This is a genomic window from Tardiphaga sp. P4_G1 (genome assembly GCF_056401215.1).
In genome coordinates this window covers 1-57099 of record NZ_JBFUJU010000015.1, presented here as the reverse complement: position 1 = coordinate 57099, position 57099 = coordinate 1, and the positions used below count along the sequence as shown (strand labels likewise).

Here is a 57099-nt window from a genome sequence, read left to right as displayed (position 1 = left end):
TCCATCAGACGAGGTCGCAGAGGCTATCGGACTGACAGCAGCCCAGGTCGATTTGGTATTCAGGGATATTGACGCCAAGCGTCGTGTCACGCGCTACCTCCACGCACGACCCCTGCTCGTCACTCAAGTGTTCGAGGACTAACCTGCATGTGCGGTGTCGCGGGCATAGTGTCAGTAACCGCCGCCGCAGGGCCCCCCTCCCGCGAAGCCTTGATGCGCATGCTCGGCGCGCTGGCCCATCGCGGCCCGGACGAGCGCGGACTATACCGGGACGAACGCGCAGGATTGGCACATGCCCGCTTGTCCATCATCGACATTTCGAGCGGTCAGCAGCCTCTCGCGGACGCGAGCGGCACGACGTGGATCGTGTTCAACGGCGAGATATTCAACTACGTTGAGTTGCGTGAGAAGCTGATCGGGCTTGGTTACAGGTTCCGGACCCGCAGCGACACGGAGGTCATCGTCAACGCCTATCGGGCCTGGGGCGAGGACGCGTTCGAGCGGATGACCGGACAGTGGGCGCTCGCGATCTGGGACTCGGTAGCCCGTCGTCTGGTGTTGGCGCGCGATCGTACCGGCATTTGCCCTTTGCATTTCTGCGAGCGCGAAGGTCGACTGTATTTCGCCAGCGAAGTGAAGGCCATCTTCGCGGCGGATGCAGCGATTCCCCGCACCTTCGATCCAGTCGGCATCGATCAGACATTCACTCTCTGGACCGTTGTGCCGCCGCAGAGCGTGTTTCAAGGGATCAAGGAGCTCATCCCGGGACATTTCCGCATTTATGAAAACGGAAACATTCGCGAGAAAGCGTTCTGGAAGCCGCGATATCCCCAATTGTCCAGTTCGCGCGACGGCCAGTTTGCCGGTTCACTCGACGATGCAGTGAAGCAGGTGCGCAGCGCGTTGGAATCCGCGACGTCGCTTCGAATGGTGCGCTCCGACGTAAGCGTCGGCAGCTATTTGTCCGGCGGGCTCGACAGTTCGCTTATTGCGGCGATGGGATGCCACTTCGCCGGCGAACGCTTTCAGACTTTCTCACTGCGTTTCGCTGACGCTGAATATGATGAGACCGACTTCCAGCGATTGGTCGCCCGTGTCACCGGTAGTGAGCACCATGAAGTGGTGGTTTCGCGCAGTGACATCGCCGAGATTTTTCCGCAGGTCATCTACCACACCGAGCGCCCGATCTTGAGAACGGCGCCGGCGCCGTTGTTCCTGCTGTCGCGCCTGGTGCGCGCCTGCGGCGTCAAGGTGGTGCTGTCCGGCGAAGGCGCCGACGAAATGTTTGCCGGCTACGATCTCTTTCGCGAAGGCAAGGTCCGACGTTTCTGGGGTCGGCAACCCACGTCGACACGCCGCGCGCGGCTGCTTGAGCGTCTCTACCCTTATCTCACACGCTCGCCGGTACGGCAGCAGGCAATGGCCCGGCAGTTTTTTGGGCGCAATCTGTCGGAGCACGCCGCGCCGGGCTTCGCGCATGACACCCGCTGGCGAACGACCAGCGGCATCAAACGACTGTTCTCCAGCGACATGTGCGCGGAGTCGGCAAAGCACGATGCGGTCTCCAATTTGATCGCCAGTCTACCTCCGGAATTCACGCAATGGAGCTCCCTTGCGCAGGATGAATATCTTGAAATCCAGACACTGCTGTCGGGATATCTCCTGTCTTCTCAGGGCGACCGAATGCTCATGGCTCATTCAGTTGAAGGACGCTTTCCTTTCCTTGACGAGGATGTGGTCGCGCTGGCGAATTCGCTGCCGCCCGCCTACAAGCTCCGCGTCCTTGACGAGAAGCACGTTCTGAAGCGCGTCGCAGAGCCGATCGTGCCGTCGGAGATCATCGCCCGCAAGAAGCAGCCATTCCGCGCGCCCGACGCTCTCTGTTTCGTTGGCCGTGATACGCCCGCCTATATTGACGACGCGCTTTCGGAAACGGCTATTCGCGAAGCAAGCGTCTTCGATCCTGACGCGGTCGCGCGCCTGCGGAGCAAGTGCCGGACACAGGCCACAACCGGCAACGGCGATCTCTCGAACTCCGACAATATGGCGATGGTCGGCGTGCTATCGACCCAGCTCCTGCACCAACAATTCATCGCAAGCCGTCCTGGTGGGCGCCACACTCTGGAACTGACCGTCGATATCGATCGCGAGCACCGGGTTGAGGGAGCCCTTTCCTGATGCATGGTCCTGTACCGCTCCTGCACGATTACCTCATCCACTCCGCCCGTCATCTCGGTGGAAAGGTGGCGCTGGTGTGCGGCAAGCATCGCGTCAGCTATGGTGAGCTCGAGGCGCGCTCTAACGCAATCGCGAATTATCTGGTCGCGAGCGGAGTCGAACGTGGCGATCGGGTGATTATCTTCGCCGACAACACTGTCGAAACCGTTGTCAGTTTCTGGGCCGTGCTGAAGGCAAATGCCGTGGTGTGCATCGTCAATCCGCTCACCAAGCGCGACAAGCTTGGCTACTTGCTTAATGATTGCCAGCCGACGGCGCTTATCACCGACAAACATCTTCTCACGATATTCAAGGAGCCCGCGCAGGCATGCCCGTCATTGCGCCGAGTGATCGTTTCCGGGCCCGTCGAAGATGTCGAACTGACGGAGCTGCCCCATGCGGTACGCTGGAGCGAGGCAGGCGCCGCCAGCCACGACATAGCTCCCGCGCGGAGCTGCATCGATATCGATCTCGCGGCCATCGTGTATACCTCCGGATCGTCGGGTGATCCCAAGGGCGTGATGCTGACGCACCGGAACATGCTGACCGCGTGCACGTCGATCGCCTCATATCTCGCGCTATGCGAAGACGAAGTCATTTTGAACGTCCTGCCGCTCGCCTTCGATTACGGCCTGTATCAAATGATCATGGCGTTTCGCACGGGCGCGCGGCTGGTCCTCGAACGGTCGTTCGCCTTTCCGGCACAGATTCTCGGGCTTATCGCCGAGGAGCGAGTAACCGGCCTGCCCGGCGTGCCGACGATCTTCTCGACGCTGTCGGGGCTCAAGTCGATCAAGGAGCACGATCTCTCGAGTATCCGCTATGTCACGAACACCGGAGCTGCGCTGCCGATGAAGCACATTCGTCTGCTGCAGGATCTATTCCCGGAAGCGCGCATTTATTCCATGTACGGTCTCACTGAATGCAAGCGCTGCACCTTTCTGCCCCCGGAGGATATCGATCGAAAGCCGCTGAGCGTTGGGATCGCCATCCCGAATACCGAGATGTGGATTGTCGACGAGCGCGACAGACGCGTGGGCCCCGACGTAGTCGGCCAGCTTGTCATTCGCGGCGCGACGGTGATGCGAGGCTATTGGGGCAAGCCAGAGGCCACGGCCAGGAAACTCAAGGCCGGTCCGCTGCCAGGCGAACAGGTTCTGTACACCGGTGACTACTGCAGGATGGACGCGGAAGGCTACCTCTACTTCGTTGGCCGCAGCGACGAGATCATAAAGTCCCGAGGCGAGAAGATCGCTCCCAAGGAAGTGGAGAACGTGCTGATGGATATTCCGGGCGTGAGGGAAGCCGCGGTGATTGGCGTTCCCGACGAGCTCCTCGGGCAGGCGGTTAAAGCGTTTGTCGTTATCGAACAGGGATTAACACTGAGCGAGAAGCAGATTCAGAAAGAGTGCCAGCGACGCCTCGAAAGCTTCATGGTGCCGAAGTGTATTGTGATCGTGCCCAGCCTGCCGCGAACGAATACAGCAAAACTCAACAAGAGAGCACTGCAGGAGTCGATTTCCGAATGATCCGATCGTGACTTTTCTTTACGCATTGGAGTTGAAACATGTTGCTAGTCAGGGAACCACTCGAGACCTATCGAAGGCAAGTTCGCGATTTCTTGCTGTCGAACTTCTACATTGCTGAAGCCAACTCGCTCGGGGTCGACACATCGCTGCTCGATCAAGGCATCATCGACTCGACCGGAGTGCTCGAGGTCATCGGGTTCATCGAGGAGACCTTCGGCATCACGGTCGAAGATAGCGAGCTCTTGCCTGAGAACCTGGATTCCATCGAGGGAATTTCACGCTTCGTCATGAGCAAGAAGAGCTGATGTTTGTCTGCAGCGTCCAGACCGCGTCGCGAACGCCACCGTAGCGGTTCAGGTTGTTGCGCCTTTACGGTATCCCATAACGACGCGGCCTTCGCCCGTTTCGTTCGTTACCACGCTGATGCTCTCGTAGCTCTTGTTGCGCTCAAGAAGGGTTGTCACCTGCCGCTCCTGACCGGAGCCGACCTCGAACAGGAGGATGCCGCCCGGCCGCAGATATCGGACTGCGTCCTTCGTAACCCGCATATGGATGCTCAGCCCGTAAGGACCGGCTGCGAATGCCTCACGTGGTTCGAGTTCGAGCAAGGGGGCACGGTCGCCTCTGAGCCGCGTTTCCGAAATATAGGGTGGGTTGCAGACGATCAGGTCGATGGTCCCATCCAGCGACAGATCTGAAAAAGCGTCGAACAGATCGCCCTGAAGCACCGACATGCGTTGCGTGAGTCCGTGATAGGCGACATTGCGACGTGCGACGGTGACGCATCCATCGGTTAGGTCGCTCGCCCAGACGCGTGCGTCGGGGATCTTGAGAGCGATGGCGCATGCCAGATTGCCTGCGCCGCAGCACATGTCGATCACCCGCGGCTCCGCCACGTTTAACTGACGCAGAGCATCGACAGCGCTCGCGCAAAGCAATTCGGTTTCCGGCCGGGGGACGAGCGCACCGGGTGCAACCAGCAGCTCTATTCCCATAAATAGAGTGCGTCCCTCATCGTAAGCTTTGGCGACGTTGATCACTTCGCTCATTGCGGTCACCCTGCCTGGACGTTGCGCGATAACTGTTGCATGCGGCGTGATCATGCACCGGACAGAACCATGCCCTGTCCATGTGGCAATGGCGGTAGTCACAATGAGGTAGATGGGCCGATAGCGGCAATGCAGTTGTTTTCGGCAGCGCACCGGCTGCATCGTCATCCGACGACGCAGACCTCGCTCTAACTTCGGCTACTTCGAGATTGAGTGGTATTTACCTGTTCCGCTTTTCGACTTCTCATGAACGGGGCCGCGGCGATCCGGCACCCTGTCCGGCGAGCTAACGATTCGTAGCGATGGCTTCGTTGGCCGTTTGCTGCTATGGCGCTCTTGGTATCAACGGGGCTGAGGCCTTAAGTTGTTTTTCGTATTGTCCAAGACTCTTGGCAACGCGCTCGCGCCGGTCAATTTCCTGATCGGCCTCGGTGTGCTCGGCGCGGTCCTTTCGGCAACACGACTTTCTTCGCTTGGCCGCGGGCTTTTGATCACGGCCGCCGTGCTGCTTGCGGTGGCCGCGTTTTCGCCGGCTGGAAGATTGCTGCTCTATCCGCTTGAATCGCGCTTCCCGCCCTGGGATGCGGGACAGCGTGCGCCTGACGGCATCATCGTGCTCGGCGGCTCGATCGACGCCGATGTTTCACTTGCCCGCGACACGCCGGTCGTCCGTCGCTCGCCCGACCGCATCATCGCAGCCGCAGCGCTGGCGCGACAGTATCCGCACGCACGCGTGGTGTTCACCGGCGGCAGTCCGAGGCTGGTGTCGGATGCCAGGGAGGCCGATTACGCTGCCGCGCTCTTCGCAAGCCTTGGAGTCGACAGGTCGCGTTTGATCATGGAGCGACAATCGCGCAACACGCATGAGAACGCCGAATTCACCAAAGCGCTCGTGGCGCCGAAGCCGGGCGAGCGCTGGGTTCTGGTGACATCAGCGTTCCATATGCCGCGATCGATTGGCTTATTTCGCAAAGCCGGATTTCCTGTCGAGGCTTATCCGGTCGACTGGCGGGTCGGCGGTCGGCGCGACGCACTTTCCTTCAGCACCCTCGCCCTTGACGGGCTGTCGCGGACCGACATTGCGGTGCGCGAATGGTTCGGGCTCATTGCCTATCGAGTCACGGGGCGGATCGATGACTTGCTGCCGGGGCCCGATGCACATTGATTCTCCAGGCCCGAGATAAGGCAAGCGCCGCAGGCCGTCGGAAGCCAAAAGCCATCTATGGCCACGCCGTCGCAGGTAATGCCCGGACGCCATTCGAGCCCGGTGTGGACCATTGTTGTGGACCACCGGATTTTCTCGAAAAGGCTGCGGGTTAGAAGTCTTTGATCTACGAAGGGAAATTCGAGTGTGGCTGGGGAACTAGGATTCGAACCTAGACAAACAGAGTCAGAGTCTGTTGTGCTACCGTTACACCATTCCCCAAACGATTCAGAGACTTACAGAAAAATCCAGTCTGGAATCGGTCGGAACAGAGATGCGCATCTCGTTCGGGCGCGTTCTAGCCCGTCCGCCGGACAAAGCGCAAGGCCTCTGGACGGAAATGACGGCTCATTGACACCACTGGCAATGGACAGGCCACGCCGAGCGCGGCCTGCCCGGTCGCCTCGCCCTATTCGCCCGGCCCACCGACCGGGATGGCCATCGGCTCCGGCGCCAGGCGTCTGCTGAGTGCCAGATAGACACCGCCGCCCACGACGATGCCCGCCAGCCAGCTCAGATCCGCGCCGCCGAGAAGGTTGATCGAGATCGGCCCCTGCAACGCGGGCACCAGGCCATCCTGGAACAGCCAGGTGGCGATCAGGCCGGCGAAGAACGCGATCATGCCGCTCCAGTTGATATCGCCATAGATGCTGGTCTCCGGCGACTTGTAGAGTTCGGCGATGTCGATCTGGCTCTTCCGCCTGACGAAGAAGTCGGCCAACACCACGCCGGCATAGGGGCTCATCCACATCAGCAGGCTGATCAGCCAGTTGTCGAAGGCCTTGGCAAAAGACGGCGCGAAGATGAAATACACCGTCACCGCATAGCCCGCGATGCCAACGATCAGCGCCAGCGCCGTGCGCGAGAAGCGGACACCCATGCTGAGCGCCGCCAGCGCCGACGAATAGACGTTGAGGATGTTGGTGGCGATCGGCCCGTGCAGCACCAGCAGCAGCACGAGAATACTGGCGATGCCACCGAACACGGCCGAGACCATCTTGGCCGGATCGGTATCGAGCGTCACCGACGCAATGGTGGCGCCGAGAATGGCCAGCCACACCGACGGCACGAACATGCCGACATAGCTGTACCAGAACACGGCTTTCGACGAGGTCGACCGCGGCACGAAGCGCGAATAGTCCGACGCCCAGGTCACCCAGGAAATGCCCCAGCCAACGCCGACGGCAGTCATCAGCAGCGACAGCATCGCCAGATGCGGCCCCGGCGGCAGCGACGTCGTGTGATTCCAGTTGACGACGCCGGGCTGGCTCCAGGCCAGCACGCTCATCAGCACCATGATCACCACCGTGACTGGCACGGTGTATTTCTCGAAGGTGCGGATCGCATAGAAACCGTAAGTGCCGATCACTACCTGCGTCACCATCACGATGGTGATCACCACGAGATTGGCGAACCAGCTATCCGCGATGCCGAACTGGCCGAGAATGGCCATCGAGATTTTGACCGGGAAATAGGTGTTCACGCCGATCCAGCCGAGCGTCATCAGGAACATCAACAGGCTCGGCAGATAGGCGCCGCGGCGTCCGAAGGCCGACCGCGCGAGTACCATCTGGTTGACGCCGGTCTTGTGGCCCATGACCGTGAAGGCGGCGAAGATCGCGGAGCCCGCCGCATTGCCGATAACGATGACCGCGATGGTTTCCCACAGACCGAGCTTGAGAATGATACCAAGCGCGCCGAGCGCCCAGTTTACCGGCGCGATATTGGCGCCGGCCCAGATCCACATCTGCTGCGGCCCGGTAGAATCCCGGTCGGCATCGGGGATCGGTTCGATACTGTGGATGTCTGCCCGCAACTCAGAGTTAGTCATGCTCGCCCCCACGTCAGAAACAACCTGGGGTCAACAAAGCAAGACGCGTACCAATCCCAGCAGTGCGGCTTGCTACTTGTGGGGCACCGGCGGCGTGCCGTGGGTGTGGAATGACTCGATGGTCTTGAGGCCCCAGGCCTGCCCCTTCTTGCGCTCCTCCTCGGTCCAGACGATCGGCTTCCAGTCTGGCGCCAGAATCAGCCGTGCGCCGGCATTGGCGACTTCGACGCGGTTGCCGCCGGGCTCGTAGACATAGAGGAAGAAGGTCTGCTGGATCGCGTGCTTGTGCGGACCAGTCTCGATGAAGACGCCATTTTCCAGGAAGATATCGGCCGCGCGCAGAATGTCTTCGCGGCTGTCGAGCGCGTAGGTGACGTGGTGAAAGCGCCCCTTGGTGCCGGAGTGATCGCGCGAATAGGCGAAGTCGTAGCTCTTGTTCGACATGGTCATCCACATCGCCGCTTCCGTGCCGTCATTGAGCACGATCTGCTCGGTCAGCCGGAGCCCCATATAGTGCTCGAAAAACTCGCGATTGGCCTTGATGTCGACCGCGAGGCAATTGAGGTGATCGAGCCGCCGCACATTGATGCCGCGCGCCGGATAGCGCTGCGCCTGATTTTTAAGCGCCGGCTTGAGTTCTGGCGGCGCCTCGTACCATTCGGTCTCGTAATAGAGTTCGACGATATGTCCGTCGGGATCGCGGCAGCGAAATGCCGGCCCATGGCCGAGATCGCCGTCGGTCCAGCCGATATCGTAGCCAGAGCCTTTCAGCGCCGCGACACGACGCTCCAGCGCCTGTGGGCTGCGGGCCCGCAGCGCCATATGCTCCATACCCGACGTGTTCGACGCCGTCAGCTTCAGCGAATAGCGCTCATAGTCGTCCCAGCCGCGCAGATAGACCGACTCGCCCTGCCGGCCCGACACGGTCATGCCCATGACGTCGACGAAGAATTTCAGGCTCTCGTCCGGCTTCGGCGTCAGCAGTTCGAGATGGCCGAGATGGGCGAGATCGAAGATGGGTTCGGGAGTCATTGGTCGTTTCCTCCAGTATTCTAGTTGAGCTTACTCGATCCCCTCATGGTGAGGAGCGCGTCTTCGCGCGTCTCGAACCATGAGGAATTGGGCGCTCATCCTTCGAGACGCGGTCGAAGACGACCGCTCCTCAGGATGAGGGCGACGGCGCGCTATCGCAACGCGCGCGTCACGTCGTCGAACAGCTCATCAACGCTGAACCTGCGCAGGATCAGCCCCTGCTGCGCAGAATAGTCTGTAATGAGAGCCAGCGAACGATTCATGGCATCCGCATCGAAAGACAGGCTCTTGCCGGCTGCCGCCGCCCTGCTCGCCTCCAGCATGCGGTGGACTTCGCGCACCACGTCGGGCCGCGTATCGGACAATTGCTTGCTGACCACCACCATATGGTTGATCGGTACCACGCCATGGCTGGCCAGCCAGGCTTTCTCTGCAGCGGCTACGTCGGGGAATAGTTGCGCCACCCGTGGATCGTCGCTCTTCTCCCCGAGCACCGCGTCCAACTCGCCATCGAACAGCATCTGCATGATCGCCTTGCCGGCAGGTGCCTTGGTGGTGCTGTCGACATATTCAGCGACATGCGGCTCCTCGAACGTGATCCATTCGATCGCATCGAGATTGACGCCGTAGTCATTGGCGAGCATGCCACGCAGCCACGCGCCGGTCGTGGTTGTGAAAGAGCGAATGCCGACGCGCTTGCCTTCAAGATCCTTAGGTCCGGCAATACCAGCCCCGGGGTTCGTGACCGCGAAGCCAAACTGATGCCGCGCCATCATCACATCAGGCAGCAGCACCATCGGCTTGTCGTAGCTCCTGGCCATCAGATAGGTGACGATGGCCATTTCGGCGACGTCGAAAGCGCCGTCGCGTACCATGGGCTTGAAGCCCTTGTTGGTCGGCGTGTACACGGCAAAGTCCAGTTCGACGAGATCAGACGTGATCGCGCCGGATTTCAACGCAGCCGTATGCGGATGATCGCCGAGCAGAATACGGAGCCGCATGCCAACCTCCTCGCCGCTCACGCCTGATCGGGATCGTCGACGTAAACCAGACCCGCTTTGGCGAGCGGCTCCCGCATATTGTACATGTCGAGACCGAGGATGCCGGAAGCCAGCTTCTGCCGCTTGGCGTCTTCTTCGGCAAAACGCTTCTCGCCCTTCACCGCAACCTCCGCAGCATGTTTGCGCGGGATCACCACGACGCCGTCTTCATCGGCGACGATGACGTCGCCTGGCATCACCTGCGCGCCGGCGCAGACCACCGGCACGTTCACCGCACCGAGCGTCGCCTTGACCGTCCCCTTGGCAGAGATCGCGCGCGACCACACCGGAAAGCCCATCTCGCGCAGCGTCTTGATATCGCGGCAGCCGGCATCGATGATCAGGCCAACGCCACCGCGCGCCTTCAGCGACGTTGCGAGCAGATCGCCGAACATGCCGTCGGTGTTGTCCGTCGTGCAGGCCACCACCAGCATGTCGCCGGGTTTGCACTGCTCGATGGCCACGTGCAGCATCCAGTTGTCACCGGGCTGTGCCAGCACCGTCACGGCGGTGCCGGCGGCCTCCGCGCCGGACCACACCGGCCGCATATAGGTCTTCATCAGGCCGAAGCGGCCATAGGCCTCGTGCACCGTGGAGACGCCGAGCGCGCCGAGCCGCTGCACGACGTCGGCATCCGCGCGTTGAATATTCCTGACGACGACGGGCTTCATGCCAGTGTCTCCACGGTCATCGGGAACAGCCGCTGATAGGCTTCGCCATAGGTCATGGCCGCGCCGGTGTTGCGGCCACCCTGCATGCCGCGCTGCAGAGCCACGCGCTCGTAATAGGCCCAGAGGTGCTTTTGCGCAGCGAGAATTTCGAACGTCTTACGCTTGATGTCCCACACCTCATCGATGTTGAGGATCACCTGCGGCTTGAAATTGCACATCTCCGGCTGATGCGGCTCGAACAGAAACACCGGTGGCGCGGAGTAGCTGTATTCCGCCTCAGGCTTATGCCCCATCGCCTGCGCGATGATGCGGGCCTCCTGTGCGGCGGCGGTCGCCGCGGGATGATCGACATTGTACGGATCTTCGAGCGAATGCGTCAGCACGAAGCTTGGATTGAGCTCCCGATAGATATCGATCAGCCGCTCCTTGTGTGCTTCGGTCAGATGCAACGGATAATCGCCGGCATCGAAGAATTCGATCTCGGCGCCGAGCGACGCCGCCGCACGCTCCGCTTCGTCCTTGCGGCCAGCCTTGACCTTGTCGAGCGTCATACCCGCCTGCTTCCAGGCAAATTGCGACTCGCCGCGTTCGCCATATGCGAGACAGACGATCTTCACGCGATAGCCCTTCTTCGCATGCAGCGCGATGGCGCCGCCGGCGCGCCAGACGAAATCGCCGGGATGGGCGGAGACCACGAGGCCGGTCTTGGCTTTGGACATCGGATGTTCCTTCGGATTTTCGCGTCGCTTAAGTGTCGAATTCAAACAGTCGCGCGGGATTGTCGACGAGGATCTTCTGCTGGATCACCGGATCCGGCGCGAAGAGCGGGATCAGATCAACGAGATCACCGTCATTGGGCATCGCCTTGACGTTGGGATGCGGCCAGTCGGTGCCCCAGATCACGCGATCGGGCGCGGTCTCGCAGATTGTCTTCGCGAACGGCACCGCATCGGTGAAAGGCGGCCCCAGCGAGGTGACGCGCTCGCAGCCGGAGACCTTTACCCAGCATTTCTCGTCGCGCTTCATCAGGTCGATCAGGATGCGGAACGGCTGCTGCTCCAGGCCATCGGCGGCCTTGACGCGCCCCATGTGATCGATGGTGTAACGCACCGGCAGCTTCGCCAGCAGGTCGGCATAATCAGGCAGGTCGACCGCATCGAAATGCAGATCGACGTGCCAGCCCATCGGCGCGATCATGTCGATGATGCGATGAAACACTTTCATGTCCGGCGTGCCGCCGAGATGCCGTACGAAGTTGAAGCGGCAGCCACGGAAGCCACCTTCGTGGAGTTCGCGCAGGCCCTGCTCCGTGATCGTGCCATCGATATTGGCCACCGCGCGGTAACGCCCGCCGCTCACCGCGATGGCATCGAGCGCCACGCGGTTGTCGGTGCCGTGCACGCTGGCATTGACGATCACCGCGCGGCCGATGCCGAGCTTCTCGTGCAGCGCCTGGAAGTCTTCCAGCGGCGCGTCCGGCGGAATGTAGGAGCCGACATATGGGTACTTGGCGCCCGGCCCGAAGATATGCGTATGCGCGTCGCAGGCCAGCGGCGGCAGCTTGAACTTCGGCACCTTGGTATGCGGATCGGGACCGGGAACAGTTGGCTTCGTCATTGTTTCGGAATTCCTGCCTTGTCGATCACGGCGGTCCACTTCGCGATGTCGTCGACCAACCGGGCCTTCAGTTCCTCGGGCGAACTGGCTTTTGCCTCGATGCCAAGATCGAGCAACTTTTGCTTCACATCGGGCATCGCCAATACTTCGCGCAGGCCCGCATTCAACCGCGCAATCGCTTCGGGCGGCGTACCCGATGGTGCGAACAGCGCATTCCATGACACGACGTCATAACCCTTCACGCCACCCTCGATCATCGTCGGCACGTCCTTCAGGATCACCGAACGGGATTCGCCCGTGGTCCCGACGGGACGCATCTTGCCATCCTGTAGCGCGGATTTCATCCCGACATAATTGTCGATCATCACATCGATGTCTTCGCGCAGCAGCCCGACAATGACTTCCGGCGTTCCGCGATAGGGCACGATCTGGAAGTTGATCCCGGCCGTGGATTTGAGCAATTCGGCCGACAGGTTCTGGGTGCTGCCGACACTGATGGTGCCGACATTCAATTTGCCGGGATTGTCGCGCGCGAACTTGATGACGTCGGCCAGCGTCTTGTGTTGCGAATTCGTATTGGTGCCGACGATGAAATCGAAGAAGCCGATGCTGGAGATCGGCGCAAAGTTCTTCACGGGATCGAATGGCAGGCTCTTGAACAGCGGTACGCTGACGGCGGTGCCGTTGCTGAGCAGCGCCAGCGTATAGCCATCCGGCTGCGACGACAGCACTGCGCGCGCCGCAACGACGCCGCCCGCGCCCGGTATGTTCTCGATCACGAGACGCTGGCCGAGATTGTCGCCGAGTTTTTCGGCCACGATGCGGATGGTGATGTCGGCAACACCGCCGGCCGCGAACGGCACGATCACGCGAATGGGTTTCGTCGGATAGCCGGACTGGGCCTGCGCCACAGGTAACGCGCTCGTGAGGAATATCGCACCAAGCGCCAAATGCGCGGCGCTCAGCAGATGCTTGAGCCTGGTCGGGAAGCGGAGCGTCATGATGGATTGAAGACGCCTGATGCGTCCACCCTTGCCGTTTTTATGTCGGTACCCGTGGCCGTCACGTCATCGCGACAGGGCTATGGACCGTTCTGGTCCCGCAGTAACCAATTCCGATATATGAAACAAATGAGAAATCTGGGATAATCGTGCAGTTTCCTGCATATATCCTGCCGAGCGGATTATCCCGCAGCCTGGAAGTATTTCCGGGTCAGGTCGATCAGCGCCTGCGCTGGCTTGCTTACGGGTTGTCCGCGCTTGACGATAATCCCGACCGTCCGGCTGACACTGGGATTACGCAGCGGCACAGCGACCAGTCCGGCAGTTCCCTGCGTCGCCACTGCGATACTGGGCACCACGGCGATGCCGAGCTTCTCGAACACCATACCTACCGCCGTCTGCAGATGCTGCACCTCGTAGCGCCAGTTCAGCTTGTCGCGGCGATGGCCGAGCGCGTCGTCGATCAGGGCTCTATTGCCGGCCTGCGGGCTGATACGGATCAGCGGCATATCCTCAAGATGCGACCAGGCCACGAACTTGCGTTGCGCAAAGGCATGATCCTTCGTGCATAACAGGACGAAGCGCTCCTTGATCAGCGGGGTCACAGCCAGATCCCATATATTGGTCGCGGTGATCGTGATGCCGAACTCTGCCTGCCCGGACTGCACCAAAGTGGCAATCTCGCTGGCTGAATTGTCGTGGATCTTGATCGAAATCCCCGGATGCACCGCATTGAACTGCTTCAGCACCCGCGGCAGATGATAGGCGGCGATGGTCGGCAGGCAGCCGAGCGCGATGTGCTCCTGCCGCTTGCGGCCCCGCGCCCGCAGCAGATCGATGGAATCGGACAACTCCCCGATCATCCGCCGCGCAGTCGGCAGCAGTTCCAGCCCGGCGGGGGTCAGTGCCACCTGCCGCGTGGTCCGGGCCAGCAGCTGAAAGCCGAGATCCTCTTCCAGTTTCTTGATCCGGTGGCTTAGCGCCGTCTGCGACAGATTGAGGTGTGCGGCCGCGCGCGAAAAGCTGCCCCGCTCCGCGATGCTCAGAAACGCCTGCAGGCCGGGAAAATCGATGCGCATGAGAGGTCCGTGCACGGCCGAAGGCGACCGCGCTGAGATAACGCGGCGACGAGGACCCATGCAAGGTCAGGACGCCAGCCTATGCCGACCTCGCGGGCTGGTTAAAACCGCGTAAAGCCAGATCGCCAGCCACAAGCGACAAGGTATCCAGTGCCGGAGTTTCCGCGTTCCAGTGCGGAGCTAATTCCGCAATGCAAGTTTGACGAGCAGAGCCCACCGATAGCCCGCGGACGCGCCTTAACAATTTGTCCAGTCCCTGACCTGCATAGTCGGCTCAACCGGGGCGTGAGACGCGAATTCATCAATGACCAGTTTAAACGCAGCGGCGTCGTTCGGGCGCATTATCTCAGTTCGCGGCTCGCTGGCCCGGGTCGGCTTGCTCGCCGTGAACCCGATGACACCCTCGGAGATGCGCGGCACCGTCGGCCGCTTCGTCAGCATCCGTTGCGCCTCCTCGACCATCATTGCCATGATCACGGAAGTGTCCGCCGAGAACATGCATGCATCTGACATGTATATCGCGAGTGCCTCGGTCGATCTGCTCGGCGAGATCATGGGGCACGGAGACAAGGCCAAATTCCAGCGCGGCGTCACCAACTATCCCACCATCGACGACATCGTTGATCTGATCAGCAATCACGATCTGCGCACGGTCTATGCGCCGTCCGGCTCCGAGCAGATCAACGTGGGCACGCTGCAGCAGGACAAGTCGGTCGCCGCTTATGTCGACGTCGAGGAAATGCTGAGCAAGCACTTCGCGGTGCTCGGCTCCACCGGTGTCGGTAAATCCACCGGCGTGTCGCTGCTGCTCAATGAAATCCTGAAGTCGCGCCCACATCTGCGCATCTTCCTGCTCGATGTGCATAACGAATATGGCCGCTGCTTCGGCGATAAGTCGCTGGTGCTGAACCCGCGTAATCTGAAACTGCCGTTCTGGCTGTTCAATTTCGAGGAAATCGTCGACGTGCTGTTCGCCGGTCGCCCCGGCGTGCCCGAAGAGCTCGAAATCCTCTCGGAAGTCATCCCGATCGCCAAGGGCGTCTACACGCAATACCAGAACGCCGACCGCATTGGCCTCAAGCGCATCGATCCCAAGACCATCGGCTACACCGTCGATACGCCGGTGCCTTATCGCCTGGTCGATCTGATCTCGCTGATTGACGAGCGCATGGGCAAGCTCGAGAACCGCTCGTCGCGCATCCAGTATCACAAGCTAATCTCGCGCATCGAAGCGGTGAAGAACGATCCGCGCTACGCCTTCATGTTCGACAACGCCAATGTCGGCGGCGACACCATGGCGGAAGTGATCAGCCATCTGTTCCGCCTGCCCGCCAATGGCAAACCGATGACCATCATGCAGCTCGCCGGCTTCCCCGCGGAAGTCGTTGATAGCGTGGTGTCGGTGCTGTGCCGGATGGCATTCGATTTCGGCTTGTGGAGCGACGGCGCCTCGCCGCTGCTGTTCGTCTGCGAGGAAGCGCATCGCTACGCCTCCGCCGACCGCAATATCGGCTTTGGCCCGACCCGCAAGGCAGTGTCGCGCATCGCCAAGGAAGGCCGCAAATATGGCGTCTATCTCGGCCTCGTGACGCAGCGTCCTGCAGAACTCGACGCCACCATCATTTCCCAGTGCAACACACTGTTCGCCATGCGCCTCGCCAACGAGCGCGACCAGGCGCTGCTGCGCTCCGCGGTGTCGGATGCTGCCGCCAACCTGCTCTCCTTCGTGCCGTCACTCGGCACGCGCGAAGTGCTCGCCTTCGGTGAAGGCGTCGCATTGCCGACCCGCCTTCGTTTCAAGGAAGTGCCGCCGCACCAGCTGCCGCGCTCCGAAGCCACCATCGCGACAGTGCCCTCGGTCGCCGCCGGCCACGACATGCAGTTCGTCAGCGCGGTGCTGGAACGCTGGCGCGGCGCCACCTCGCATCGCGAGGTACCGAACGATCCCGGCTTCATCGAGCGGCCGCTGGCGACGCCGAGCCGCAGCGTCGAAGCCCCGATGCTGCAACCCTCGCTCGGCCTCGATCCGGATCGCTTCTCGCTGCTCAAGAAGCCGCTACGTTAATCGCATCGGCATGCATTGCCGCAAGCGCTTTGCGGTGACGGCGTGATCGCCTATGGTCTCGTGAAACAGAAACGTTCACGGGGACGCCAGATGACCCAGCCGATTGCGAAACGCTTTCCGACACCCGCCCTCGACAAGCTGCCCGAGGACATCCGCACGCGCATTATGGGCGTGCAGGAAAAGTCCGGCTTCGTGCCGAACGTGTTCCTGTCGCTGGCCTATCGCCCCGACGAATTCCGCGCGTTCTTCGCCTATCACGACGCGCTGATGGAAAAGGACAGCGGGTTGACCAAGGCCGAGCGTGAGATGATCGTGGTCGCGACGTCAGCCGCCAACCAGTGCCATTATTGCGTCATCGCGCATGGTGCGATCCTGCGCATTCGCGCCAAGAACCCGACCATCGCCGACCAGATCGCCGTCAACCACCGCAAGGCCGACATCACGCCGAAGCAGCGTGCGATGCTGGATTTCGCCATGAAAGTGAGCCGGTCCGCCGAGACCATCGGCGAGCAGGATTTCGCCGAAGTCTCCGGCCACGGCTTCAGCGACGACGATATCTGGGACATCACCGCGATCTCGTCCTTCTTCGCGCTGTCGAACCGGATGGCCAATGTCACCAACATGAAGCCGAATGACGAATTCTATATGATGGGCCGGCTGCCGAAGTAATGGCACGAGTTTAGAAGGATCTCGCATTGCTCGACTGGTCGGACATCATCTTGCGTTTGGGCGTCGCCGCCCTCGTCGGCGGCGCCATCGGCCTCAACCGCGATCTGCACGGCAAGCCCGTCGGCGTACGCACGCTGGGGCTCGTCAGCCTGGCCACCGCGATGATCGTGGTGCTGGCCGATCCGCTCGGCAAAGGCGGCTTCACGGATGCCGGGAGCCGGGTCATTCAGGGCATACTCACAGGCGTTGGCTTTCTCGGTGCCGGCGTGATCTTTCATGCCGAGCGGCATTTCCGTGTCCGCGGCCTGACCAGCGCCGCCTGCGTCTGGCTGACCGCCTGTATCGGCATCATGTGCGGCGCCGGCCATTGGCGCATCGTCACCGTCTCGGTGGTGATCGCCTTCCTCGTGCTGCTGCTCGGCGGAAGGATCGAACGCGCCCTGCATCGCGTGCTCGGCGGCAAAGGCGATCCCGCGTCGGTTCCGATGGATGCGCCTCAATCGTCGGACGCCGGTCCGCACCAGCCCGGCAAATAGATCGCATCCTTGCTTTTGGCGATCGCCAGCGCTTTCTCCAATGCCTTGGCGAAATCGGCCTCGATCTCCTTGGTGGAGAGCCGGCTGCGAAACAGGTCCGCCCAGAGGAATTCGCTGAACGGCGTGGTGTCTTTGGCATAGCCGCCGGCGCGGCGAATTTCGCCGGCCAGGCTGCGGAACGGATCGTCCTTCAGGCCCGTCACCGATTTCGGAATGTCCTTGAAGTGCCGTCGCTCGCCCTTGGCGTCATAGGGATAGGCCCAGCGGCGGTGATCGAGCACACCCCAGAATGCTTTCATATCGACCATCGTGAGATCCGCGATCACGGTGACGAGCACATCCTTCACGCCTTCGTCATGCAACGCACGTGCGAGATGATGGTGGTCGACCACGTAGTGGCGCTGATCCGGCCCCAGCACCACGGGGATCATGTGCTGGCCGAGCAGTTCGGCCTGTTTGCGCTTGGACTTATGGGCGCGCCAGCGTTTGCGCTTCTCCTTCACCTCGCGCATGCCCACCGTCATCTGCGTTGGCCGCAGCGACAGGATCGGGACCGGATGCAGCAACGGTTCGCGTGTGTTCGGCATGTGGCCTCCCATATCTAACGTCTGCTCAGAACAAACTATGGCATGGCGGTCGCACCGATGCCGATCAGTTCCACGTCATCTCTGCCGATCGCCGCATCCGTGCCATGCGGACTTTATCTGCGCGAAGCGGCCGCCTCGTGTTAGACTGCGACATTGCATGCGCAGACCCACGACCATGAAGACCCAGCAGCCGATTATCAGAGAAGATGACGAGCACCGCGTGCTTCGTTTCGTGCCCCGCACCTCGGCTACGCTGCCACACCATCCCACCGCTCCTGCCGACCAACCCCGCCGCCGCCAAACTACCGGCGCCAGCGACCTGTCCCGCTATCAACAGGCACAGGACGACCCCGACGACTTCCGCCACCGGATGCTGGCCAATAGCGCAGCCTTCGGCTTCACGGTGATCCTCGTGGGTGTCGGGATCTGGCTAGCGGTCAGCATCGCGGATCTCCGCAAAACCCAGGATTGCGTATTGATGGGCCGCCGGGACTGCGCCCATATTGTTGCGCCGCACGGCTGAGGCGCGCCAAACACTCTTTCCACAGCCCACAGGGGCTGGTGAGCGGGCGCTCAACTGCATTGAACTGCCGCCCCCGCTCCGATATACGGGCAATCGACTCTATACGGCGGACCGGGACTGCCCCGGGGCGAAGCCCTGTCTTTGCGCGCGCCGATCGAACATTATCTTCAATATATCAAAGGCTTAGTAATGTCCTCCACATTCGATCAGGTCGCTACAATCATCGCCGAGACTTGCGACATTCCCCGCGACACGATCACGCCGGAAAGCCACGCCATCGACGATCTGGGGATCGACAGCCTCGACTTCCTGGATATCGCTTTCGCGATCGACAAGGCGTTCGGGATCAAGCTGCCGCTCGAAAAGTGGACCCAGGAGGTCAATGACGGCAAGGCGACCACCGAGCAGTATTTCGTCCTGAAGAACCTCAGCGCGCGCATCGACGAATTGGTCGCGGCCAAGGGCGCGTAACGCCCTGCCATGAACCTCGAATATTTTCACCTGATCGACCGCATCACCGACCTCAATGTCGGCGAACGGACGATCACGGTCGAAGCCAACGTACCCGAGACCAGCACCATCTTTGAGGGCCACTTCCCGGGTTATCCGCTGATGCCCGGCGTGCTGCTGATCGAGTCGATGGCGCAGACTTCTGGCTGGCTGCTGATCGCGCTGATGAAGTTCGAGCGTATGCCCTTCCTCGCCGCAGTGAAGGAAGCCAAGATGCGTACCTTCATCACGCCCGGCACGAAGCTGGACATCACCGCCAGCGTGCTGCACGAGGGCGACGGCTTCTACATGACCACTGTCAAGATCAAGGTCGACGGCAAGCTGACCTGCAACGCGCAGCTCACCTTCAAGACCGTCCCGTTCCCCCATCCGGATCTGCGCGGGCACATGGACATCGTGGCCGAGCGCATCGGATTTCCCCTACAGGCAATCACCAATGGCTGAAACCCGACCGATGACATCCGAGCCGGTGGAAGCGTGGATCACCGGCATTGGCCTCGCAACGTCATTGGGCGAAGGCCCTGACGCGCATTGGGATGCGTTGAACAACAAGCGCATCAATGTCGATGAAACCGGCTTCGCTCCGAACATCGTCCACCCCCTCGCGCCGGTCTCTTACGACGCGCAGATCCCCAAGAAGGGCGATCAGCGTCAGATGGAAGCCTGGCAGCGGATCGGCACCTACGCCGCCGGCCTCGCGCTGGATTCGGCTGGCGTCAAAGGCAACAAGGACATCCTGTCGAGGATGGACATGATCGTTGCCGCCGGTGGCGGTGAGCGCGACCTGGCCGTCGATTCGGGTATCCTGAATTCGGACGGCTACGGCGCTGCGACACCGGGCCTGCTCAACGAAAAACTGCTCAACGACCTCAGGCCGACTCTGTTTCTGGCGCAGCTCTCCAACCTGCTCGCCGGCAATATCGCCATCGTGCACGGCGTCACCGGTTCGTCCCGCACCTTCATGGGCGAGGAAGCGGCTGGCGTGGACGCCGCGCGCATCGCACTGGCCCGCATCGCTGACGGCCAGAGCGACATCGCACTGATCGGCGCCGCACATAATGGTGAGCGCAAGGACCTGCTGCTGCTGTACGAATTCGACGACTTCAACCTGAAGAACAAGTTCGAAACCGTCTGGGCGCGCGAGAAGAATTCCGGCTTTGCGCTCGGCTCGGCCGGCGCATTCCTCGTCATCGAATCCAGAGCGCATGCAGAAGCGCGCGGTGCCAAGCCTCTCGCACGTCTCAAGAGCGTGGTCGCCGATCATGCCCGTCGCAAGACTCCCGGCGAAGTCACCGCTTCGCTGCAGGGGTTGTGGTCGAAGCTCGGCGCGAAGAGCGACGCTGCGATCATCACCGGCGCGACCGGTGCGGAACCCGTGACAGCGGAAGAGCGCGCCTTCCTGAAGGATCATGCGGATGTCGCCATCCGCGGCACCGGCACTCTCTTCGGTCATACGCTCGAAACCCAATTCCCGCTTGGCCTCGGCCTTGCGGCGTTGGCGATCTCGCGCGGCGCAATGTTTCCGCCGAACGATTCAACCGGCCTCGAGATTGAAAAGTCCGGCAAGCCCACCCAGATTGTGGTGATCGGCGCCGGCCACTGGCGCGGCGAAGGCATGGCGCTGGTTGAAGCCATCTAGAACCCATCTGGGCTCTAGATTTTTCTTATGTTTGAGCAAGATCTTATCCGAAAACCGGCATCCACTTTTCGGGATCATGCTCAAGTTAAGCGGTCGACGCGGCCGACGGAGAGAGCATGACTGCAACGCGCGATAAATTCGGCCGACCGATCGTTGTCGTCACGGGCATGGGTGTTGCGACATCGCTCGGCGCCGGCAAAGAGGACAACTGGGCCAAGCTCACCGCTGGCGAGTCCGGCATTCGCACCATCACGCGTTTTCCCACCGACGGCATGAAGACGACGATGGCAGGCACGATCGATTTCGTGCCGGTCGAGCCGTTTTCCTCCACCGACCTCTCCGAGAAGCTCGGCGAGCTCGTCACCGAGGAAGCCATCGCGCAGGCCAATATCGGCAGCAAGGGCGACTTCCCGGGCCCGCTGTTCCTCGCGGTTGCGCCTGTCGAAGTCGAGTGGCCGCAGCGCCAGGTGTTGGCCAAGGCCGCCGGCGCCAATAGCGATATCAATTACGACACACTGCTGCGCGTCGCCGGCGGCGGCAAGTTCGTCCAGTATCACCGCCGCTTCCTGTTCGGCTCGGTTGCCGACCATCTCGCGGACACGTTCGGCACCAAGGGCTCGCCGATCTCGCTGTCGACCGCGTGTGCCTCCGGCGCGACTGCGATCCAGCTCGGCGTCGAAGCGATCCGCCGCGGCGAAGCCGATGCGGCGCTGTGCGTGGCCACCGACGGCTCGGTGAACCCGGAAGCGCTGATCCGTTTCTCGCTGCTATCGGCACTCTCGACCCACAACGACCCGCCACAGAAAGCTGTCCGTCCCTTCGCCAAGAACCGCGATGGTTTCGTGATGGCCGAAGGCGCCGGTGCGCTGGTCCTGGAAAGCCTGGAAGCCGCCACCGCGCGCGGCGCCAAGATCCTCGGCATTGTCGCCGGTTGCGGCGAACTCGCGGACTCGTTCCACCGCACCCGTTCCAGCCCGGACGGCAAGCCGATCATCGGCTGCGTGAACAACGCACTGGTGGATGCCGGTCTGACGTCGGACCAGATCGACTACATCAACGCCCACGGCACCGGAACGCCGGAAAACGACAAGATGGAGTATCTCGGCATTTCCAGCGTATTCGGTGAGCGCGCCAAGGAAATTCCGGTCTCGTCGAACAAGTCCATGGTCGGCCACACGCTCTCCGCCGCCGGCGCTGTCGAGGCGGTGTTCTCGCTGCTCACCCTGGAACACCAGCGGATCCCGCCGACGATCAATTACGATGTTCCCGATCCGGCCATTCCGTTCGACGTGGTTCCCAATACCGCCCGCGATGCACGCGTGACGGCCGTGATGTCGAATTCCTTCGGCTTTGGTGGCCAGAATGCCTCGCTGATCCTCACCGGCGAGCCCGTTTAAGGCTCCCCGGCCCCGTTGGCCGCCCCTCGCCGGTTGACGTCATGACGTGAACCGGCGATACGCAGGCCATCCGAAATCAACCTTTCTTGCCGGAGACGCGGTTCATGCGTGCGCTCAATCTTGTTGCCGATCGTGAGCTCGTCGTCGTCGACGTGCCACCGCCCCCGCCGCCTGGTGCCGGCGAAGTGCAGATCCGCGTCAAGGCTGTCGGCCTGAACCATATCGACGTCTGGGGCTTCCGCGGCATGGCCTTCGCCAAGCGCAAGCTGCCGCTGTCGATCGGCGCCGAAGCCTCGGGCGAAGTCGCTGCGGTCGGTGAAGGCGTCACCCATGTGAAGCCCGGCCAGAAGGTCGTGATGTATGGTGCGCTGACCTGCGGGCACTGCAAGGCCTGTCAGGAAGGCCGTGACAATTTCTGCGAGAACGTCGGCGGTCTCTATGGCTTCCACATCGACGGCTTTTCGCGCGAACTGATGAACATGCCGGCACGTCTGGTGATCCCCGTCCCCGACGGCATCAGCTTCCGCGACGCCGCCTGCGCCCCGATCGCCTTCTCCACCGTGCAGCACATGCTGTTCGACAATGCCAAGCTGCAGCCCGGTGAGACCATTCTGGTCCATGCCGGCGGCTCCGGTATCGGCACCGTCGCCATCATGATGGCGAAAAAGATCGGCTGCACCGTCATCACCACCGTGGGCGACGATTCCAAGATCGAGGGCGTGAAGGCCCTCGGCGCCGACCACGTCATCAACTATCGCAAGGATCGCTTCGAGGGCGAGACCCGCAAAATCACCAAGAAGAAGGGCGTCGATGTCGTGTTCGAACACGTCGGTGCCGACACCTTCAACGGCTCGCTGCTGGTGATGAAGCGCGGCGGACGTCTCGTCACCTGCGGCTCGACCTCGGGCCCGACCACCACGATCAACCTGATGCAGCTGTTCCAACAGCAGTACCGCATCTTCGGATCGTTCGGCGCCACCATGAAGAACATCAGTGAGAGCCTCGACAAGATGGCTGACGGCATGCTGCCGGTGATCGATACCGAAGTGCCGATCAGCGATGTCGAGACCGCGCTGAAGCGGATGGAAACCCGCCAGGTGTTCGGCAAGATCATCGTTCACTTCTGATGCTCCGCCTGCTGCTTCGCACCAAGGCCCGCATTCGCGATGCCCTGAAGCCTGCAGGCGACGCTGCTGTCGGCGCACTGACGATCGGCATCCTGCGCACCACGCGCTATTTCGATCCAGTCAAGACCGCCAACCGGTTCGGCAAGATCACCCAGCGCATCGGCCCGCTGTTTCGCGAAGACAAGATCGGCCGCGCCAATCTCACCGCCGCCTTCCCTGAGAAATCACCGGAAGAAATCGAGAAGATCCTCGCGGGTGTCTGGGACAACATGGGACGCATCGGTGCGGAATTCGCCCATCTCGACAAGATCTGGGACTACGACCCCGCCAATCCGACCAAGCCGAGCAATGTCGAATTCTCCGCGCGCACCGGCGAGATTTTCGATCAGTTGCGCGACGACGGCAAACCGGCGTTGATTTTCGCCAGCCATCTCGGCAATTGGGAAATTCCTGCGCTCGCCGCCGTCGCCCACGGCCTCGACGCCGCCGTGCTCTATCGCCGGCCGAACAGCGCCGCCGCTGACCGCGCCATTCACCAGACGCGCGCGATCAACATGGGCAACCTCATTCCGGCCAGCCACGACGCGCCGCTCAAGCTCGCGCACGCGCTGAACGAGGGCAAGCACGTCGCCATGCTGGTGGATCAATGGTTCACCAATGGCGTCCCGGTGGATTTCTTCGGCCGCAAGACCAATGCCAATCCGATGCTGGCGCGGCTGTTGCGTCAGGTCGATTGCCCGATCCACGGTGTTCGTATCATCCGCCTCCCCGATCATCGCTTCCGCATCGAAGTCTCCGAAGAGGTAAAGCCGGTGCGCGATGCCAATGGCAAGGTCGACGTTCAGGGCACGATGCAGGCGGTAACGTCAGTGCTGGAAGGCTGGATCCGGGAATATCCCGAGCAGTGGCTGTGGCTGCATCGGCGCTGGCGATAACGCTCAGCGTCCCGTCTTCACCTTCGTCCATAAGCGGTTGATCACGCGCTGTGTCGCCGGATCGCGCGCCGTAATGACGAACAGCTTCTGCAGCATCGCCTCATCCGGATAGATCGTCTTGTCGTTCAGGATCTTCGGATCGATCAGCTTCTGGCTAGCGAGATTGCCATTGGCATAGCCGAGGAAATCCGAATTCTTCGCTGCAACGTCGGGCCGGTAGAGGTAGTTGATCAGCTCATAGGCTTCATTGACGTTCTTTGCATCGGTCGGGATCGCCAGATTGTCGAAGAACATCTGCGCGCCCTCCTTCGGCACCGCATAGCCGATCTCGACGCCGTTCTTCGCTTCATCCGCCCGCGCGCGGGCCTGGATGATATCGCCCGACCAGCCGACCACGAGACAGATCTCGCCGGTCGCCAGCGCGCTCAGATATTCCGACGAGTGAAACTTGCGAACATTGCCTCTGATCTTGCCGACGAGATCGGCCGCCTTTTCGAGGTCCGGCTGTTTGGTCGAGTTCGGATCAAGGCCCAGCGCATTCAGCGCCGCCGGCAGAATGTCGTCGGCGGAATCCAGCATATGGACACCGCAATCCTTGAACTTCGCAAGGTTCTCCGGCTTGAAGACGATGTCCCAGCTATCAATCTTCGCGTCAGGCCCGAGGATTTTCGCGACCTGCTTGACGTTGTAGCCGATGCCGGTGGTGCCCCACATGTAGTTCGCGGCAAACTGATTGCCGGGATCGTAGATCGCAAGACGCTTAGTCACCTCCGGCCAGGCATTGGCGAGGTTCGGCAGCTTCGCCTTGTCGAGCTTCTGGAACACCTTTGCGGTAATCTGGCGCTGCAGGAAATAAGCTGTCGGCACCACGACATCGTAGCCGGATTTGCCGGCCAGGAGACGCGTCTCCAGCGTCTCGTTGGCATCGAAGGTGTCATAGACGACCTTGATGCCGGTCTCCCTGGTGAAGGCCTCCAGCACACCGGGCGCCATGTAGTTCGACCAGTTGTAGAAGTTGACGACGCGCTCTGCCTTCTGGTCTTGCGCCTGCACGGGCATGGACCACAGCAGCGCCACTCCGACGACCCACGCGATCTCCTGCTTGCCCATGCGTATCGACTTCCCTAGCGGCGATGAACGGCGTTGTGCAGGCGCTCGAGCGCGGTATCGAGCGTCGCGTCATTCTTGGCAAAACAGAACCGCACCACGGATGTCACCTTGTCCTGCTCATAGAATGCCGACACCGGAATGGCCGCAACCTTGTAGTCGTAGACGAGACGCCGGCAAAATTCCTCATCGGTCTCGTTCAGCCCCAGCGGCGACAGATCGACGGTGAGGAAGTATGTGCCCTGCGACTTGATGACGGGAAAGCCGATGCTCTCCAGACCCGCGGCAAGACGATCACGGCTACGCGCGAGATCGGCGCGCATGGTCTTGAAGTACTCGTCGGACTTGCCGAGACCGTAGGCGACCGCGACCTGCAGGTTCGGCGCGGTCGTGAAGGTCAGGAACTGATGTACCTTGGCGCAGACACGCAGCAGATGCGGCGGGGCGCAGACGAAGCCGATCTTCCAGCCGGTCAGCGAGAAGATCTTGCCGGCGGAGCCAACCTTGATAGTGCGGTCGCGCATGCCGGGAATGGTGATCAACGGGATATGCTCGTGACCATCAAAGGTCACATGTTCCCAGACTTCGTCGCAGATCGCGATCGTATCGAATTCCTGGCAGAACTTCGCCAGCAGTTCGAGATCCTCGCGCGGCGACACCACGGCAGCCGGATTGAGCGGGCTGTTGAACAGCACGGCCTTGGTCTTGTGATTGAAGACCGCGCGCAGGTCTTCCTCCGTGAGACGCCAATGCGGCGGCTTGAGGCTGACCAGACGCGGAATGCCGCCGGCCTGCCGGATGATCGGCAAATAAGAATCGTAGACCGGCTGGAAGCACACGACTTCGTCGCCGGGCTCCACCACCGCAAGGATCGACGAGGTCAGCGCCTCGGTACCGCCGGAGGTCACCATTACCTCGGTCATCGGATCGAGCGAGAGCTTGTGCCAGTGCTGGTAATGCGTGGCGATCGCCTGACGCAGCTCCGGGATGCCCATCATCGACGGATACTGGTTATAGCCGTTCAGCACCGCATCGGCGGCCGCCTGACGGATATCGTCGGGACCGGGATGATCGGGAAAGCCCTGCCCGAGATTGATGGCGTTGTGGTCGCGCGCGAGCTGCGACATCGCCTCGAACACCGTGACGGGCAGCTCAGAGAATATCTTGTTCATCGAGCGATCAGCCAACCTTTGTCGGCAGGCCTGCGGCCTTCCATCCAAGGATTCCACCGGCGAGGTGCTTGTCATAGGCAAGGCCATCGGCCTGCGCGGCCAGCGAGGCCGTCACCGAGCGCTTGCCGGAGCGACATGCGAAGACGATCTGCTTGCCCGCAGGATCGGGCAGATCGGCGCTATCGAAGCCCGACAGCGGCACCACGACGGCATCCGGATAGGCCTCGACCGCGACCTCGTTGGGTTCGCGCACGTCAACCAGCAAATACTTGCCTTCAGTGATCCCCTTGGACACTTCCTCGGGCGTCAAATCGTGAACGGTATGAGCTTCGCCTGCCACCACAACCTCCTGCCGCCCCGGTGTCCGGAGCGAATGCGAAGGGGCGGAAACGCCCCTGTTTTCGGGCGCCAACGTCGCCTCTCGCGAGGCGAAAATCAAGCGTTGGAAGAGCTTATTGTCGGGGCCTGATCCTGCCCGAAAGCCGCAGGCCCGCTTTTCGGAATCAGGCCTAGATAGTCACCTGCGTGCCTACCTCGACCACCCTCCCCGTGGGGATCTGGAAATAGTCGGTCGCGTCATTGGCAGTGCGGCTGAGCGCGATGAACAGATGGTCCTGCCAGCGCGGCATGCCGGAATGCACCGCAGGCTTCAGCGCCCTGCGCGAGAGAAAGAACGAGGTCGACATGATGTCGAACTGCCAGCCGGTCTTGCGCGCAATCGCGAGGGATTTCGGCACATTCGGCGATTCCATGAAGCCGAAGCGCAGCGTCACTTTCGAGAAGGTCGCGCTGATCTCTTCCATGCGCACCCGCTCACTGGGATCGATGCGCGGCGTTGGTGCGGTTTCGATGGTGAGAATAACGTTCTTCTCGTGAAGCACTTTGTAGTGTTTCAGACTATGCATCAGCGCCGTCGGCGCACTCTGCGGATCGCTGGTGAGAAATACCGCCGTGCCGGCCACGCGCTGCGGCGGACGTTTCTCCAGCATGGCCACAAGATCGGCCAGCGGAAACTCCAGCTTGCGCGACTTCTCGAACAGCAGGCGGCTGCCGCGCCGCCACGTATACATCATGAGAATGATCACGCCGCCCATCACCAGCGGCACCCAGCCGCCGTCGAACACTTTCAAGAGGTTCGCGGTGAGGAACGTGACGTCGATCACCAGAAACGGCACGATCAGCGCCGCAGCCGCGATCGGCGACCACTTCCAGCCGCGCCAGATCACCACAAAGCCCATCATCGCAGTGACGACCATGGTGCCGGTGACCGAGATGCCATAGGCCGAGGCCAGCGAGCTCGATGACTTGAACAGCACGACAAGCACGATCACAGCGATGAACAGCAGCATATTGACGCGCGGAATGTAGATCTGGCCGGAATGCGACTCCGATGTGTGCCGGATTTCGAAACGCGGCAGCAGGCCAAGCTGGATCGCCTGCTGCGTCAGCGAATAGGCGCCGGTGATCACGGCCTGACTCGCAATCACGGTGGCAGTCGCCGCGAGGATCACCATGGGGATCAGCGCCCAGTCGGGAAACATCAGATAGAACGGATTTTCGAGCGCGGTGGGATCATGCATCACCAGCGCAGCCTGGCCGAAATAGTTGATGGCCAGCGACGGCAGCACGAGAAACAGCCAGGCCAGCTGGATCGGCTTTTTGCCGAAATGGCCGAGATCGGCATAGAGCGCTTCGGCGCCGGTCACGGCGAGAAACACTGCGCCCAACGTCACGAAGGCGATGATGCCGTGATGGAACATGAAGTAGATCGCGTGCACGGGATTGAGTGCCGCGAGCACTTCAGGATGCTTCACGATCTGCGGAATGGCCGCTACCGCGATCACGATGAACCATAGGCACATGATCGGTCCGAAGAACGTCGCGACCTTCGCAGTCCCACGCGATTGCACGGCGAAAAGCGCCACAAGGATCACGATGGTGAGCGGTACAACATAGGGATCGAAGGCGGTGGTGACGAGCTTGACGCCCTCGATGGCCGAGAGCACGGACAGCGCCGGCGTGATCACCGCGTCGCCATAGAACAACGCCGCGGCGATGATGCCGAGCATCACCACCACCGGCCCGCTCGATCCGATCGCGCGCTGGGCCAGCGCCATCAGGGCCAGCGGGCCACCCTCGCCGTTATTGTCGGCGCGCAGCAGCAGCACGACATATTTGAGCGTCACGACGATGATCAGGGCCCACAGAATCAGCGAGAGGACGCCCAGGATTGCTTCATTGTCGATGCCGGGCGCCTTGTGGCCCCCGGCCGCGACCAGCGCCTCACGGAGCGCGTAAAGCGGGCTGGTGCCGATGTCGCCATAGACGACACCGATACTGCCCATGACGAGCGAGCCGAAGCTGGCCGTCGAGTGCCCATGGGTAGGGTCCGCCGGGGATGCCGCGGCGGGAGATGCGCTATCGATGGTCATGGAAACGGCCTCGAAGACTTCTGAATCGCAGGTCTCTGAACAGCGGGGCAGCGAGGCCGTTCCCGGCCCCGATGATCACACTCGTTATAGCGCAAATCGGGGAACCGGACATGACAAAAGATGCTTAGATCGTCACCTGAGTACCGACCTCCACCACGCGTCCGGTGGGAATCTGGAAATAGTCGGTGGCGTCGTTCGCCGAACGGCTGAGCGCGATGAACAGATGGTCCTGCCACAGCGGCATGCCGGATTGCGCCGACGGCTTCAGCGAGCGCCGCGACACGAAGAACGACGTCGCCATGATGTCGAACTGCCAGCCGAGTTTACGCGCGACGACGAGCGCCTTGGGCACGTTCGGCGATTCCATGAAGCCGAAGCGCAGCTTTACCATCGAGAATTTGTCGCTGATATTCTCCATGCGAACGCGTTCGGCCAGATCGACCTTCGGCGTTTGCGCAGTCTCGATGGTCAGGATCACATTGTGTTCGTGCAGAACCTTGTTGTGCTTCAGATTATGCAGCAGCGCCGTCGGCACGAATTCGGGATCGCTGGTGAGAAACACCGCGGTGCCCTTCACGATATGCGGGGGGCGCTTTTCCAGACTCTTGATAAGATCGCGCAGCGGCACTTCGATACGGCGCGTCTTGGTGATCAGGATCGCCGCGCCGCGGCGCCAGGTCCAGATCATGCCGGCCATCAGTACGCCGAACAGCAGCGGCACCCAGGCGCCTTCCAGCAGTTTCAGGAGATTGGCACTGAGGAAGGCCAGATCGACGAACACCAGCGGCGCGATGATCGCAGCGGCAGTCGCGGCCTTCCAGTTCCACAGCTTCCATATCACCACAAAGCCCATGATGCCATCGGCCACCATGGTGGTGGAGACCGCGATGCCATAGGCCGAGGCCAGACCACTCGACGATTTGAACAGCAGCACCAGCAGCAGCACACCAATCAGCAGCAGACGATTGACCCGAGGCAAATAGATCTGGCCGGCATGGGTCTCGGAGGTGAAGCGCACTTCGAAACGCGGCAACAGGCCGAGCTGCACCGCCTGACGCACGAGCGAATATGCTCCTGTGATGACGGCCTGGCTCGCAATCACGGTCGCGGCCGTCGCTAGCGCGATCAACGGCAACAGCATCGATTCCGGTGCCATTCGATAGAACGGATTTTCGATCGCGGCCGGGTTCGACAGCACGAGCGCGCCCTGCCCGAAATAATTGATCATCAACGCCGGCAGTACGAAGAAGAACCAGCCGTATTGAATTGGCCTGCGACCGAAATGGCCGAGATCGGCATAGAGCGCCTCGCCGCCGGTGACGGCCAGGAAGACTGCGCCTAGGGTCACCAGACCGATGGTCCCGTGGGTCAGCATGAACTGCACGGCATAATACGGATTGATCGCCTTCAGCACCGTCGGATCATCGAAGATATGCGAGGCGCCCATCAGCGCCAGCGCCGTGAACCAGATGATCATCACCGGACCGAAGGCGGAGGCCACCTTGGCGGTGCCAATACGCTGTACCGAGAACAGCACGACGAGAATCGCGACCGTGACCGGCACGACGTAAGGTTCGAGCGCAGGTGCCTTGAGCTTGAGGCCTTCCACCGCCGAGAGCACCGAGATCGCCGGAGTGATCATGGAATCGCCGATGAACATCGAGGCGCCGATCACGCCCAGTACCATCAGCGGCAAGCTCCGCCGACCCAAGGCACGCTGGCCGAGCGCCATCAGCGACAGTGTTCCACCCTCGCCATTGTTGTCGGCGCGCAGCAGGAACAGCACATATTTGGCAGTGACGACGATGAACAGCGCCCACAGGATCAGCGAGAGCACGCCGAGCACGATGACGGGCGTCACCGGCGCGCCATGAGTCGCGCCGTGTACCGCCTCGCGGAATGCGTAAAGCGGCGACGTTCCGATGTCGCCGAACACGACGCCGATACTGCCGACCGTGAGCGACCAGAAGCCGGTATGAACCGGAACTTCGATCGGTCCCTCGCCTGTTGTTTCCGTAACGGCCATTCTGCTCGTAACGCCTCTGGACAATCCGGACCCGGCTATGGCGCGCCGGGCAATGCCAGTCAACCGGGACACTAGCCTATCCTGCCGCAGATCGCTTATCGGGAGCGCAGCAAAAATCGGCATTGCCCAGCAAAAAAAGAGGCTGGAGCAGTAAAAAAGGAATTGACTGTTTTACGGCTTGAGGTTTGGCGGCAGCGGAGGGTCTTCCCGCATCAGCGTAATGGTCACCCGCCGGTTGGCGGCCATGGTCGGATCATCGGGGAATAGCGGCTGGCTGTCTGCCTTGCCCGACACCGAGAAGATATGGGACGACGGCAGGCCTTCGCGTTCCAGAATCTGCCGAACGACATTGGCGCGATCGGCCGACAGATCGAATGCATCGTATTCGCTGCGCGCCGGCACGAAGCCCGCGGCGGTGTGACCGACGATAGCCACGCGCAGCGGTGTTGCCTTCAGCGGCCCGGCGAGCTTCTGCAGCAACAGACGTGTGCGTTCATAGGGAACCTTGGATCCGTCAGCAAACATCGAGCGGCCGTTCTGGTCGATGATTTCCAGATTGAGGCCCTGCTTGGTCTCCTCGAACATGATGTTCTTGGAGATCTCGTTGATCTCCGGCATGTCCTGCAGCGCCTGCCGCAGTGACGCCGAGGCGAGCGCGAATTCACGGTCCATCTTCAGCTTGGCGCCCGCGGGACGGCCGCCCTTCTCGCTCGGACTGGTAACGTTGGACGCATCGTCCGGCGACACATGGTCCTTGTTCTTCGTCTGGCCGCGCGTCGGCAGACCATCGGATTCGATCACGCCTGAATAACGCGCATCGGATTGCACGCCGAAGGCTTCGCGGACCGAGCCGGCAACGATCTTGAGTTTGGCGCCGTCAGGGCTGGAGAATGCCACGAGCATGACGAAGTAGCTGAGCAGCAGCGCCATCAGGTCGGCGAAGGTCACGAACCAGCCATGGCCGCCGTGTGCTTCTCCGCGTTTTTTCTTCGCCATCGGACGTGCTCCGAGCCTGCCTCCAGTGTGTTACGCTGGGACCGGCTCACTTTCGTCATGGCGGTGCTTCTCGGGCAGATAGGCCAGCAGCATTTCTCGGACCAGCGCCGGGCTCTTGGAGTCGCGGATCATCAGGATGCCGTCGATGATGAGCGTGCGGTTGGTCTCCTCATCGAGCACCTTGACGTGCAGTTTGTCGGCGATCGGCAAACAGATCAGGTTGCCGACGATCGCGCCATACAGCGTCGCGAGCAGCGCGACAGCCATGAAGGGGCCGAGCTTGGACGGATCGGACATGTTCGAGAACATCTGCACCATGCCGAGCAGCGTGCCGATCATGCCGAAGGCCGGCGCGCAATCGCCGATGGCGCGGTAGATCTTCGAGCCTTCGTCGAGATGCATGAGGAAATTGTCGCGGTCGCGCTCAAGATTGTCGCGGATGAATTCGAGGTCGTAACCGTCGGCAACGAAGCGGATTCCCTTGGCAAGGAATGCGTCATCAGTTTCGACTTTTTCCAGTCCAACCGGGCCCTGCTTTCTCGCGATTTCCGCGATGCGGGCGAGTTCGTCAACGAGATCACGAGCGTTCAGGCGGCTCAGCGTGAATGCAAATTTGGCGCCGAGCGGAATGCCATGAAGGATGGACGAGAGCGGAAAGCGGATCAGCGTCGCAGCAAACGAACCGCCGAAAATGATGATGACGGCGTGGATGTCGTAGAACATCCCGAAGCTGCCGCCCATGAGGACCAGGGTACACAGCACAATGATGCCAGCGACAAAACCGACGAGTGTTGTGATATCCATGTCAACTCCGACGCTATACACGTATCGAACGACGCCCGTCCTGGACGGCGGCACGCCTCGAGATCAGGCCGCGCGAAGGTACCTTAGCGATACTGCGATTAAGGACGCGTTACCGCTTCACGGTTCATTAACGACAGATTAATGACGCGCGAGCGTGCATGGAACGATACGGAAAGTTCGTTCAGCAGACCGATTGAGGGCGATTGCGCGGCGTCAGACAGCGCGCTGGACGACCACAAAGGTACGTGACCCCGGCGCATGGGTCGGGTCATCGAGAAACTCGATCGGCTTGAGCCCGGCGGCCACGCAGAAGTCGGCGATCGTATTTTTCGGCAACGGCTTTGCACCGCGCCACGACGTATCCGCCGTCAGCGGATCCTTGCCGAGCAGCGCCTTGACCTTCTGGATGACAGGCGTCGGGACGAACTTGGCGATATGCCAGAGGATCGTCGGATATTCGTGCGCCGTTCGGAAGTGAATGAGTCCAAGCGCGGATGGACGCAGGATGCGGGCAACCTCGACCAGATTGGCCTTCACGACGTCATGCGACGGCATGTGCTGAAAGACCTCATATGACCACACGAAATCCGCAGTTTCGGACGCCAAGGGAAACACGACGCCATTGCCGGCGACGAAGTCGAGATTGCTGAACGCCGCTGCCGCCGCCTTGGCCTTTTCCACCATGACGTCGGACACATCGATGCCAACAGCCCTGGTGAAACGCCGGCCAAGCGCCTGCGTGAAACGTCCGACACCGCAGCCGATATCGACCGCCGTCTTGCCGACGGGATCAACTGCATATTTTGCGAGAACAGGGTCGATCAGCAGCGTCGCGCGTTCGCGACCGAGTGCGAAGAATTTTTCGGGATCGTGATCCCACAGCTCGGTCTCGACGTAAAAGAACGGGTCACGATTTGCACGCTCATTCCAGGCTTTCTTCATATCCTTGGTCTGAGGCAATACCGTCTCCAATGTCCGTTTTAACGGCGGAACCGGCAGTTAGCCCGAAGCCCTCCGGCCGCGCAAGCAACCGGAGCTGGTTCGGGTTGATCGGCATCTAACCTTTATCGTTAGTCTTAATAGCTCCGGATTTCAGTGTATTTCCGACGAGCGCGCCATCGCCTCTTTCAGCTTCTCGAGCGTGAATGACGGGCTGCGCGCTATATCGAGAATGGGTGTCTCGCGCCGCCCGCACAGCTCCGCCGCTTCCGGCAGTTTCGCGGCGACATCGAGCGGGATCACAACCGCGCCGTGCTGATCGGCATGGATCAGATCGTCCGAACGGACACTCATGCCAGCAACGCGTATTTCATTGCCGAACTCGCTCACATGCACATGCGCATGCGACGGACCGATCGTGCCGGCGAGCGCCTGGAAGTCCGGTGCCCATTGCGGGATATCGCGGATCGAGCCATCGGTGACCACACCGAGGCAACCGAGCGCCCTGTGGACGGCGCTGTTCACCTCGCCCCAGAACGCGCCATAGCCCGCGTCGGGCCCGTCGATATCCTGGATCACGCTGATGCGCGGACCGATGCCCGTGCCGACATAGTCGTAGTAAGCGAGCCGCCGCGCCTTCTGCTCCGCGGCAGGCAGGCCGGAGGCTATGGTCGCGCGAATGGTCGCGGTGCGCGCATAGCCGACGATGGGCGGCAGATTGGGAAACGGACAAACCAGCGGACGCGTAGTGTAACCGATCAACCGGCGCTCGGGGGCGACGATCTCCATCGCATTGCAGATGGTCGGCGTGTCGTAGCGGCCCAGTGCTTCCAGAACGGATGCGGGCAGCGGACCGGTCGCGGAATTCGTCACGGCGTTTCTCCTGTGGGTGATTATCGCATCCCGTCTTCGCGGGACGTCGTCGTCGCTGAGTGACTCCGGATATAGCCGACTTCACTGCATGCCCAAAACAAAATGCAGCCGCTTTCGTCCTGGCTGCTATCGCAGGGGAAAGCGGCTGCAGGAATTGTTCGCGAGATGGACAATCAGTTCAGGCGTGCGGGCCGATCATCCGGTGCGATCTCAGGTGCACCCGGCGTATAGGGCGTCGATGCATGGGGCGCTGCCGGATCAACAGGGACCACCGACTGCGCGGCGAGCGCACGTTCCTGATCGCGATACGATTTCCAGCCCAGCGGCAGGCTCAGCAGATACATGATCGAGAGCGCCGACAGGATGTGCCAGGGGTAGCCGATCAGCAGCGCGATGAAGAGCACGACGCCGACGAACACCGGCAGCACCAGCTCGCGCGGCACCCGCATGTTCACGGCCTTGCCGGAGAACACCGGCAACCGCGACACCATCAGGAAGCCAACAAGCAGCGTGTAGAGGGTCGTCAGGATGGCCGGCGGCATCGGCATGCCCAGGAAGCCCAGATAGATCGGCAGCATCACGGTGAGCGCGCCCAGCGGCGCCGGCATGCCCGTGAAAAAGTTCGCGGCAAAGGCCGGCTTGTCCGGATCGTCCATGGTGGCGTTGAAACGCGCCAGCCGCAGACTGCCGGCGATGGCAAACACCATCGCGGCGATCCAGCCGGCATTGCTGAGATCGTGGAGCTGCCAGAAATACAGGATCAGGCCAGGCGCCACGCCGAAATTGACGAAGTCAGCCAGGCTGTCGAGTTCGGCGCCGAATTTGGACTGGCCCTTGATCATGCGGGCGACACGGCCGTCGACGCCATCGAGCACGGCGGCGAACACGATGGCCGCCACGGCAAGTTCCATCCGCCCCTCGGTGGACAGGCGGATCGCCGTCAGGCCGGCGCAGATCGCCAGCAGCGTGATCATGTTCGGCACCAGCATCCGGATCGGAATGGTCCGGAACCGGCGGCGGCGCGTCTCGGGAGACTGGTCAGGAGGCATTTGCATGGCGTGATCCTAGCAAATCCCACCCTGCTCCGCCATTGTGGCGTCCTGCCGCCCAAACCGGCAGGAATCGGGGTTAATCACCCCCGCGGCTATCACCCCTGGGTTATCACCCGGGTTAATCGACGCGGTAGGCGCGGCCACCGTCACCGATCCGGAAATCGGCCAGCACTGTCTCGCCGGCAATCGCGGTCTGCCCCACGGCCACCAGCGCCTTGCTGCCTTCCGGCAGGTAGATATCCAGCCGGGAGCCGAAGCGAATGAGGCCAAAGCGCTCGCCAGCGCTCAGGGTCTGGCCCTCCCGCACGAAGGACACGATCCGGCGTGCCACAAGCCCCGCGATCTGCACGACGCCGATGCGGCCGCCGGGGGTCGAAATAACCAGCGAATTGCGCTCATTGTCCTCGCTGGCCTTGTCCAGCTCGGCATTGATGAACTTGCCCGGCCGATAGGCAATGCGCTCGATCCGGCCAGCCACCGGGCTGCGGTTCACGTGGACGTTGAAGACGCTCATGAACACGGAAATGCGCAGCAGCGGCTGATCGCCGAGGCCGAGTTCAGCCGGTGGCAGCACCGGCTGCACCATCGATACTTTCCCGTCGGCGGGCGACACCACGACACCCTCGCGGGTCGGGGTCACGCGCACCGGATCGCGGAAGAACAGCGCACACCAGACAGTCAGGACCGTGCCGATCCAGCCCAGCGGCGTCCAAATCCAGAACAGCACCAGGCTCGCCAGCGCAAAGGCGCCAATGAAAGGATAGCCTTCCTTGTGGATCGGCGGGATCTGGCCACGGATAGAATTTGCGATGGACATTTAAGCTCTATCTTTCTTCCCCTCTCCCCCAAGCAGCAAAGCTGCGCAGGCGGGAGAGGGTGGCGCGACGCGTAGCGGCGTGCCGGGAGAGGGGGCTGGCGCGGAATGGCCAAGATGTTCAACGATCACCTCAAGCACTCCATCCGTGTTGTTGAACACCTCATTATTCCAGAACCGCAGAACGCGAAACCCTTGTTGTTGAAGCCATTGGTCTCGGGTTTGATCCGGTTTGCTGTCAGCATGCTGCCCGCCATCGACCTCAATGACGAGGCGCCGTTGAAGGCAGACGAAATCAACGATGTATCGCCCAATCGGCACCTGACGCTTGAATTTGAAGCTCTGAAATCGGTGCGCGCGCAACCGATACCAATGCTGCCGCTCGGCATCCGTCATGTTGGCGCGCAAAACTTTGGCCTGATCCCTCGCCATGCCCCCCTCTCCCGTCTCGCCCGCTAACGCGGGCGATCCACCCTCTCCCGCCAAGCGCAGCTTCGCCGCGCTCGGGGGCGAGGGAAAGAGAAAGAATCACTCCGCCGCGTCAGGCGTCATCAGCCGGTCGTCATCGACCGGCGGTGGGGTGCGATTGGGGGCGATGGCATCGTCGCCGATCTGGGCCAGCCGCTCACGGGCCTCCTGGGCCTCGCGCTGCCGGTTCCACATGCTGGCATAGAGACCGCCGGCGGCTAGCAACTGGCCATGGGTGCCGCGCTCAGCGATCCGACCCTGGTCGAGAACGATGATCTCGTCGGCGCCGACAATGGTGGACAGCCTATGTGCGATCACCAGCGAGGTGCGGCCCTGCGAGACCTTCTCCAGCGCGTCCTGGATCTCCTGCTCGGTATGGCTATCGAGCGCCGACGTCGCTTCGTCGAGCAGCAGGATCGGCGGCGCCTTGAGCACGGTCCGCGCAATGGCCACGCGCTGCTTCTCGCCGCCGGAGAGTTTCAGGCCGCGTTCGCCGACCTCGGTCTCGTAGCCCTTCGGCGACATCCGGATGAACGGGTCGATCTGCGCCATGCGGGCAGCTTCCTCGACCTCTTCGTCCGTCGCGTCCCAGCGGCCATAGCGGATGTTGTAGCGGATGGTGTCGTTGAACAGCACGGTGTCCTGCGGGACCATACCGATCGACTGGCGCAACGAGGCCTGCGTGACATTGCGGATGTTCTGGCCATCGATGGAGATCGTGCCGCCCGACACATCATACAGTCGGAACAGCAGCCGCGAGATCGTCGACTTGCCGGCGCCCGACGGGCCGACGATGGCGACGGTCTTGCCGGCCGGCACATCGAAGGAGAGCCCTTTCAGGATCGGCCGCTCCGGGTCATAAGCGAAACGGACATCGTCGAAGCGCACAGCGCCCGATGTCACCAACAGCGGCATCGCACCCGGAATATCCTTCACTTCCGGATTGCGGTTCAGGACACCGAACATCTTCTCGATGTCGATGAACGCCTGCTTGATCTCGCGATACACCATGCCCATGAAATTCAGCGGCTGGTAGAGCTGGATCATCATGGCGTTGATCATGACGAAATCGCCCACCGTGTGGGTGCCGTTGCGCACGCCGACCGCGCACATCAGCATCGTCGATGTCAGACCGAGCGTGAAGATGATCGCCTGCCCGGTATTGAGCACAGCCAGCGACGTATAGGTCTTGACGCTGGCGCGCTCGAAACGCTCAACGGTCTTGTCGTAGCGCTCGGCCTCGCGCGTTTCGGCGCTGAAATATTTGACCGTCTCGTAGTTCAGCAGCGAGTCGATGGCCTTGGTATTCGCTTCGGTATCGGACTCATTCATGTTGCGGCGGATGGCGATGCGCCACTCGGTCGCCAGATACGTATAGTACATGTAGACGACCACGGTGATCGCCACGACCAGCACATAGCGCCAGTCGAACTGCCACAGCAGCACCCCCATCACCAGCAACAGCTCGACGATGGTCGGCACCAGTTGCAGGATCACCATCCGCACGATGACTTCGATGCCTGCGCGGCCGCGTTCGAGCACACGCGTCAGGCCACCGGTCTTGCGCTCCAGATGAAAGCGCAGCGACAGTTCGTGCATATGGACGAAAGTGAGATAGGCCAGCTTGCGCACCGCATGCATGGCCACCTTGGCAAAGATGCCGTCGCGCCACTGCGTGAAGATCGCCATCAGCACGCGGATCGCGCCGTAGCTGACGGTCATGGCGACCGGCGATGCGATCAGCCACAGCGTCCAGTTCGAGGACTGGACCGGAGCCGTATCGACGCCGGTCAGCGCATCGATCGCCCATTTGAAGGTGAACGGCACCGTCAGGGTGGCCGCCTTGGCGACCAGCAGCAGCAGCATCGACCAGACGACGCGCATCTTCAGGTCGTCGCGGTCGCCCGGCCAGATATAGGGCCACAAATGGGCGAGCGTTCCGAACAGGGTGCCGCGCTCGATATAGGCCGGATTGGGAGCTGTCTCGTCGTTCAGCGCGGGATCGGAATCAGACATGCACGGCGCCTGGAACGAACGGAGCTGCGGCCCGGGGCCGGCTCAAAATGGAGGTCGATTTCATTAGAATGCATATAGGCGCTTTGCGGGAACGTCGCACCCTCGCGGAGCATTCTTTTCCCTGTAGAGAGGTGTCCCGGGCAGGAATTTCCCGTATCGCGTTCATTCCGTGTCTTGACGGTGTTATCCCGCAGTGCCACATGGATTTCATGAGCACAATTAAAACGATCTGCGTCTATTGCGGCTCCGGCCCCGGTACCAATCCCAGTTTCGTCGAATCAGCCGTCACGCTCGGCAAGATCATGGCCGAGCAAGGCATTGGCCTGGTCTATGGCGGCGGCTCCATCGGCCTGATGGGCGCGGTAGCCAAGTCCGTGCTGGACAATGGCGGACGGGTCACCGGCATCATCCCGGAATTCCTGACCAAGCGCGAAAACGCGCTGACCGCCGCCCAGGAACTGATTGTCACCCACGACATGCATGAGCGCAAACGGCTGATGTTCGAGCGGTCGGACGCTTTCGTCGCCCTGCCCGGCGGCATCGGCACGTTGGAAGAGCTGGTCGAACAGCTCACCTGGCAGCAGCTCGGCCGCCACAGCAAGCCGATCTTGATGGCCAATATCGATAACTTCTGGGAGCCGCTGCTCGAGCTGCTCAAACACATGCGCTCGACCGCCTTCATCCGGCCGACACTGCCGCTGGACGTGCTGACGGCCGACCGTGCCGAAGACATCCTGCCCCGGCTCCGCACCGCTGCGGCGCTGGCCTCCGACGAAGCCAAGAAGCTGGCTCCGGACGTCGCGACGCGGCTCTGACTAACCTCTCTCCGCTTGCGGGGGAGAAGTCGAAGCCGAGCGCCAATAACGCCTCAGGTGAGGAGGAGCCAGCGTTTCACTCACTGGCTCCCTCTCACCCGGCCGCCCCGCTTCACCCGGCTCGAATGACCTTCGGAGCCTCGGATTTAATACGAACGAATCAGACAGACTCATTTCTAATGTGAACTCAACGATTTGCTGCCAAGCTCGTTTTGGCAGCGTCGATGAGAAATTCATTTTGTTGGACGCAATGTTGCGACGAATTTGTTGGGCGCTCTGTCGCGCCACACGAAATGCAAACCTTACCTCGGCTTGCGCGGGCCTGCTCTCCTTTACGTCTCTGGAAACAACCTCGGAAACAGCACGTCGAGCGCCTCGACCGGGAAGCGCAACGAGACCGCACCCTTTGGCGTCTCCGATGCGAGCAGGCCTTCGGCGATGACATCGGCCAATACCCGGCGCGCCGTGCGATCCGGAAGTCCCGTGATACGAGAAATATCGCCACGTTCAAACTGTCCACGAATGAGCGCTTCCTCCAGAAGGCGTTTGGCCTCTGGCTTCAGCGTTTTGCTGCGCTCGACATAGGTACTCAAGCGCTGGCCCAGACTATCGAGCTCGAACAGGCTGTCCATGAACATCACCTGATCGAGACAGACTTGCAGGAACCACAGGATAAATTCGCTGAGCGCTTTGAGCGAGAGATTGCCACGTCCGTCGAGATCGCCCTGGCGCGGCGTGTCCGCCAAATCCATCATTCGCTTGTATTCGCTTGGCGTCTTCAGACCGCGGGCAAGACCGCGTGAGATTGACCAAAGGCCATGCGACCCTATTCCGGAAAGCTGCGCCATAGCATGGCTCATCAAGCGACTGACACGACCGTTACCATCCGGAAAAGGATGGATGTAATTGAAGCGATGATGGGCGGCGGCAATCGCCATGATGCGGCCCGCAGTCTTCAAAGATTTGAACGCATAACGCTGCTCGAAATATTTCATGAAGTCATCGACGCGCGCGCTTGATGGCGGCACATGCCGTCCAACTGCCACGTCGTGCCCCGGCTTCGAGCGCCACGCACCCGGCACCATGATGAATTCGGAATCCTTGCCGCTGATGCGCAACATATCTTCCGGCGCATCGCGATAGAATTCGAGGTGGAGCCATTTGATGAATTCGATTGAGGCCGGCTCGCCGAGTTTGCCGTCGGAGACAAGACGGTCGATCTCGGTTTGCACGCGCACATGCGCGGCAGCCTCAAGCTGAAGGTTCCTGCGGCCCTCGTCCTGGTCGAGCTTGCCTTCCAGTGCACGGGCAATATCTTTCGGGCGCGTGTTATGGCCTTCAATCAGGTTGCTGTAATAGGTGTTCATCAGCCGCACGAGGTCGGCGAGGTTCGCAGCCGTGCGCGGATGCAACCCGACGCCGAGTTTCGTGGAGGCAACAGACAGATCGGCGATCACGTCCGCGATGGCCTCGGATGTCTCTTCCAGCCTCGCAGGCTCAATGCGCTGTGGGGTTTCTTCTGTCATTTTGGCCGATCACACGATATTGCAAGATATTGATAATTCGTACAAAATACGAAATTATTATTAATATTGGCCGATTTCTTGGCCGATCTTGAAGTTAGATTACTAACCGCTCTTCCGATACCTTAAGCAACTGATTTTACATTATAAATTTATTTTCCGAGTAGATTTTGGCCGATCCTGTGCAAGGCGGGAAATACGATGAGGTCCTTTCCCTAACTCACTTTTCTCGAAAGCGGGTTTGCGGAGCAAAACTACGGCGCAATATCGTCCTTCGGGAACGTCGCCACCTCGATGCGATTACCATCGGCATCGGCGATGAAAGTCGCATAGTAGCGCACGCGATCATGCGGCCGCAGCGAGGGCGCGCTTTCCGAGACGCCGCCAGCGGCCATGGCTGCCGCATAAAACGCATCAACCTCATCCATCGTCCTCGCACGCAGACAAAGATGCACACCGCTATCAAGCGGTAGCGGCGCCATGCCTGCACGCAGATTGAGCCAGACTTCCGGATAGGTCTTGCCGAACCCGACCATTGCCGGACGTGTCACCAGTCGGGTCATGCCAAGCGGCGCGAAGCTGCGCTCGTAGAATGCTACGGCCCGTTCGAGATTGCTGACCGCGATGGAGATGTGATCGATCATCGGTCTTCCTCCCCCGCCTTCGTCATTCGATTTACGACGCCCCGGATTCGCCCAGCGTCTTCTGCATCGTGGTGTTGGCAAGCCACTCGTCATTCAGCGGCACGCTATTGCGCTGTGTCGGGATATATCCGCGTTTCTTGAAGAAGGGCTCGGCGGTGTCGCTGGCATCGACGGTCAGCAGCTTGGCGCCGCGTGCACCTGCCAGCTTCTCGATCGCATCGATCAGCAGCGATGCCACACCCTGGAGGGCCGCATTCGGATGCACGTAAAGCAGATCGATGTGATTGGCGCCTTTCAGCGATGCAAAGCCGACCGGAACACCGTCCAGCGTCGCAATCAGTGTGAGTTGCGACGCCAGCCGCTTGCCGAAGGCCACTTCGTCGTCGACCGTTGCAGCCCAGGCTTCCTGCTGCGCTTCGCTGTAGTCGTCGCCCGTCAATTCCTCGATGCTGGCCACGAAGATCGCAGCCGCAATTGCGGTGTCATCCGGCAGGAACGGTCGCAATGCCGGTTTCGCCTCGCCCATCGCGCTCACCAGAAATCCACCAGCTTCAGCGCCAGCGCGATGGCGCCGATGATCAATGCCCACTTGAGGGCGATGTAATATTTCCAGTGCTTTGGAAACGGTGTGTCGGGTCGGCTCATCGCGCGATCTCCCAGGTGGTGCCTTCCTTCGAGTCCTTGATGACGACGCCCATGGCGGCAAGTTCGTCGCGAATACGATCCGACTCCTTGAAGTCCTTGCGGGCCCGCGCGGCTGTGCGATCCGCAATCAAACCATCGACCTTTGCTGCATCGATCCCGCTGGCCTGTTGTTTGCGTCCATTCCATGCAGCAGCCGTTTCCGACAGGAAACCGAGCGCACGCAACGACGCTGCAAACTGGCTGCGATCGCCGTCATTGCCTGCGGCCGCACTGTTGCGAAGACCGTGCAGCGCTGCAACAGCCAGCGACGTGTTCAGATCGTCGAACATCGGCTCCATCACCTTGTCGGAGACGTCGCCACCTGTTGCATCCGCCGCGACCCAATACCAGTCATCGAGCGTCTTGGCGCTCTCTTCCAAACCCTTCACGGTCCAGTCGATCGGCGAGCGATAATGAGTCTTCAGCATGTTCAGGCGCAACACTTCGCCTGGCCAGTCATTCAGCAATTCCCGGATAGTGAAGAAATTGCCGAGGCTCTTCGACATCTTCTCGCCTTCAACCTGCAGGAAGCCGTTATGCATCCAGTAATTCGCCATCGCATGCGTACCGTGCGCGCAGCGCGACTGGGCGATTTCGTTTTCATGATGCGGGAAGATCAGGTCGAGGCCGCCGCCATGAATGTCGAAGATCGTGCCGAGATAGGCCTCCGCCATCGCCGAGCACTCGATGTGCCAGCCCGGACGGCCCCTGCCCCACGGACTGTCCCAGCCGGGCTCTTCCGCGGATGACTGCTTCCACAACACGAAGTCGGTCGGATGCTTCTTGTGCGCATCGACTGCGACGCGCGCACCGGCCTGCTGGTCTTCCAGTTTGCGGCCGGAGAGTGCGCCATAGTCGGCCATCGACTGCGTATCGAACAACACTTCGCCCGCAGCCTCATAGGCGTGGCCGCGCGCGATCAATTCCCTGATCAGCGTAACCATATCGGTCTTGCCGTCGGGCCGCGGCAGCACAAAGTCCGTCGCCCGCGGCTGCACCGTCGGCGACAGGCAGCCCAGCGCTGCGACGTCGGCCTGAAACTGATTGGCCGTGGTCTCGGTGACCCGGCGGATCGCCTCGTTCAGCGGCAGGCCCGGAAAGTCGCGCAACGCGCGATCGTTTATCTTGTCGTCGACGTCGGTGATGTTGCGGACATAGGTGACCTTGTCGGTGCCGTAGATGTGCCGCAGCAGCCGGTACAGCACGTCGAACACGATCACCGGACGCGCATTGCCGATATGGGCGAAGTCGTAGACCGTCGGCCCGCAGACATACATCCGGACGTTGTCGGCATCGATCGGCGTGAAGACGCGCTTCTCGCGGGTCAGGGTGTCGTAAAGGCGCAGTTCCATGGATGTCCGTCCCTAGCGGCCGGGCGTCCTCTCATCCCTCTTGAGATTGATCTCGTGTGAGAAAAGACGGCCTCAGCCAGCGAATCGCTAGCTCTTAATCTCGCGGCAAATGCCACAAATGGCGAGAGAACCGTTCATCGGGGCACCATGGGGCAACCCCAGGTGGCCCGTCAAGGGTGTGGAACTATGCCGTTAAGGCTGATTTCGGCCTCAATCCATCGCTACGCCGCCCATGGTTAATGATTATTAATCTTTGGGGCGTATCGAATGAGGGCGAATTTCCTCATTCATTCGGTGAGTTATGAAATCCATTTCAGTCGTTCTGACGGCGGCATTTGTTCTGGCCGCTTCCTCGGCCTTTGCCGATTCCCGCGTCTTCATCATCGCCAACCAGTCTGACGGTTACGGTATCGACCAGTGCCTCGCCCGCGGCGAGAAATGCGGCGCGCATGCCGCCCTGTCCTATTGCAAATCGCGCGCCTTCGACCAGGCAGTCGCCTATCGCCGCGTCGATCCCGATGAAGTGACCGGCTCGGTCCCGACGTCAGGCAGCGCCTGCCATCACGGCAAATGCGACGAATTCGTTGCGATTACCTGCCAGCGCTGACATCCCGCGGCCTGCGACTTTCTCGCGTCACGCTTGCGGCCACAGTGAGGCCCCGGAAACGACGTGACCCTGCCGCGAGAAGCAGCTATGGAAAGCCGCGTTCGCCGCCGCATTTTCATCGCGCGCGTCTGGCAACGTCGGCGAGAGGTTGGCGGCGGTATCGACGCGCGATGCCGCACTACCCCGCTTGTTTCTGTCTCGCTCGCTTCTGACTCGCGCATTGGCCGGATATGTCTGACACTGTGACTGCTTCCCTTTCTCGCTGGGCTTTCGTTGGTGCCGCACTGGTTGGTGCGCTGTCGCTGGGCACTCCTGCATCGGCGCAGAACGGACCGCCCCCGGGCTATCCCGCGCAGCAGGTCTATCCGCCGAGCCAGGCGCAGCAGCAGGGCTCCGCCAATCCGATGTGCGGGCGCCTCGAGGCGCAGCTTGCGACCATCGATCGCGGCAACGGCCTCGATCCCGCGCGCGCCGAACAGCTTCGCCGCTATGAGGACGCCGCGTCCAAGCAGCAGAGCGAGCTCGACCGCGTCTCGGCGCAGGCCAAGCGGATGGGCTGCGACAGTTCCGGCTTCTTCTCACTGTTCAATGGCCAGTCGCAGCAGTGCGGCCCGGTCAACAACCAGATCCAGCAGATGCGCGGCAATCTGGATCAGATCACCAGCAATCTCGAACGCCTGCGCGTCGGCACGCCCGGCAGTTCGGACCGTGATACCCAGCGCCGCTCGGTGCTGCTGGCCCTCGCGCAGAACAATTGCGGCCCGCAATACGCCGCCGCGGCGCAGCGCGCGGCGCCGCAAAACTCAGGCCCCGGCGGTTTCCTGAGCAACCTGTTCGGCAACAACGAGCCAAGCCCCGGCGCGGCGCCGCTGGACGGCAATATGTCGCCCGTTCCGTCCGGCACCTATCGGACCGTCTGCGTGCGCACCTGCGATGGCTTCTATTTCCCGATCTCGTTCGCGACGATCCCGGCGCGTTTCGGCGATGACGAGCGGACCTGCAAGAATCTCTGCCCGGCCTCCGACGCCAACCTGTTCACCTATCGCAATCCCGGCGAGGACATGAACTCGGCTGTCTCGGTGTCGGGTCAGCCCTATTCGTCGTCGCCGAACGCTTTCAAGTATCGCACCGAATTCAACCCGTCGTGCTCCTGCAAGGCGCAGGGCCAGACATGGTCCGAGGCGTTGAAGAATGTCGACGACAAATCGGCAGCGGAGAATGGCGACATCATCGTCACCGAGGAACGTGCCAAGCGGATGTCGCAGCCGCAAAAGGGCACGCCTGCAGCCTTGAAGAAGGGCGCAGCACCGGAGGCGCCTGCAGCAGCAGTTCCCGCGCAACCGGCGGCGCCGTCCACACCGGGCCAGATCCGCACGGTCGGTCCGCAATTCTTGCCGAACAACGCGCCGCGTTAAGCCTCGGGTCCTCGCCCGGCCAGGCGGGGCGACGACGGCACGGCCCTTGCGTCCAGCTTCGGACAACCTCCGAACGGTAGGCTCACGCCAAACCGCGAGGGTGTTCGGATGGTCTCCACTTATCTCAACTATAATATCGTCTCCCGCAATCTCACCCAATCGCTGACGCGGATCTCGCAACAGGCCACCGTCTCGCGGGATACGGCCTATTACAAGGAGAACATCGGCAAGGTGAAAACCGTCGATGATCTCCTGAACGACTATCGGCTCTATACCTATGCAACGACGGCCTATGGTCTGGAGGACATGGCCTATGCCAAGGCCTTCCTGCGCAAGGTGCTGGAAAGCGATCTCTCCGACGCCAACAGTTTTGCCAACAAGCTGAGCGACAAGCGCTACCGGGATTTCGCAGCGGCCTTCCCCTTCGGGACCACCAGCAGCAGCACCAACACCGCCCAGTCCGAGAACCAGGCCGACGACATGATCGGTCTGTACACGGCCGTAGCGCAGCGCGGGGTCGATGCCATCGACGCGAACAAGAACTACTACAATCTCACGATCGGAAAGATCACCAACGTCAATGGCCTGCTCGCCGACGACAAGCTGCGCGATTATGTTTTTTCGGCCTTCGGAATCGACAAGAATCGCTGGTCCCACGACACGATCAGCAAGGTGCTGAGCAGCGATCCGTCCGATCCGAACAGCTATGTCAATTCCGTTTGGGTGTCGCAGAAAGCCGACATCAATGCGAATATCACCAAAGCCCAGGCAGCGATGCTCGATGCCGCCAGCAAGATCGACACATACATGGCGGCATTGAAACAGCCGGGCGCCGATATGGCCGACCTGCGCCAGAAGATCGAGCTGGAGCGCACGCGCGGATCGATGAATGAGGTCAGCATCCTCAGCTATAAGGATGCACTCGAGACGATCGACAGCTATGTGGCGCTTGCCGGCGCTTTCGAGTTCTCGCCCGACGGCACATTGCCCACCGGAACGTCTGCCCAGACAGCCGCGCAGCTGAGCAACACCCATGCCAAATATGTCAACAGCCAGGGCGCGACCTATCTCGCAGCGGACGAAAAGTACGCGGCATCGCTGATCAAGCAGTATCGCTCCGGTCTCGCCAAGGTGACCACGGTCGATGCCTTTCTCAAGACGCCAAACGTCTATAATTTTGCTCTGAAATCATTTGGTCTCGATCCCGAAGAGGTTTCGCCGACGATCATCAAAAACGTACTCAAAAGCGATCCGGACGATCCCAAGAGCTACGTGAACAAGCTGCACGACGACCGATACGTTCAGCTCGCTCGGGCATTCAATTTCGACAGCAGCGGAAATATCACGACGCCCGTGGTGGCGCAGGACGCGGCGGAAGTCACCCAGGTGATGAAGGACTACATCATCGCCAAGACACGCTTCACGAAGGACAAGGAACAGGCCGAGCTGCGCAAGGCGGCCGACAAGGACGCGGTCTATTATCAGAAGAACATCGCCAATATCGAGAGCGTGAAGGATCTGCTCGCCGACAGGAAGCTCATCGACATCGCGCTCGTCGCCAAGGACCTCGACCCCGCCAAGGTGACCACCGCCGATCTGCGCAAGATGTTCGATTCCGACCTGAACGACCCCAAGAGCTTCGTCAACACGCAGAAGGATCCGCGTTTCGCGGAGCTGGTGGCCTCGTTCAATTTCGACGACGACGGCGAGATCGCGCGGCTGCCGAAATTCGGGCCGCAGACCCGCGACCAGTTCATGGAAATCCAGCACAAATATCTGCAGCAGACGCTGGAGACGCAGCAGGGCGAAAGCAATCCCGGCGTGCGGCTCGCGCTCTACTTCGAGCGCAAGGCGCCGAGCATCACCTCGGCCTATGACCTGCTTGCAGACAAGGCACTGGCGGAAGTGTTCCGCACCATCTTCAGCCTGCCGGACGAGGTGGGCGCGATGGATATCGATCAGCAGGCCAAGGTGGTGGAGAAACACCTCAATCTGAAGGACCTCGCCGATCCCGCCAAGCTGGCCAAACTGCTGAACCGTTTCTCGGCGCTGTATGACATCAAGAACAGCACCAGCGCCGCATCCTCACCCGTCGTCACCCTGTTTCAGGGCGGTGGCGTCCTGAGCGATTCAACCTTTGCGGCGGTGGCCAAAACGGCGCGGTGACAGGATCACGCGCCGATACACGACGGGTTTGTGGGGCGTCATTCGCCCTACAGCTTCATTCAAACGCTTCGCTGATGCCCTTGCCGGGCCGCGTCACCAGGTCCTCATCGGGCTTCGGCAACGGATTGGCCAGATCGCGAAACTTGTTGGTGATCGGATAGCGGCGATCCCTGCCAAAGTTCTTCCGCGTCACTTTCACGCCCGGTGCCGCCTGCCGGCGCTTGTATTCGGCGATGTTGAGCAGCCGATCGATGCGCGTCACAACGTCTTTCTCGTAACCGGCCGCGACGATCTCCGACAGCGGCTCTTCGCGTTCGACGAGGCGTTCGAGAATGCCATCGAGAATATCGTAGGGGGGTAGCGAGTCTTGGTCGGTCTGGTTTTCGCGCAGTTCGGCCGTGGGCGGACGGATAATGATGTTGTTGGGGATCACTTCGCCATCAGGACCGAGCGCGCCTTCGGGCTTCCATGAATTGCGCAAGGTCGAGATACGGAACACCTGGGTCTTGTAGAGATCCTTGATCGGATTGAATCCGCCATTCATGTCGCCATAGAGCGTGGCATAGCCGACCGACATTTCCGACTTGTTACCTGTCGTGACGACCATCGCGCCGGTCTTGTTGGAGACGGCCATCAACAGCGTACCGCGGGTGCGCGCCTGCAGGTTCTCTTCGGTGATGTCGCGCGCGAGACCCTTGAAGGTATCGGCAAGGATCTTCTCGAAGCCGTTGACGGCATCGGCGATGGGCAGGATCTCGTAACGGAAACCCAGCGCCTTCGCGAGCTTGTCGGCATCGTCGAGCGACACCTGCGCGGTGTAGCGGAATGGCAGCATGATGCCGCGCACGCGGTCGGCGCCGAGCGCATCCACGGCGATCGCGGCGCAAAGCGCAGAGTCGATACCGCCGGAGATGCCCATCAGCACGCCGGGGAAGCCGTTCTTGTTGACGTAATCGCGCAAGCCAAGCACACAGGCGGCGTAGTCGCCCTCGTCGCCTTCCGGTACCGGTGCGATCGGTCCGTCGCAGCGCCAGTGGCCGTCGATCTTCTCGAATGTCAGCGTCGTGATGCTCTCGGTGAAGGACGGCAATTGTGCCCCCAGCGAGCGGTCGGCATTGAGCACAAAGCTCGCGCCGTCGAACACTAGTTCGTCCTGACCGCCGACCTGATTAAGGTAGATCATCGGCAGATGGCTCTCGGTAACGCGGGCGACCTGCACCGACAAGCGCAGATCCGTCTTGCCGCGGGCATATGGCGAACCGTTCGGCACGATCAGGATTTCGGCGCCGGTCTCGGTCAGCGTCTCGACCACGTCTTCGTAGTCGGCGGACTCTTCCATCCAGGTGTCTTCGCAGATCGGCACGCCGACGCGCAGGCCGCGGATGGTGACGGGTCCCGAGACCGAGCCGCGCGCGAAGACGCGCTTCTCGTCGAACACGCCGTAATTCGGCAGATTGACCTTGAAACGGATCGCGCTGATGCGGCCGTCGTCGAGCAGCGCGCAGGCATTGTAGAGCTTGCCGCCATCGACCCAGGGCGAGCCGATCAACACAGCCGGACCCCCGTCCGCGGTCTCGCGCGCCAGCTCCTCGATGGCCGCACGGCAGGCCGCCTGAAAGGCCGGTTTCAGCACCAGATCTTCCGGTGGGTAGCCGGCGATGAACAATTCAGGAAACACGATCAGCGTCGCGCCGTCGGCTTTGGCCTGCGCCCGCGCAGCGCGCGCCTTGGCGGCATTGCCGGTGATGTCACCGACGATGGGATTGAGCTGGGCGAGTGTGACCGTGAAGCGCGTCAATTCTGTCATGGAAACATCCAAGCCTACCGGCTCATCCTTCGCAACTGCAGGATTAGAAGATGCCTATGCGCTCACCGAGCGCATACAGCCAGGTCATGCCGGCGATCACCAGCGCGACGCCGACGGCCGCCGATCCCATGTCCTTCACACGCCCGATCTGCGGATCATGGTCGGTGGTGAGCCGGTCAGCCAATTTCTCGATGGCGGTGTTGAGCAGTTCGACGGTGAGCAGCAGCAGAACCACCGCCACCAGCTCGAGCCGACGCGCTGCGGTGGTCCCGATGAGAAACGACAAAGGCACCGCGAGGAGCAGTGCAAACAGCTCCTCGCGAATGGCCTGCTCCGATCGCGTCGCGAAGGTCAGGCCATTCCAGGTGTTGATGCAGGCCCGCCAGAGGCGCGACAAGTTTAGAGACCCGATGCCACCGGCAGCGGCTCCGCCTTGTCGACGCGGGACGTCTTCAGCAGTTCGGCGATCAGGAACGCCATGTCGATGGACTGCTCGGCATTCAGACGGGGATCGCAGACCGTGTGGTAGCGGTCGTTGAGGTCCTCGTCCGAAATGGCGCGCGCGCCACCGGTGCATTCCGTCACGTTCTGGCCGGTCATCTCCAGATGCACGCCGCCCGGATGGGTGCCTTCGGCGGCATGGATCTGGAAGAACGACTTCACTTCCGACAGGATACGATCGAACGGACGGGTCTTGTAACCCGAGTTCGACGTGATGGTGTTGCCGTGCATCGGATCGCACGACCATACCACCGAGCGCCCTTCCTTCTGCACCGCGCGGATGAAGCCCGGCAGATGCTCCCCAACCTTCTCGTGGCCGAAGCGGTTGATCAGCGTCAAACGGCCGGGCTCATTGTCCGGATTGAGGACGTCGATCAGCTTCAGCAGTTCATCCGGCTTCAGCGACGGGCCGCATTTCAGGCCGATCGGGTTCTTGATGCCGCGGAAGTACTCGACATGGGCATGATCGAGCTGCCGCGTACGGTCGCCAATCCAGATCATGTGGCCCGAGGTCGCGTACCAGTCGCCGGTCGTGGAATCGACGCGCGTGAAGGCCTGCTCATAGCCGAGCAACAGCGCTTCGTGGCTGGTGTAGAAATCCGTCGACCGCAGTTCCGGGTGGCTTTCCAGATTGAGGCCGCAGGCGCGCATGAAGTTCAGCGCGTCCGAGATGCGGTCGGCCAGTTCCTTGTAACGGCGCGACTGCTGCGAATCCTTCAGGAAGCCGAGCATCCACTGATGCACGCTGCCGAGATTGGCGAAGCCGCCGGTCGCGAAAGCGCGCAGCAGATTCAGCGTCGCCGCCGACTGGCGATAGGCCATCAGCTGGCGCTGCGGATCGGGCACGCGCGATTCTGGCGTGAAGGCGATGTCATTGATGATGTCGCCGCGATAGCTCGGCAGTTCGACGCCGTTGAGCTTCTCCATCGGCGAGGACCGCGGCTTGGCGAACTGGCCGGCGATACGGCCGATCTTCACCACGGGCAGCGCGCCGGCATAGGTCAGCACCACCGACATCTGCAGGAAGGCGCGGAAGAAATCGCGGATATTGTTGGCGCCATGCTCGGCAAAGCTCTCGGCGCAATCGCCGCCCTGCAGCAGGAAGGCCTCGCCGGCAGCCACGCGGGCGAGCGACTTCTTCAGATTGCGGGCTTCGCCTGCAAAAACCAGCGGCGGAAACGTGGCAAGCTGCGCCTCGACATCGCCAAGGGCCTTGAGATCCGGGTATTCCGGCATTTGCAGCACGGGCTTGCCGCGCCAGCTATCGGGCGTCCACCGCTCGGACATCACTTCTCTCCTGAAAACCGCGCTTTATGGCTGCGGAGGCCGCGTTATACACAGCGTAGATGGGGATCGCCAGTTCGAAATCCACATTGCGCCCCAAGCCCTTGCAGCCAAAGCCGAATTCGCATTTGCTAGGCCCGGGCAAGGAACATATGGGACACCATGGGAGAAACTGCGGTGTCGGAGGCTGCACTGGACGACGCTTTTGCCGATGACATCACCTTCCAGGCGACCGACGGCTATTCGTTGGGCGCGACGCTGTACCTGCCCCGCGGTGCCCGCACCCACGCGGTTCTGATCAATTCCGCAACCGCTGTTCCCCGCAAAATCTACAGAGGCTTCGCCAGCTACCTCGCAAGCCGTGGCTGCGCCGTGCTGACCTATGACTATCGCGGCACCGGAGATTCGCGGCCCAAGGCCGATCCCCTATCCGGCCGGTCGAACGCGTTGGTCGGCTTCAAGGCGTCCATGACCGACTGGGCTGCGCTCGATGTTACCGCCGCGGTGACCTGGATGCGCGAGCGCTACAAGGCAATGCCACTTGCCTTTGTAGGGCATTCCTTCGGCGGTCAGGCGCTCGGCCTGATCCCCAACAATTCCGAAGTATCGCGCGCCCTGCTCATCGCGGCACAGGCCGGCACCTGGCGACTGATGACGCCGCCGGAGGGCTATCGCATCTATGCGCTCATGAAATTCGTCGGCGCACCGCTGGCGCGCGTCATCGGCTATGCACCCGGCAGGATCGGCCTCGGCTACGATCTGCCACGCGACGTGTTTCTGGAATGGGCGGGCTGGGTCACCAGCGATCGCTACTTCTTCGACGACAGCAAACTGCGGGCACTGGCGAACTTTCCGCGCTACCGCGGCGAGATGCGGGCCCTGAGCTTCTCGGACGATCCGTGGGCGACACGCGCCGCCGTCGAAATGCTCTGTGCCGGCTTCACGTCGATCAAGCCGGAAATCGACAGTATCCGCCCCATCGAGGCCGGCTCGAAAAAGGTCGGCCATTTCGGCTTCTTCCGGCCGGAGCACCGCGACACGCTGTGGCGCGGCGCCGCCGAATGGATCCAGATGGAAGATTAGGGGCACATCATTGAAGCCGCAGATCATCGATCCGCCCTCATCCTGAGGAGCGGTCGTCTTCGACCGCGTCTCGAAGGATGGCCACAAACACCGATACGTTGCATCTCATGGTTCGAGACGCGCGCAAGGGCGCGCTCCTCACCATGAGGGCTGGTGTTACTCCGCGGCTTCGCGCACGTAGCGCGCGGTCGGCGTGCGCATCGTCACGAGTTCCTCGGCCGCACTCGGATGCACGGCCACGGTGGCGTCGAAGTCAGCCTTGGTGGCCTTCAGCTTCACGCAGATGCCCAGCACCTGGATGAGTTCGGCCGCTTCCGGTCCGACGATATGGGCGCCGACCACGATATCCGTCGCACCGTCGACCACCAGCTTCATCAGCACGCGGCTTTCGCTGCCTGAAATCGTCGATTTGATCGACCGGAAATTGGTCTTGTAGATATCGACGTGGCTGAAGATGGCGCGCGCCTCTTCTTCGCTCATACCGACAGTGCCGACCTCCGGCTGGGTGAACACCGCGGTCGGGATATTGCTGTGATCGACCTTCACGGTCTTCTTGCCGAACACCGTATCGGCAAAAGCGTGGCCTTCGCGGATCGCTACCGGCGTGAGGTTGACGCGATTGGTGACGTCACCGACCGCGTAGATATGCGGCACATTGGTCTGCGAGAACTCGTTGACGATGATGCCGCCATGGGCGGGCTTGAGCGCAACGCCAGCCTTCTCGAGGCCGAGATTGGCGGTGTTCGGATTGCGCCCGATCGCGAACAACACCTGATCGGACGCGATGCTTGCGCCGCTGGACAGATGCGTCGTGAATTCGTGCCGGTGTTTCTCGACCTTGGTCACCGTGCAGCCGGTCAGGATGGTGATGCCATCCTTTTCCATCTCGCTGCGGACATGGGCGCGCACGTCTTCATCGAAGCCGCGCAGGATGTTGTCGCCGCGATAGATCACCGTCACGTCGGAGCCCAATCCTGCGAAGATGCAGGCAAATTCCAGCGCGATATAGCCGCCGCCCTGGATCACGATGCGCCTCGGCAGTTCAGGCAGATGAAACACCTCGTTGGAGGAAATCACATGCTCGATGCCGGGAATCGCCGGCCCATGATTGGGTGCGCCGCCGGTCGCAATCAGGATATGCTTGGCGTTCACCGTCTCGCCGGTGCTGAGGCGCAGCGTGTGCGGATCCTCGAACACTGCGCGGGTCTTGACGGTCGTCGCGCCGGTCTTCTCCACATTGGACCGATAGATGCCCTCGAGCCGGGCGATCTCCTTGTCCTTGTTGGCGATGAAGGTCGACCAGTCGAACGTCGCCGTCGGGATCGTCCAACCGAAACCGGCGGCATCGTCGATCTCGCGCTGGACATGCGAGGCATAGACCATCAGCTTCTTCGGCACGCAGCCGCGGATCACGCAGGTGCCGCCGAACCGATATTCCTCGGCCACCATGACCTTCGCGCCGTAGCCGGCAGCGATACGGGCGGCGCGCACGCCGCCAGAACCACCACCAATGACAAACAGATCGACGTCGACGTCAGCCATGATCGCTCCGAACTGGGGGCTGAGGCCCGGGATAGCGGGCCTCAGCTTACGCCCTTAGATTTCCTTGCCGCGCTTGCGCATTTCAGCGCGGAACAGGCCGTTGACCTGCTCCGAAAACTGCTGCGCCCACTGCTGCATATAGGTCATGCTGGCGGAAATCGACTGGGGCTCCTGCACAAGAAGTTTCTGGCCGAGCGGCGACTTGTAGAAGGTCGCAAGATCCTTCAACTCCGCCTCGGTGAAGTCGCTGGCATAGATCTTCGCCATCTGCTCGGTGATCTCCTTGTCGCGCCCGGCCATCGTCTGCGCGATGGTGATGGCGACCTCATTGAGATCCTTCTGATAGTTCAGATTGCTCTGCAGCAACGAATCCTTGACGCGCTGAACCATGTTCGGCACGGCATTGGCATACATCGCGCTGGCGTTCTTCATCGCCAGAATTTCCTTGGCGTAAGCGATCGCAGCTGGCGATGCCGGCTTGATCGGACGAGCCTGTCCTTCCGGAGATGCCTGCTGCGCGGAGACCGGCAGCGCGATCACTGCAACGCTGAGCGCTAGACCAGCGGACAGCAGCATGTGCGAGAGCTTCTTCATTCCAATTCTCCTTGATTGCGCCGTTACGGACGCTCGAAAACGCGAATTCCTTGCGATCCTGCCAGCATGGCGGTGCTTGCCAGACCGATAAACAAACCGTGCTCGACCACGCCCGGAATGGCGCCGAGCAGCCCGGCCAGTCGGGGCGCATCGGTGATGGTCCCGAGCCGGGCGTCGATGATCCAGTGGCCGCCATCGGTGACGAAAGCATGACCGTCCTTGCCGCTGCGAATGGCCATTTCGCCGGATAGGCCGCACTTAGCGAACACATCGGCAATCGCGCGGCGTGTGGCCGACAGGCCGAACGGGATCACTTCCACAGGCAGCGGGAAGCGGCCGAGGGTCGGCACCCATTTGGAATCGTCGGCAATGACAATCATGCGGTCGGACGCCGCTGCCACGATCTTCTCGCGGAGCAATGCGCCGCCGCCGCCCTTGATGAGATTCAGCGCCGGATCGACTTCGTCGGCACCGTCGACCGTGAGATCGAGCCGATCGACCTCGTCGAGTGTGGTCAGCGGCACGCCGCAACGCTGCGCATCGGCCCGCGTGGCCTCGGACGTTGGAACGCCAATGACCTTGAGACCGCCGGCCACGCGCTCACCGAGCAGTTCGACGAAGTGCTTCGCTGTCGATCCCGTGCCGAGTCCGAGCTTCATGCCATCACGCACATGTTCGAGCGCCTTGGCGGCAGCCTGTCGTTTCAGCTCGTCCATATTCATCGGCGCAGCGGTCCTTGCGGTTCACAATCGGTCCCGCGGACGGGATGCGCCGCATATCTAGCGACGTTTGGGGGCAAGGAACAGGGCGAAGGGCGTGCTTTCCCTGGGAATGCAGGCCTGCATTCCCAGGGGGATGCTGGGCTACGTCCGCCCCCCTTGCGGGATCGGCCGCGGACCGGTAGCGATCCGCTCATGACCCAAGCTCCCCTCGTCGTTTTCGACCTCGACGGTACCCTCGTCGATACCGCCCCTGATCTCATCAGCGCGCTGAATCATGTGCTCCATGAGGAGGGATTGGCCCCCGTCCCGCTGGAATCCGCGCGGAAAATGATCGGCCAGGGCGCCCGGCGCCTGATCGAACGCGGGCTCGAGCTTGAGGGGCGGGAAATGACCCCGGACGAGGTCACACGCCTGACCGAGGATTTCATCGCTTATTACGCGGAGCATATCGCGGACGAGTCGCGCCCCTTCGAGGGCCTGATTGCGGCGCTCGACGAAATGGCGGGGCGTGGCTACCGCTTCGCGGTTTGCACCAACAAGCTGGAATGGCTGTCGAAGCTGCTGCTCGACAAGCTGGAGCTGACCAACCGATTTGCGGCGATCTGCGGCGCCGACACGTTCGGCGTCGCGAAGCCCGATCCTGTCATCCTGCAGCAGACGGTAGCGCGTGCCGGTGGCGTGATGTCGTCCGTTGTCATGGTCGGCGATGCCGGCCCCGATGTCGGTGTGGCGCGGCGGGCCAATGTCCCGGTGATCGGCGTTACATTCGGCTATACCGATGTCCCGATTATCGAGCTCAAGCCCGACATCGTGATCGACCATTTCCGCGATCTACCGGCGACTGTCGACCGCCTGTTGCGCCTACGCCCCGCCTAGACTGTTCACATAATTGAGTTTCTCAGGTTGTTCGGAGATTTCATTAACCATCAATTAACTATAAGCGGCCTGCGTGTTGCGTCATATGTACGACGCTCCTATGGTTGCCAGGGGATGGCGGCTAGCCGCAAAACGTGACGGATATACCCATGCGTAGAGTAATAGTTTTGGCAGCGGCAGGCCTGAGCCTGGCCGGTTGCACGTCGTTCTCCATGGACGCATTCAAGTCGGCACCGGAACCGGTTACCGTGCAATTCGACTCGGTTCCGCCCGGCGCAGAGGTGGTCACGTCCATTGGCCCGAGCTGCAAAACCCCCTGCTCGCTGCCTCTGGCAACGGAAACCGGGTTCAGCGCGACCTTTACCCTCGCAAAATTCCAGCCGATGACGGTTCCAGTGACCGTTACCCGCGTTCCCGGGGATTTCACCTCGCCGGCACGGACAAYGGTCGATCCGAGCCCGGTCGTCGCCGAGTTGCAGCCTGCGACGCCGCCGCGCCGCGCCCGCAAGGCTGCCAAGCGTGCAGCC

Annotated in this window: 54 protein-coding genes, 1 tRNA gene and 1 pseudogene (1 of these 56 only partly in view); 22 read left to right on the top strand and 34 right to left on the bottom strand. The window is 61.6% G+C overall.

The features are described from left to right. The 4 genes in view from nadE to AC1DUY_RS28465 are tightly spaced (at most 38 nt apart) and all read left to right on the top strand, a layout consistent with a single transcriptional unit that may run on beyond the window. On the top strand, positions 1 to 142 hold the end of the coding sequence (gene nadE / locus AC1DUY_RS28480; protein ID WP_478118691.1) for an NAD(+) synthase. 866 nt of this gene lie to the left of the window's left edge; 142 of the gene's 1008 nt are visible here — the last part of the coding sequence; its start codon lies beyond the left edge, outside the window; its stop codon occupies positions 140 to 142. A gap of 5 nt (positions 143 to 147) precedes the next feature. Beyond that, the gene (asnB, locus tag AC1DUY_RS28475) at positions 148 to 2178 is read left to right on the top strand and encodes an asparagine synthase (glutamine-hydrolyzing) (RefSeq protein WP_478118689.1); all 2031 of its coding nucleotides are present in this window, start codon (positions 148 to 150) and stop codon (positions 2176 to 2178) included. Next, complete coding sequence (locus AC1DUY_RS28470; RefSeq protein ID WP_478118687.1) at positions 2178 to 3746, top strand: class I adenylate-forming enzyme family protein; 1569 nt, start codon at positions 2178 to 2180, stop codon at positions 3744 to 3746. The genes asnB and AC1DUY_RS28470 overlap by 1 nt, the downstream gene beginning before the upstream one ends. Before the next feature lie 38 nt (positions 3747 to 3784). Further along, a complete protein-coding gene (locus AC1DUY_RS28465) occupies positions 3785 to 4051 on the top strand; it encodes an acyl carrier protein (RefSeq protein WP_478118685.1) in 267 nt (88 codons plus the stop codon). 48 nt (positions 4052 to 4099) lie between these two features. On the opposite strand, the gene AC1DUY_RS28460 is transcribed toward AC1DUY_RS28465, so the two are convergent. Beyond that, the gene (locus tag AC1DUY_RS28460; protein WP_478118683.1) at positions 4100 to 4795 is read right to left on the bottom strand and encodes a N5-glutamine methyltransferase family protein; all 696 of its coding nucleotides are present in this window, start codon (positions 4793 to 4795) and stop codon (positions 4100 to 4102) included. 364 nt (positions 4796 to 5159) lie between these two features. Between AC1DUY_RS28460 and AC1DUY_RS28455 the strand changes: the two genes are divergently transcribed. Then, positions 5160 to 5960: a YdcF family protein gene (locus AC1DUY_RS28455; protein ID WP_478118681.1), complete on the top strand. Its 801-nt coding sequence runs from the start codon at positions 5160 to 5162 to the stop codon at positions 5958 to 5960. 187 nt (positions 5961 to 6147) lie between these two features. Here AC1DUY_RS28455 and AC1DUY_RS28450 read toward each other — a convergent pair. The 9 genes from AC1DUY_RS28450 to AC1DUY_RS28410 all read right to left on the bottom strand — a co-directional run bounded on the left by AC1DUY_RS28450 (position 6148) and on the right by AC1DUY_RS28410 (position 14270). Continuing rightward, a tRNA-Gln gene (locus AC1DUY_RS28450) sits at positions 6148 to 6221 on the bottom strand. Positions 6222 to 6408: 187 nt separating this feature from the next. After that, positions 6409 to 7830, bottom strand: coding sequence for a cytosine permease (locus AC1DUY_RS28445; RefSeq protein WP_092151367.1), 1422 nt, complete (start codon positions 7828 to 7830; stop codon positions 6409 to 6411). 72 nt (positions 7831 to 7902) lie between these two features. After that, on the bottom strand, positions 7903 to 8862 hold the full coding sequence (locus tag AC1DUY_RS28440) for a catechol 2,3-dioxygenase (RefSeq protein WP_068730601.1): 960 nt from the start codon (positions 8860 to 8862) through the stop codon (positions 7903 to 7905). Positions 8863 to 9014: 152 nt separating this feature from the next. Then, on the bottom strand, positions 9015 to 9863 hold the full coding sequence (locus AC1DUY_RS28435) for an ABC transporter substrate-binding protein (RefSeq protein WP_478118678.1): 849 nt from the start codon (positions 9861 to 9863) through the stop codon (positions 9015 to 9017). Between the two features lie 17 nt (positions 9864 to 9880). After that, positions 9881 to 10573: a 4-carboxy-4-hydroxy-2-oxoadipate aldolase/oxaloacetate decarboxylase gene (locus AC1DUY_RS28430; RefSeq protein ID WP_478118676.1), complete on the bottom strand. Its 693-nt coding sequence runs from the start codon at positions 10571 to 10573 to the stop codon at positions 9881 to 9883. Next, positions 10570 to 11292: a PIG-L deacetylase family protein gene (locus AC1DUY_RS28425; protein ID WP_089267177.1), complete on the bottom strand. Its 723-nt coding sequence runs from the start codon at positions 11290 to 11292 to the stop codon at positions 10570 to 10572. The genes AC1DUY_RS28430 and AC1DUY_RS28425 overlap by 4 nt, the downstream gene beginning before the upstream one ends. 28 nt (positions 11293 to 11320) lie before the next feature. Next, entirely contained in the window at positions 11321 to 12190 is an 870-nt protein-coding gene (locus tag AC1DUY_RS28420) for an amidohydrolase family protein (RefSeq protein ID WP_478118671.1), read from the bottom strand. Then, entirely contained in the window at positions 12187 to 13191 is a 1005-nt protein-coding gene (locus tag AC1DUY_RS28415; protein WP_478118669.1) for a Bug family tripartite tricarboxylate transporter substrate binding protein, read from the bottom strand. The genes AC1DUY_RS28420 and AC1DUY_RS28415 overlap by 4 nt, the downstream gene beginning before the upstream one ends. 182 nt (positions 13192 to 13373) lie before the next feature. Then, on the bottom strand, positions 13374 to 14270 hold the full coding sequence (locus AC1DUY_RS28410; protein WP_068730595.1) for a LysR family transcriptional regulator: 897 nt from the start codon (positions 14268 to 14270) through the stop codon (positions 13374 to 13376). A 304-nt stretch (positions 14271 to 14574) separates the two neighbouring features. On the opposite strand from AC1DUY_RS28410, the gene AC1DUY_RS28405 reads away from it, so the two are divergent. From AC1DUY_RS28405 to AC1DUY_RS28395, 3 genes are all read left to right on the top strand, one after another. Then, entirely contained in the window at positions 14575 to 16335 is a 1761-nt protein-coding gene (locus AC1DUY_RS28405; RefSeq protein WP_089267173.1) for an ATP-binding protein, read from the top strand. Between the two features lie 90 nt (positions 16336 to 16425). Further along, a complete protein-coding gene (locus AC1DUY_RS28400) occupies positions 16426 to 17004 on the top strand; it encodes a peroxidase-related enzyme (RefSeq protein ID WP_478118667.1) in 579 nt (192 codons plus the stop codon). A 26-nt stretch (positions 17005 to 17030) separates the two neighbouring features. Further along, a complete protein-coding gene (locus AC1DUY_RS28395) occupies positions 17031 to 17540 on the top strand; it encodes an MgtC/SapB family protein (protein ID WP_478118665.1) in 510 nt (169 codons plus the stop codon). Here the strand turns inward: AC1DUY_RS28395 and AC1DUY_RS28390 are convergent. Next, positions 17501 to 18127: a ParB-like protein gene (locus tag AC1DUY_RS28390; protein ID WP_439063612.1), complete on the bottom strand. Its 627-nt coding sequence runs from the start codon at positions 18125 to 18127 to the stop codon at positions 17501 to 17503. The two genes, AC1DUY_RS28395 and AC1DUY_RS28390, sit on opposite strands and share 40 nt — an antisense overlap. Before the next feature lie 175 nt (positions 18128 to 18302). On the opposite strand from AC1DUY_RS28390, the gene AC1DUY_RS28385 reads away from it, so the two are divergent. The 7 genes from AC1DUY_RS28385 to AC1DUY_RS28355 all read left to right on the top strand — a co-directional run bounded on the left by AC1DUY_RS28385 (position 18303) and on the right by AC1DUY_RS28355 (position 24258). Continuing rightward, entirely contained in the window at positions 18303 to 18650 is a 348-nt protein-coding gene (locus AC1DUY_RS28385; RefSeq protein WP_089267170.1) for a hypothetical protein, read from the top strand. A 189-nt stretch (positions 18651 to 18839) separates the two neighbouring features. Continuing rightward, the gene (locus AC1DUY_RS28380) at positions 18840 to 19121 is read left to right on the top strand and encodes an acyl carrier protein (RefSeq protein ID WP_002711294.1); all 282 of its coding nucleotides are present in this window, start codon (positions 18840 to 18842) and stop codon (positions 19119 to 19121) included. A gap of 9 nt (positions 19122 to 19130) precedes the next feature. Continuing rightward, positions 19131 to 19604, top strand: coding sequence for a 3-hydroxyacyl-ACP dehydratase FabZ family protein (locus AC1DUY_RS28375; protein WP_089267169.1), 474 nt, complete (start codon positions 19131 to 19133; stop codon positions 19602 to 19604). Continuing rightward, on the top strand, positions 19597 to 20799 hold the full coding sequence (locus AC1DUY_RS28370; protein WP_478118661.1) for a beta-ketoacyl-ACP synthase: 1203 nt from the start codon (positions 19597 to 19599) through the stop codon (positions 20797 to 20799). The genes AC1DUY_RS28375 and AC1DUY_RS28370 overlap by 8 nt, the downstream gene beginning before the upstream one ends. A gap of 116 nt (positions 20800 to 20915) precedes the next feature. Beyond that, positions 20916 to 22196, top strand: a complete 1281-nt coding sequence (locus AC1DUY_RS28365) for a beta-ketoacyl-ACP synthase (RefSeq protein ID WP_089267167.1) — start codon at positions 20916 to 20918, stop codon at positions 22194 to 22196. 104 nt (positions 22197 to 22300) lie between these two features. Beyond that, positions 22301 to 23323 (top strand): zinc-binding dehydrogenase, encoded by a 1023-nt coding sequence (locus AC1DUY_RS28360; protein WP_478118659.1) that lies wholly within the window; start codon positions 22301 to 22303, stop codon positions 23321 to 23323. Next, the gene (locus AC1DUY_RS28355) at positions 23323 to 24258 is read left to right on the top strand and encodes a lipid A biosynthesis lauroyl acyltransferase (RefSeq protein ID WP_089267165.1); all 936 of its coding nucleotides are present in this window, start codon (positions 23323 to 23325) and stop codon (positions 24256 to 24258) included. The genes AC1DUY_RS28360 and AC1DUY_RS28355 overlap by 1 nt, the downstream gene beginning before the upstream one ends. A gap of 3 nt (positions 24259 to 24261) precedes the next feature. On the opposite strand, the gene AC1DUY_RS28350 is transcribed toward AC1DUY_RS28355, so the two are convergent. From AC1DUY_RS28350 to AC1DUY_RS28290, 13 genes are all read right to left on the bottom strand, one after another. Continuing rightward, the gene (locus tag AC1DUY_RS28350) at positions 24262 to 25317 is read right to left on the bottom strand and encodes a polyamine ABC transporter substrate-binding protein (RefSeq protein WP_478118768.1); all 1056 of its coding nucleotides are present in this window, start codon (positions 25315 to 25317) and stop codon (positions 24262 to 24264) included. 65 nt (positions 25318 to 25382) lie between these two features. After that, entirely contained in the window at positions 25383 to 26537 is a 1155-nt protein-coding gene (locus AC1DUY_RS28345; protein ID WP_478118657.1) for an aminotransferase, read from the bottom strand. Positions 26538 to 26544: 7 nt separating this feature from the next. After that, the gene (locus AC1DUY_RS28340) at positions 26545 to 26877 is read right to left on the bottom strand and encodes a rhodanese-like domain-containing protein (RefSeq protein WP_093758906.1); all 333 of its coding nucleotides are present in this window, start codon (positions 26875 to 26877) and stop codon (positions 26545 to 26547) included. Between the two features lie 169 nt (positions 26878 to 27046). Beyond that, positions 27047 to 28969 (bottom strand): potassium transporter Kup, encoded by a 1923-nt coding sequence (locus tag AC1DUY_RS28335; protein ID WP_231080935.1) that lies wholly within the window; start codon positions 28967 to 28969, stop codon positions 27047 to 27049. Between the two features lie 124 nt (positions 28970 to 29093). After that, positions 29094 to 30995 carry a potassium transporter Kup gene (locus tag AC1DUY_RS28330; protein WP_089267162.1) on the bottom strand — a complete coding sequence of 634 codons (1902 nt, stop codon included), beginning with the start codon at positions 30993 to 30995 and terminating at the stop codon, positions 29094 to 29096. Positions 30996 to 31166: 171 nt separating this feature from the next. Further along, entirely contained in the window at positions 31167 to 31991 is an 825-nt protein-coding gene (locus AC1DUY_RS28325; protein WP_315841660.1) for an OmpA/MotB family protein, read from the bottom strand. A gap of 30 nt (positions 31992 to 32021) precedes the next feature. Continuing rightward, positions 32022 to 32795: a motility protein A gene (locus AC1DUY_RS28320; RefSeq protein WP_068730581.1), complete on the bottom strand. Its 774-nt coding sequence runs from the start codon at positions 32793 to 32795 to the stop codon at positions 32022 to 32024. Positions 32796 to 33008: 213 nt separating this feature from the next. Continuing rightward, positions 33009 to 33755: a class I SAM-dependent methyltransferase gene (locus AC1DUY_RS28315; protein WP_478118653.1), complete on the bottom strand. Its 747-nt coding sequence runs from the start codon at positions 33753 to 33755 to the stop codon at positions 33009 to 33011. A 132-nt stretch (positions 33756 to 33887) separates the two neighbouring features. Next, positions 33888 to 34607, bottom strand: coding sequence for an RraA family protein (locus AC1DUY_RS28310; protein ID WP_089267160.1), 720 nt, complete (start codon positions 34605 to 34607; stop codon positions 33888 to 33890). A 173-nt stretch (positions 34608 to 34780) separates the two neighbouring features. Beyond that, on the bottom strand, positions 34781 to 35656 hold the full coding sequence (gene pssA, locus AC1DUY_RS28305; RefSeq protein ID WP_093758909.1) for a CDP-diacylglycerol--serine O-phosphatidyltransferase: 876 nt from the start codon (positions 35654 to 35656) through the stop codon (positions 34781 to 34783). A gap of 121 nt (positions 35657 to 35777) precedes the next feature. Next, a complete protein-coding gene (locus AC1DUY_RS28300; protein ID WP_478118651.1) occupies positions 35778 to 36476 on the bottom strand; it encodes a phosphatidylserine decarboxylase in 699 nt (232 codons plus the stop codon). After that, complete coding sequence (locus AC1DUY_RS28295) at positions 36477 to 36869, bottom strand: endonuclease domain-containing protein (RefSeq protein ID WP_478118766.1); 393 nt, start codon at positions 36867 to 36869, stop codon at positions 36477 to 36479. Between the two features lie 132 nt (positions 36870 to 37001). Continuing rightward, positions 37002 to 38957: an ABCB family ABC transporter ATP-binding protein/permease gene (locus AC1DUY_RS28290; protein ID WP_478118649.1), complete on the bottom strand. Its 1956-nt coding sequence runs from the start codon at positions 38955 to 38957 to the stop codon at positions 37002 to 37004. A gap of 209 nt (positions 38958 to 39166) precedes the next feature. Between AC1DUY_RS28290 and AC1DUY_RS28285 the strand changes: the two genes are divergently transcribed. Beyond that, positions 39167 to 39772 (top strand): LOG family protein, encoded by a 606-nt coding sequence (locus AC1DUY_RS28285; protein WP_092151626.1) that lies wholly within the window; start codon positions 39167 to 39169, stop codon positions 39770 to 39772. A gap of 332 nt (positions 39773 to 40104) precedes the next feature. On the opposite strand, the gene AC1DUY_RS28280 is transcribed toward AC1DUY_RS28285, so the two are convergent. The 4 genes from AC1DUY_RS28280 to cysS form a co-directional block, all read right to left on the bottom strand. Beyond that, a complete protein-coding gene (locus tag AC1DUY_RS28280; protein WP_478118647.1) occupies positions 40105 to 41298 on the bottom strand; it encodes a Fic family protein in 1194 nt (397 codons plus the stop codon). Between the two features lie 251 nt (positions 41299 to 41549). Continuing rightward, complete coding sequence (locus AC1DUY_RS28275; RefSeq protein ID WP_478118645.1) at positions 41550 to 41939, bottom strand: VOC family protein; 390 nt, start codon at positions 41937 to 41939, stop codon at positions 41550 to 41552. A gap of 31 nt (positions 41940 to 41970) precedes the next feature. Then, a complete protein-coding gene (locus AC1DUY_RS28270) occupies positions 41971 to 42465 on the bottom strand; it encodes a GNAT family N-acetyltransferase (protein ID WP_093758913.1) in 495 nt (164 codons plus the stop codon). A gap of 115 nt (positions 42466 to 42580) precedes the next feature. Then, the gene (gene cysS / locus AC1DUY_RS28265) at positions 42581 to 43975 is read right to left on the bottom strand and encodes a cysteine--tRNA ligase (RefSeq protein WP_478118643.1); all 1395 of its coding nucleotides are present in this window, start codon (positions 43973 to 43975) and stop codon (positions 42581 to 42583) included. 301 nt (positions 43976 to 44276) lie between these two features. Here cysS and AC1DUY_RS28260 point away from each other — a divergent pair, with 301 nt between their 5' ends. The 3 genes from AC1DUY_RS28260 to AC1DUY_RS28250 all read left to right on the top strand — a co-directional run bounded on the left by AC1DUY_RS28260 (position 44277) and on the right by AC1DUY_RS28250 (position 48163). Beyond that, positions 44277 to 44582 (top strand): Rossmann-fold NAD(P)-binding domain-containing protein, encoded by a 306-nt coding sequence (locus AC1DUY_RS28260; RefSeq protein WP_089267154.1) that lies wholly within the window; start codon positions 44277 to 44279, stop codon positions 44580 to 44582. A 230-nt stretch (positions 44583 to 44812) separates the two neighbouring features. Next, positions 44813 to 45997, top strand: coding sequence for a DUF2865 domain-containing protein (locus AC1DUY_RS28255; RefSeq protein ID WP_439063598.1), 1185 nt, complete (start codon positions 44813 to 44815; stop codon positions 45995 to 45997). A 108-nt stretch (positions 45998 to 46105) separates the two neighbouring features. Next, positions 46106 to 48163, top strand: a complete 2058-nt coding sequence (locus AC1DUY_RS28250) for a DUF1217 domain-containing protein (protein WP_478118640.1) — start codon at positions 46106 to 46108, stop codon at positions 48161 to 48163. 55 nt (positions 48164 to 48218) lie between these two features. Here the strand turns inward: AC1DUY_RS28250 and AC1DUY_RS28245 are convergent, their stop codons facing one another. Genes AC1DUY_RS28245 through AC1DUY_RS28235 form a run of 3 tightly spaced genes read right to left on the bottom strand, consistent with a single transcriptional unit; the run spans position 48219 to position 51758 of the window. Further along, on the bottom strand, positions 48219 to 49970 hold the full coding sequence (locus AC1DUY_RS28245) for an NAD+ synthase (RefSeq protein ID WP_478118638.1): 1752 nt from the start codon (positions 49968 to 49970) through the stop codon (positions 48219 to 48221). Between the two features lie 43 nt (positions 49971 to 50013). Beyond that, positions 50014 to 50367, bottom strand: coding sequence for a diacylglycerol kinase (locus tag AC1DUY_RS28240; protein ID WP_089267150.1), 354 nt, complete (start codon positions 50365 to 50367; stop codon positions 50014 to 50016). A 2-nt stretch (positions 50368 to 50369) separates the two neighbouring features. Next, positions 50370 to 51758 (bottom strand): class II 3-deoxy-7-phosphoheptulonate synthase, encoded by a 1389-nt coding sequence (locus tag AC1DUY_RS28235; protein WP_478118636.1) that lies wholly within the window; start codon positions 51756 to 51758, stop codon positions 50370 to 50372. Between the two features lie 159 nt (positions 51759 to 51917). Here AC1DUY_RS28235 and AC1DUY_RS28230 point away from each other — a divergent pair, with 159 nt between their 5' ends. Continuing rightward, positions 51918 to 52838 carry an alpha/beta hydrolase family protein gene (locus AC1DUY_RS28230; protein ID WP_478118634.1) on the top strand — a complete coding sequence of 307 codons (921 nt, stop codon included), beginning with the start codon at positions 51918 to 51920 and terminating at the stop codon, positions 52836 to 52838. Between the two features lie 156 nt (positions 52839 to 52994). On the opposite strand, the gene gor is transcribed toward AC1DUY_RS28230, so the two are convergent. Genes gor through rpiA form a run of 3 tightly spaced genes read right to left on the bottom strand, consistent with a single transcriptional unit; the run spans position 52995 to position 55696 of the window. Next, positions 52995 to 54380: a glutathione-disulfide reductase gene (gene gor, locus AC1DUY_RS28225; protein ID WP_478118632.1), complete on the bottom strand. Its 1386-nt coding sequence runs from the start codon at positions 54378 to 54380 to the stop codon at positions 52995 to 52997. A 54-nt stretch (positions 54381 to 54434) separates the two neighbouring features. After that, positions 54435 to 54974, bottom strand: a complete 540-nt coding sequence (locus AC1DUY_RS28220) for a DUF2059 domain-containing protein (RefSeq protein WP_093758922.1) — start codon at positions 54972 to 54974, stop codon at positions 54435 to 54437. Positions 54975 to 54997: 23 nt separating this feature from the next. Next, a complete protein-coding gene (gene rpiA, locus AC1DUY_RS28215) occupies positions 54998 to 55696 on the bottom strand; it encodes a ribose-5-phosphate isomerase RpiA (protein ID WP_184515683.1) in 699 nt (232 codons plus the stop codon). A 192-nt stretch (positions 55697 to 55888) separates the two neighbouring features. On the opposite strand from rpiA, the gene AC1DUY_RS28210 reads away from it, so the two are divergent. Then, positions 55889 to 56572, top strand: coding sequence for an HAD family hydrolase (locus AC1DUY_RS28210; protein ID WP_478118629.1), 684 nt, complete (start codon positions 55889 to 55891; stop codon positions 56570 to 56572). 212 nt (positions 56573 to 56784) lie between these two features. Continuing rightward, positions 56785 to 57099: pseudogene (locus tag AC1DUY_RS28205) on the top strand (hypothetical protein); the annotation flags it as partial.

Coding starts and splice junctions, on each gene's coding strand:
- asnB (WP_478118689.1), top strand. CDS start 148: ATGTGCGGTGTCGCGGGCATAGTGTCAGTAACCGCCGCCGCAGGGCCC.
- AC1DUY_RS28470 (WP_478118687.1), top strand. CDS start 2,178: ATGCATGGTCCTGTACCGCTCCTGCACGATTACCTCATCCACTCCGCC.
- AC1DUY_RS28465 (WP_478118685.1), top strand. CDS start 3,785: ATGTTGCTAGTCAGGGAACCACTCGAGACCTATCGAAGGCAAGTTCGC.
- AC1DUY_RS28460 (WP_478118683.1), bottom strand. CDS start 4,795: ATGAGCGAAGTGATCAACGTCGCCAAAGCTTACGATGAGGGACGCACT.
- AC1DUY_RS28445 (WP_092151367.1), bottom strand. CDS start 7,830: ATGACTAACTCTGAGTTGCGGGCAGACATCCACAGTATCGAACCGATC.
- AC1DUY_RS28440 (WP_068730601.1), bottom strand. CDS start 8,862: ATGACTCCCGAACCCATCTTCGATCTCGCCCATCTCGGCCATCTCGAA.
- AC1DUY_RS28435 (WP_478118678.1), bottom strand. CDS start 9,863: ATGCGGCTCCGTATTCTGCTCGGCGATCATCCGCATACGGCTGCGTTG.
- AC1DUY_RS28430 (WP_478118676.1), bottom strand. CDS start 10,573: ATGAAGCCCGTCGTCGTCAGGAATATTCAACGCGCGGATGCCGACGTC.
- AC1DUY_RS28425 (WP_089267177.1), bottom strand. CDS start 11,292: ATGTCCAAAGCCAAGACCGGCCTCGTGGTCTCCGCCCATCCCGGCGAT.
- AC1DUY_RS28420 (WP_478118671.1), bottom strand. CDS start 12,190: ATGACGAAGCCAACTGTTCCCGGTCCCGATCCGCATACCAAGGTGCCG.
- AC1DUY_RS28415 (WP_478118669.1), bottom strand. CDS start 13,191: ATGACGCTCCGCTTCCCGACCAGGCTCAAGCATCTGCTGAGCGCCGCG.
- AC1DUY_RS28410 (WP_068730595.1), bottom strand. CDS start 14,270: ATGCGCATCGATTTTCCCGGCCTGCAGGCGTTTCTGAGCATCGCGGAG.
- AC1DUY_RS28405 (WP_089267173.1), top strand. CDS start 14,575: ATGACCAGTTTAAACGCAGCGGCGTCGTTCGGGCGCATTATCTCAGTT.
- AC1DUY_RS28400 (WP_478118667.1), top strand. CDS start 16,426: ATGACCCAGCCGATTGCGAAACGCTTTCCGACACCCGCCCTCGACAAG.
- AC1DUY_RS28390 (WP_439063612.1), bottom strand. CDS start 18,127: ATGCCGAACACACGCGAACCGTTGCTGCATCCGGTCCCGATCCTGTCG.
- AC1DUY_RS28385 (WP_089267170.1), top strand. CDS start 18,303: ATGAAGACCCAGCAGCCGATTATCAGAGAAGATGACGAGCACCGCGTG.
- AC1DUY_RS28380 (WP_002711294.1), top strand. CDS start 18,840: ATGTCCTCCACATTCGATCAGGTCGCTACAATCATCGCCGAGACTTGC.
- AC1DUY_RS28375 (WP_089267169.1), top strand. CDS start 19,131: ATGAACCTCGAATATTTTCACCTGATCGACCGCATCACCGACCTCAAT.
- AC1DUY_RS28370 (WP_478118661.1), top strand. CDS start 19,597: ATGGCTGAAACCCGACCGATGACATCCGAGCCGGTGGAAGCGTGGATC.
- AC1DUY_RS28365 (WP_089267167.1), top strand. CDS start 20,916: ATGACTGCAACGCGCGATAAATTCGGCCGACCGATCGTTGTCGTCACG.
- AC1DUY_RS28360 (WP_478118659.1), top strand. CDS start 22,301: ATGCGTGCGCTCAATCTTGTTGCCGATCGTGAGCTCGTCGTCGTCGAC.
- AC1DUY_RS28355 (WP_089267165.1), top strand. CDS start 23,323: ATGCTCCGCCTGCTGCTTCGCACCAAGGCCCGCATTCGCGATGCCCTG.
- AC1DUY_RS28350 (WP_478118768.1), bottom strand. CDS start 25,317: ATGCCCGTGCAGGCGCAAGACCAGAAGGCAGAGCGCGTCGTCAACTTC.
- AC1DUY_RS28345 (WP_478118657.1), bottom strand. CDS start 26,537: ATGAACAAGATATTCTCTGAGCTGCCCGTCACGGTGTTCGAGGCGATG.
- AC1DUY_RS28335 (WP_231080935.1), bottom strand. CDS start 28,969: ATGACCATCGATAGCGCATCTCCCGCCGCGGCATCCCCGGCGGACCCT.
- AC1DUY_RS28330 (WP_089267162.1), bottom strand. CDS start 30,995: ATGGCCGTTACGGAAACAACAGGCGAGGGACCGATCGAAGTTCCGGTT.
- AC1DUY_RS28325 (WP_315841660.1), bottom strand. CDS start 31,991: ATGGCGAAGAAAAAACGCGGAGAAGCACACGGCGGCCATGGCTGGTTC.
- AC1DUY_RS28320 (WP_068730581.1), bottom strand. CDS start 32,795: ATGGATATCACAACACTCGTCGGTTTTGTCGCTGGCATCATTGTGCTG.
- pssA (WP_093758909.1), bottom strand. CDS start 35,656: ATGCCTCCTGACCAGTCTCCCGAGACGCGCCGCCGCCGGTTCCGGACC.
- AC1DUY_RS28300 (WP_478118651.1), bottom strand. CDS start 36,476: ATGTCCATCGCAAATTCTATCCGTGGCCAGATCCCGCCGATCCACAAG.
- AC1DUY_RS28295 (WP_478118766.1), bottom strand. CDS start 36,869: ATGACGGATGCCGAGCGGCAGCATTGGTATCGGTTGCGCGCGCACCGA.
- AC1DUY_RS28290 (WP_478118649.1), bottom strand. CDS start 38,957: ATGTCTGATTCCGATCCCGCGCTGAACGACGAGACAGCTCCCAATCCG.
- AC1DUY_RS28285 (WP_092151626.1), top strand. CDS start 39,167: ATGAGCACAATTAAAACGATCTGCGTCTATTGCGGCTCCGGCCCCGGT.
- AC1DUY_RS28280 (WP_478118647.1), bottom strand. CDS start 41,298: ATGACAGAAGAAACCCCACAGCGCATTGAGCCTGCGAGGCTGGAAGAG.
- AC1DUY_RS28275 (WP_478118645.1), bottom strand. CDS start 41,939: ATGATCGATCACATCTCCATCGCGGTCAGCAATCTCGAACGGGCCGTA.
- AC1DUY_RS28270 (WP_093758913.1), bottom strand. CDS start 42,465: ATGGGCGAGGCGAAACCGGCATTGCGACCGTTCCTGCCGGATGACACC.
- cysS (WP_478118643.1), bottom strand. CDS start 43,975: ATGGAACTGCGCCTTTACGACACCCTGACCCGCGAGAAGCGCGTCTTC.
- AC1DUY_RS28260 (WP_089267154.1), top strand. CDS start 44,277: ATGAAATCCATTTCAGTCGTTCTGACGGCGGCATTTGTTCTGGCCGCT.
- AC1DUY_RS28255 (WP_439063598.1), top strand. CDS start 44,813: ATGTCTGACACTGTGACTGCTTCCCTTTCTCGCTGGGCTTTCGTTGGT.
- AC1DUY_RS28250 (WP_478118640.1), top strand. CDS start 46,106: ATGGTCTCCACTTATCTCAACTATAATATCGTCTCCCGCAATCTCACC.
- AC1DUY_RS28245 (WP_478118638.1), bottom strand. CDS start 49,970: ATGACAGAATTGACGCGCTTCACGGTCACACTCGCCCAGCTCAATCCC.
- AC1DUY_RS28235 (WP_478118636.1), bottom strand. CDS start 51,758: ATGTCCGAGCGGTGGACGCCCGATAGCTGGCGCGGCAAGCCCGTGCTG.
- AC1DUY_RS28230 (WP_478118634.1), top strand. CDS start 51,918: ATGGGAGAAACTGCGGTGTCGGAGGCTGCACTGGACGACGCTTTTGCC.
- gor (WP_478118632.1), bottom strand. CDS start 54,380: ATGGCTGACGTCGACGTCGATCTGTTTGTCATTGGTGGTGGTTCTGGC.
- AC1DUY_RS28220 (WP_093758922.1), bottom strand. CDS start 54,974: ATGAAGAAGCTCTCGCACATGCTGCTGTCCGCTGGTCTAGCGCTCAGC.
- rpiA (WP_184515683.1), bottom strand. CDS start 55,696: ATGAATATGGACGAGCTGAAACGACAGGCTGCCGCCAAGGCGCTCGAA.
- AC1DUY_RS28210 (WP_478118629.1), top strand. CDS start 55,889: ATGACCCAAGCTCCCCTCGTCGTTTTCGACCTCGACGGTACCCTCGTC.